The following is a 57,671-nucleotide window of genomic DNA, read 5'->3' as shown; positions in this document are numbered from 1 at the left end:
CAAATAGATATGTTGAGCATACTTCACCACCATGAGCCAATAAACTTGGATGTGAGCCTTGTACATCAGGTGGGATAATTTCATTTACCCAATTTCCAATGATATTTTCACTGCCAATTCCTCCATCAAAAATACAAACTTTGAAGTTATTTTTTAATGGTTCAAAGGTTGGTAGTTCAAATTTTTCATTAATCGAAACTCTGAGTAAATCAGGCTTATTGACCCTTAATTTTGGCATGCTTCTTAGCACTCGAAGATGAGAAAACTCTGCTAGTTCAGTTTCTTTACCTTTCTCAATAAATACCTCTACAAAAGTTAGACCTCCAACTGTTTTGGAGCGTTTCCAATCAACATACCCACCTAAAGATCCAGCATATTCAGAAAAATCTGGATTAACTTTAGTGTTTGAAGTGTCTGCATGTAGGACTACTTCTAATTTAAGATTACTGGCTTCATTATCAATAAATTTAATTTTTTCAATGGCTTCGAATGAGCTGGTCTCTTCAATTGTCCTGATTAAGGTTTGACTTGTTTCTGGTAAGCGCTCATGTGCAATGTCATTGAGCATTGCTTCAAAATTTGATTTTTTTCCAGCGACAAAAATACATGAGGATAAACCTTCTTCTGGATGTTTTTTGGTTGCCCATTTTCTTGGTTTCACCTGTATAGGTTTAGAGCCAACATCCTTTAATCCATATCTTTCAAAAAGTTTTTTTGGATAATATGTTTTTGCCAGATAGGATGGATGCTGGATGAATTTTATAATAACCTCTCCGTCAACACATTGCTTAGAAGGTTTTGATTCTATGCTATGAATAACTCTATTTAAGTCTGAAACTAGTTTATCGCGAGCTTCATTGAATGAATAGGGGTGTGCTTTAGGACCAGAACCAGATTTAATTTCTACAGGCAGAGTTAAAGTTTCGCCATGACCAATAATTAAATTTTTCACTTAGCATCCTTACTTTTTAAGTTGTTCATCTAAAATCTTTTTTATGGTGGGCCTACTTACTCCTAAAGCCTCAGAAATAGCACGTTGAGATTTCCCCTGCTTGTGCAGTTTTATAATCCACATGTTTCTTTCTTCTTTAGTTGCTGCATTTATCTCATGATTTAGTAAGGTATCATAGTTGATTAAAAATGCATCATCACTATTGATGCTGAAGCTTGAAAGGATTTTCTCACGTTTAGCTTTTCTTAACTCTCGGTCAATATTGCTGAAAGACATTTCGCTAAATTGTTCAGCTGTTTTTCCTTCTTTGATAGCGTCTGGCCAATATTCAATTAAGTATTTATTGATTACTTCAACGGAAGGCATTGGAAAAGTTATTTCAATGTCAAACCGTCTCCAAATAGCTGGATCTAGTAATTCACCATGATTAGTTGCAGCTATAAGCAGTGAACTATACGGCCAATCATCAATTGCTTGTAATAGCACAGTAACTAGACGTTTAAGTTCGCCAAGTTCTCTGTCGTCATCTCTTCTTTTGGCTATTGCGTCAAACTCATCAAGAAGTAATACACAAGGAGTAGACATTGCGTGATCTAATACAGCTCTTACATTGCTGCCAGTTTTGCCTAAAAAGCTACTCATAACTGTTGCTAAATCTAGAGTTAATAATGGTAACCCTAGATTTTTAGCAAGCCATCTTGCTGTCATGGTTTTTCCTACTCCAGGTTCACCTTGAAAAATGACTGAACGAGCTGGAAAAATACCTTCGCTTAATAATTCGTTAATGTATTTGCGTTCTAACAATATTTGCTCTAGTGCTTCACCTACGTTGAATGCATGTACTGGAGCCTTGTCTAGTGAGACAGGGTTTTCAATTTTTATGAGTGATTGCCTTGTATCAACATCTACGGGAAGAGGTTTGTTGTTTAGATTTAAACTTCGGGTTGCGTTTATTTCTAATTTATTGATAAGTAGTTCGTATAGATTCGCGTTAGTAGCCCTTATTCTTGAAGAAAATTGTCTTACGGCCATTTGACCTAAGTTTTTATCTCCACTTAATGCTGCTTCAGCCAGTCTTAAAATTAATTTATTTTCCACAACTCAATCTTCTTGGTAAACTTTGATTAATCAATAGTAATGCAATTGGTAAATTTTTCCATAAAAATTTACCAATGAAATGAGATATCTTACCAAGTTGTAGTTTTTTGTTACCATCGCACCATAAGGAAGTGGTTTTTTTGCAAAGCAGTTAAACTAATTTAAAGCAGAAAATCAGTACAGCATCACTCACTGACCAGCAATCAACTGTACCTAAACCACGTGACTAAATGACTAAAATTTGCATTTTAAAATGAGCAATGACGTTCGTTTTAATTAACTAACTATCAATAGGATAAGTCCGTTATTGCTTCTGGTGGTGGTGGGCGTTAACCCATAGCAACTTTAATCCGAAACTGACGAGTTAGATTTAAGGCTTTAACTTGGAAATTGTCCCTTTCAGCCCCCCCTGAACAGCTGTAACAACGCTTGCAGAATTCCCCTTCGTTTTAGCTTTTGCTTGATCCCCATTTACCCATCTCATCATGCAGAAATTGCGTCTAAATTGTGTGTATTTTTTGAACAAATGCAATCTGGAAATCATATAAATATATCTATTTATTATATGTTATTCCGCTGGGTTATTAAAACTTATTATATCGAATATTTATAGCTGCTAATAATTGATTTATAAGCATTTGATTTCATTATTGGTTAAATTTTGAGCTCATCAAATTATTAGTACGTGTTAATAAATTCTTTTAATTATCAGTATATTAAGTCGTTTGAGCAATTTTATTTGTTCGTCTATTCTCCTCACTTTTAATACCTATGAGGAGGTTAACCATGCCAAATAAGATAGTCACTCAACCCATCATTACTGAAAGAGAGCGAAGCAAAATCAATCGCTACTATGCCAGAGTCAAAAAACAGGGGTATCGCCCCTGGGTGACCGTCCGCCAATCCCATTCGATAGGCCAAGGACAAATTATCTATAGTCACAAAACTCAGCGAACACATCATTTTCTCAGTCGTGGTGAACTTCAGCCGTTCTTTCATTTCGAAGCCGATAGTCGTGTTAAGAACATTTTTGAACAATATCCATTGCCTATCGAAGAAACGATGAGACTCGCTGCTGAACTCAACATTCAGCATCCTTCGTCGTATCAAGAATCGGTTAACTTTAATGGACACCGTCCCGCGAAAACGATGACGCTGGATTATTTAGTGATTCATACCGACAAGAGCAGACATGCCTTCAACTTTAAATACGCTGATGCGTTAGATAAAAACATTACTAGTCCACAAGCTGTGGCGCGGACAAACGCTAAAGCAGAAATTGAGCGGATTTATTGCCTACAAAATAACATCACTTGGACTCAGTTAACTGAGAAGTCGTTTGATCCCGCAGTGACTTACAACTTACGCTATTTTCGAGAATGTTATGACTCTCCCGATGACATTGATATTAGTGATGACTTGAAATCAGTAGTGCTTTGTCACTTAACGCTTAACTTCAAAAACTACCCGACAGCTACAGTGCGCAATAATCTTGAACGCACTGCAAATGATATCAATCTGCCGTTACACCAAATCCAAAGCATTTTTCAGATGCTCGCTTATGAGCGTGTGCTGCATTTCGACTGGAAGACTGAGATTAATCTAAACCGCCCGTTACCAGTGGTAGCGAAGGAGGTGGACTATGTTTGTTAACCAGATTATCGCTTCAGTAAATCCGAAGCACCCCGAAGTGAATTATCGCATCGTAGCGATAGACGCGGACAAAATTGCTGTCTCGGACTTGAGCTGCAACAGACCTCGCAGACCATTTACAATAAATGTTGCCTATTTAAATCACAAAAAAGATAGCAAAGCATGGGTTTTGTTGGAACCCAGTCTCCCTGAAATTTTGTTCAAAGATGACAGCTATTTTAAACAAAAGGTTTTCGCCAAAAAGCTCAAATCACTAAGTAATAATGCAGCTAATGATGACGTGTATGATCCTCTAGCGCTACGAGACGCAGCTTGGGAGACGATTCAGCCTTTAGTGGATGATCCTCAAAAGTTACATCGCTATTTATTCGGGGATCCAACCGGCTTATTGCAAGAGCTGATTGAGCTTTCTCAGCGCAGTAAAAAGTATGTAACTAGCATGCTAAATCGCTATTTTCGTGATGGGGGGATTAAAAATGCGTTAATTCCCAATTACTACAATTGTGGTCAAAACTTTTCTCTCCCTGATTTACCTAAATTGAATGATGACGGTTCATATGATCTTTCATCCAAACCAGGGCCTGCAACTAAGTACGGAAATTCATATCGTCATGTCACGCAAAAAGACGTTGAAGATATTGAAAAGTTTGCGCGTTCGCACTTACGCAACCGCAAAGAGGTCGTACTTGAAGACTTATATAAAGAATTCATCCGTTTTTTCGGCAGCGTATCAATCCGCCCGAAAGGTGCAACGATTGAAGAGATGATGGAAGAGTTTCGTCTTCCTTTAGGCAACAATCACGTTATTTCGTCCAGGGCGTTTAAACGTCAACTGAATAAAATTGTGTCTAAATTGACGTGGTTAAGAAAGCGTGTCGGTGAGAAAAACTATTCACGAGATCACAAAGCGAGAACAGGCAGTGCGAAGCACGGTTTGCGCGGTGCCACCAGTCGCTATGAAATAGATAGCACAATATTAGATGTCTATGTGCGCTATGAGTTTTCGAATGAGTTAATGTCGATAGGCAGACCAGTTTTGTATTTAGTGGTCGATGTTGTGACAAGCATGATTGTCGGCATGCACATCGCTTTTCATGGTCCAGACTGGACCGGGGCTTGTCAGGCGTTACTTAATGCGTGTTCTGATAAAGTCGCATTTTGTCAGCAGTTCGGACTCAGTATTCGATTCGAGGACTGGCCATGTTGTCATGTTCCACGCGAGTTGACTGCGGATCGCGGGACAGAAAACAGTGATAAAAATATGGAAGCGGTACTCAAGGGGAAAATTGGCATCGAAGTTGTTAATCTGAATGCTTATCACATGGGAGTGTGTAAAGGAACGGTAGAGAAAAGTTTTGATATTGTTCAAAAAAATGCATTTTCTCCGCTTGAGCACGGTAAAGTCATTCAAATTAATAAATTTGATGAGCAACACCCGAGTCGGAATAATGTTTTGACTAGCGATGAGTTAACTCGCGCAATCATTAAGTGTGTTCTTCACGCTAATAATCACTCAACACGTATTAATAATCGTACCTTCGAAATGGAGCGTGATGGTGTGGCATTTGCCCCACGAGACGCTTGGAATTACAGCTTAAGCCACTGTGTCATTGCACCTGCAACGTTGCCTCGGGAGCAGTTATTGTTCGGTTTGTTGCCAGAAGCTAGCGTGAGCGTGCAAAGCCTAGGGGTGCGTTTCAACGGGTTGTATTATTCGTCTACTGATTTTGAGCGTTTACCCCTGTTGGATGAGTCCAAAAATTTTGGTCGTCAGTCTATCTCGATTCGTTACTCAGAGAGCTCAACGAATCATATTTGGTATAAAGACGAAGCAACTAAGACGGTATATCAACTGGAGCTGACAGAGCGCTGTGAAGCTTATAAAAACCAGGCCTGGGAGCAAGTACATCATCGTCTTGCGATCTTAAGATACCAGTACGCTGTCGCAGCAGAACAGTCTCGCATTAGTTCAATGCTTTTAAATGCGGACATACACTTCTTAGAGAAAATGGCTAAAGCGCGTACTAATCAGCATCAAAAATCGCTGGCTAAAGGGATTGTGTCTGATATCAAAGATAATCGAAAAACCGAGGCTGATAGGCAGCATTATCAGTATCAACAAGATATTGAAAAAGGCATGGAAGGTGCCATTAAAGATACAGCGCCAAATCACACCGTCAGCCCTGCCGCAGACATGTTTGGTAACCCCAATGCTGTGGAGGAAATACCTCATGGCTAAAGCTAACTATATTCGTCATCCCAATCCGATGCATCGAGGCAATCCTCTGGTTGAAGGACTCGGTTTTCCGTTATCAAAAAAGCAAATTCACTCACAGTGTGGCATCCCTTTTGTAGGTGGCTTAGACCTAAGTGATGTACCTGAAGATCTGCATGGCTATTACACTCGATCTTCAATCCTTAACTTGCTTAGTATGCATGTGGTTCAGGATGAAATGGTGGAGATTTATGAAGCTATTCGGCTTGGCATTGAAGTGTCTTACCTAGGTCGCAACCCACTCAATGATAATTGGCAAGGTATTTTAGCGGCTATTGAAGCAGACAAAGATAAGCCATTACAGTCCATCAATATCAAGCGTCTTAATTTACTCGAAAACAGTTATACATTCCTGATCACGGGTTTAAGTGGTCGTGGAAAATCTAGTATGGTTAAGCAAGCATTGAATCAGATAGAACAAGTGATAGAGCATACAACTTACCCTATGCCTGATGGAACACAACAATCATGTTGTTTGACTCAAGTGACATATTTGTATGTCGAGCATCATGATCGTGTCGGTCAAAAAGCGTTTTTAAAAGCTATTCTGGGAGAGATAGATGCTTTAACTGGGGAGAAGTATTCCTATGTGAATCGCCAAGCTAGCGTGTATGAATTGATTCAAATAGTGCGTAAAGCCGTTATCAAGCATCATATCGGTACAATGGTGATAGACGAGGCTCAAAATTTTGCGCTAAGTCCAAAGGATCTGAAAATTGGCCCGAATGAAAAAACCTCCATGCGGTTCGTGGAGGAATTAGTTAATACACTAGGGGTGTCCACGATATTTGTAGGTACATTCGGAGCCTTGGAGCTTTTTGCAAAAGAGATGACTATTACTCGTCGTACACTTCGCGCTGGATCGCTTATGTTGGCTTGTTGTGATGTGGAATCTGGCTTTTGGAAAAACCTCTCCTACGCGCTATTTAATTCTGTTCGATTTGTTGCGCCTCGTGATAGTGACGATGCATTGCGCTATAAGTTGCATGCTTTAACAGCCGGAATTCCAGCTATTGCAGTATCTCTGGTTCAAGCGGTATTACGTTTTTTAAGTTATTTTGAGGCTTCGAAACAAACACTGACCGTGTCCGTGTTAGATCACGTGTTTGTAAAACAGTTTGCTCCTTTGTCTGGTCCGATAGCTGCATTACATCATGGGGGGTACAGGGAGTATGAAGATTTAAAGCCGATGCGGTTACTGGAGATGATTAACCCTAAAGACTCCAAGGATGATCAAGGAAAGTTAAAAGTCTTAGAGGATACTGCTCGGGAATTACAGGAAAGCTATGAACGAGAAAAGGCAAAACTGTTGACTGGCACTGTGCAGTTGAAGCCTAACAAAGCACCTCGTACAGCACATGAAGTTGATGCAACTAAAGAAAGTTCAGCGCTATCCCCTGACAATTTTTTATCGATGTTGGGAGAGGACTAATGAGTCATTGGCGAACTTTACTGCCAGGGGAAGATTGCCAATCAGCTCCGGCACGTTGGCATTATCTAGAGCGCTCGACCACAGGCTTATTCCCTGATGAACCGCTAATGAGGCTTGCGGTACGAAGTGTGTCGCCACACCATGCATTTGGGGCTCTGGAAAAGGAAATTCTCAGCGTCCAGGATAAGCTAAACGATGTTGAATTTCATACAGCACATAGTTTAGTTAGTTACTTTCGAGCGTTTTTACCTCAGGACTATCCAATTGGGCAGCAAGTAAAACAATCTCACGCTGCCATCAGTGGGGTTCAGTCAACGCGCGTTACTTGTTGGCGTTGGTGTCCTAGTTGTGTGACCGAAAATGAAGCTCGTTTTGGACTGGCTTACTTTCATCGAGATCATCAACTACCTGCCGTGTTTCATTGTTTAGTACATGGTGATGTACTTGTTAGTGGTTGTCATGAGTGTGGCTGGCATCACTATCGACTGAATGAGCAGTCTGTCCCACCTAAAGACAATGCGTGCCCCGACTGCGGTGCTTGGCTTGAGGCTAAGCCTATTGCAATGACGGATACCATGCAGCGAATTGAAGCGGCGAGTGTACGGCTAGCTCATAGCCCCATTGTGCCTGATAGGCGGTTAGCGTTAGTAAGGCGTGTTCGGGAGTTGGCAGGGGTGTCGACGCTTGAGCGAAACAGTGTGGCGGAGCGGCGATTGTTGGGGGTATGGCAAAAACGTTTCCTGACACACTTTAGTGAGTACGAGCTCGGCACATGGTTTCGTAATCTGAACGTACACAGAGGAATTCTATGTCATCCGATGATGCGAAGTCCGCGCTTAACGCAAATAAGTTCAGTAGCAGCTCATCCACATCCATTAGTGTATTTGCTTTTAGAGGACTTTCTTGCTGTAACGCCTGAGCTGGCAATGCATGGATAAGCTCAAGCTGTTACCCGGTGAATGCGGTTATAGCTTGGCAGCTAGAGCCCATCTGCTATCTCCATATGGCTCTTGGAAAATCACTAACTATCGACTTTTTGGTCGGGAGTCTGTTCGTATAAATGCCCTGTTACCAGGGCATTTATCATCACTGGCGCTATTGGCAGACAGTACCGTTGAGCACCTTCGCCTTGAAGCATCAGCACATCCTCTCGTTGCATTTGGGCTAAGCACAAAGGAAAAGCGTCTCGCGCTGGCAAAAAGTGAAACGCAGGACAATGCATCAACAGTCTACGAACAAGCCCGAATGGCTGCTAGCAAGTTGAGCTTTGGCAATGTGTTGCGGTGCTGCTGTGCTTGCATGGAAGAAGATAAAGCGCGGTATGGGCTGGCGTATTGGCACACCATGCATCAACTTCATGGGGTTTCTGTCTGTCCTGTGCATGCGAGAGTACTGTCTACCGTTGAAGCCGGTGAAGGGGCGCTAAACCATGCTTACGAATTACCCTTTGTAGACAATACGCTCAATCTTGAAGTAGAGCCCAATGCGCTCAAGTTAAGTCGCTACATCGTCGAATTACATGCGTTATTAAGCCAATTTACCCCGCTAGGAAGTATGTCCGAGCGGTACATTGCGTGGTTGGATGCGAAAGGTTTTATCACTGCCTCTGGACGAATTCGCTGGCGGCAATTGAAAACAGCACTGAAACTTTTTTGGCGTGAGTTGTTTATTCCTGAAGCAGAAGTGGTGCCTCCAGAGTTGTGTAAATTTCATTTTGTGCCACGTATCGTGCATAGAGACCAGTCAACGCATTATTTAAGGCACGTTCTGTTAATGGCTTACCTGACCAAATCACCAGAAGCATTTTTTGCGGGGCCAAAGATACAACCTCAAACAACCGAATTGTCTAAAGCGATTGGAACTCCTGAGGAACAGGTCGTTCTGAAAATACTCGAACAGGGTTTTTCGTTGCGTAAGTGCGCACAAGCTTTGGGTTGTAGTGTGGGTTTTATAAAATCGGTGGCGTTGCGTCACGGACTACAAATAGAGCGTCGACGACAATTTATCACCCCAGAGATGGAAAGAAGCGTTTGGCGTAAGGCCTTTGTAGGGCTGCACCGACAGGACATTGCGCAGCAGCTTGGATTGTCAGTTGGAGCCGTAGAGCAAATTATTCAGTCGCATGCAGGTTTATCAGCATGGCGTCATCATCTGCTAATGCAGCAGCGGAAACTAAGCAATCGAACATCGCTGATAAACTTTATGAAGCGGTTTCCTGATGCATCACGCAATGCGATTAAACATCAGTGTAATGCGTATATGTGGCTCTATAAACACGACAAAGTATGGTTATACGCTCAGCTTCCAGAAGCATTGTCTTCGGGCAAACATCAAGGGATCAATTGGGCTGCGAGGGACTTGGTGCTGTGTAATCAGATTGATAATCTTTCTGGAACATATACTTCCATGTCTGCGATTGACCGTGCTTTGGGCGGACACAACTGGCTACTTCATTACAGAGAAAAACTGCCATTGGCTGTTGAGAGAGCGACGAATCTCATTAATGGCCAAGCTTAAGTTGTAAAAATCACCATCTCATCATGTTTTAGCCCCAAACCCTCCTTTTCTCGCGACTGCGTACTATACGCTATTATGGTAAATGACTATTTTGAAGTTTCTTTGGGGGTTTTGTTGGGGATTTAGGGATGTTGGCTGTGGGTTTTAGTTAGGTGCGTGAGAGAAATATTTTTGTAAGTTTTTTTAATTATTTTTTGTTTTTATGTGACTGATTGTATTAGGGATAAATTTTCTTTTTGAAAAATTTTAGTGACACTCCCGAAGCTTTAGTGACACTCCCCAAGACTTTTTACTCAGCCTGTACCATCCTGTAGCCATACGTTCTGTTCGCTTCACAGGAGTTCTATCATGTATGCCACCATTCTCGAACAACACCTGTCTGAACGGTTCCCCAATGTCATGTTATATGACTCGTTGAAAGTAGACGATAAATTCGTGTTCATCTTAAATCGCTTGTTCCAGACCCTATCTCTCCGAGCAGGTGAGGGGATTGTTGAGATCCTCCATATTGATGTGTGTCCAGTGACACGAATCCCTACCGTCGAGTTGATGCTACCTACGGGTTTGCATGAGCGAGACTTTTCATCGCTGTTTGATGACACCCAGCGATTACTGCATCTTGCAGCTGGGCTTAAGTGGCAAGATGAGGTAACTAATTGAATATCCTGTTTTTATGCACATCGAATCTTAATCGAAGCCGGACAGCAGAAGACCACTTTGCAGCAAAAGACTCACTGCACGTCTATCGCTCTGCTGGTTTGAGCGAGAAGGAGTGCAGGCGAAACAGCACAACATTATGTAGTGAAGAGCTGCTTGAATGGTCTGATGTTGTGTTTGTTATGGAAGACAAGCACGTTCGACGTATTGAAAAGTACACTGGTCAGCGTTTCTTGGGTAAGGTCGTTAATCTAGATATACCGGACATTTACAGATATGGAGAGTCAGCTTTGATAGAGCAGCTTGAAAAGCGTAGAGATGCGGTGCAATCTGAAAGCCAAGTTCTATTTTTTTCAGAGAGGGACAGCAATGAAAGTCGAAATTGAAAGAACAGTTGATGGGGATGCTTTTTTCAAATTACCTGACGAATATCTTGCCGATCTAAAATGGAAAGACGGTGATGTTATTCACTGGATTGATAATAAAGATGGTAGCTGGACTTTACGAAAGTCCTCTGTAGAAAGTCCTGCGGATTAGTCTTGCCCCAAATCGATTTTCAGCCAAATTAGCCCAAGCTGCCTATCTCGCGTAAGTTGACCAATTTTTAGTAATGATACAAAGTGCCTAAAACATTGGTGATTAATCAGTCCTGTAAGTTTGATGGCAATAAATTAAATGCAAATAGAAAGTGTAGGAATTCACTCAGAATTATTTGGTACCGTTCACGGACGTGAAGTAACAAAGTATGTTTTGACTAATAAGTCGGGCATGCGAGTTGAGATTTTATCGCTAGGAGCGACAATTTGCGCGATCTATGTTCCTGATCGTCACGGAGCCTTAGAAAACGTGGTTCTTTCTTTGCCCAAGTTAGACGATTACTTGGAAGACACCGCTTTTATTGGGCGAACCATCGGGCCTGTCGCCAATAGAATCGCTAACGCTCATTTCGCCATTGATAATCAAGAATATTCTTTGGAACGTAATGACGGGAACCACTGCTTACATAGTGGAACTACTGGCTTACATAATAAGATATGGCTTGCAGAACATGATGTTTCTTCGACAGGAGTAGTTCTGAATCTTTATGTAGAACATGCTCACATGGAAGGTGGATTTCCCGGGAATAAGCAATTCAGAGCGAGTTTTTGTTTACAGCATGACAACACTCTTTTGCTGTCATTTCATGCTTCCTCAGATCGAATGACTCCAGTCAGTTTAACTAATCATGCATATTTTAACTTAGCAGGTTCGGGAAACATCTTAAACCATGATTTGTTTATCAATTCTGATTCGATTACACCTGTGGATGAAACATTTATCCCAACCAAAGAAATATTAGAGGTATCAGGTACAGCCTTTGATTTTACCGCATTGAAGCTAATTGGAATGGATATAGGTAGCCAGCATCCTCAGATCAGATCTTCATGTGGATTTAATCATAATTTCATTTTGAATAAGCAGCATGATAATTCGGCTGTGTTGAGTCATGCAAACTCAGGAAGGCAAATGACAGTGAAGACAGATATGCCAGGTATTCAACTCTACACGTCAAACTTCCTTCATCAGGCAAAAAATGTTGCTGGAATGGGGCTTTTTTCACAATACGAAGGAGTGTGTTTAGAAGCTCAAAACTATCCTGATACACCTAATTGGCCTTACTCAGCAGAACGATGGGTTTCACCGATTAGCCCATATAAAGCTTATATTAGTTATCATTTTGATGTTATTGAATGATTACTGAATTAGGTGTGAGCAGGGAAAGACTATCTTCAAGCTAAACATGCTAGCTTATATGGTCGTTAAATACTTAGTTAAGAACTCTTTGTATCTTTTAGGGCTCATCCCCATCACTTTTTTGAACGCTCTTGAAAAATAGTAGGCGTCTTCAAATCCTACCTCTAGTGCCATTTGCTTAATGGTCATTTTAGTATCTGTCATTAGTTGGCATGCCGCTTTAATCCGCAGTTTTGTGTAGACCTGAATTGGAGGTGAGCCAGTTAATTTTTTAAATAATGCACAGTAATACGGGACTGACATTTTTGCATCTTGAGCAAGTTGCTCTAATGTCATTGGTGTTTTTAATGTTTGTTCCATAGTTATCAACGAGGCTCTTATTCTCTCTTCTGCTTGCCTTAGTTGTTTCGTTTTCGACCTCTTTGCATCCGAGATTAGACCTAGCAAATTAACAAAACTACAGGTTAATCCAATAAGCGCGTTATCGGTCTGAGCTCGCTGCACCCATCGAATGGTAGTTTCAAAAGCTTTAACTATGGGAGGGGTTTGAGGTAGGTAAAGAGTAATGTTTTGTCCATTATTGCTAAAGTGTTGATATAAATCATCTGCTTCGGTTCCATTAAAGTGCACCCAATACAGCCTCCAACTTGCATTTGGCCGACTACCATATTCATGTGAAACATGTGCTGGAAGTAAAATCAGTTGGTCTTCTTCGACGACTTCATGTTTGCCTCCAATGGAAACATACCCAGTACCACCTACGCAAAAAATTAGGACGTAGTTTTTGCTGCCTGACTCCCTCAAAACCCTGTGATTACTAGCTTCGGGATAATAGCCTGCATCAGTTACATATATTGCTTTGCACAGGGGTAATTGCTGCATTCTCGCTATAGAGGTCAAAGATACATGGAGGAGTTTTTGGCTAGGAAATCCTTCAGCTAATGTCTGCGAGTTGTTTATCATCTATGGCCTCCGATTGAACAAGCTAGGTGGATATCCATGTTGGTGCAACAAACGCCCAATTCTGGTTTGACGTGAAAAAAATAATATTATCCATTGTTGTTCAGAGGAATCAACATTGTTTTTGCTGCTCACTAATTTAACCTTAGCGCAACTAAAATGTAACCAAAATGTGTCTTGACGGTATATCCCGCAGTTTTATTCAACTAAGAGAGATTCTGGTCGGTTGCAATATCTTGGTCTGTCACAGAGTGAAGACAACTGTATGCGGAGCTCAAAACGTAATTCATGCGCAATGAGCAAGATTCGGAAGTGAGACAGATCAATGTTGGTGGTTTCTCATTAATGAGTTTTATGAGCTTTGAGCAGCCAAGATCAGGGCAGAATGCATTTCGATGTAAAAAATAAAAAGACATATCGCGCATTAAGGCTTTGGAGCCAATCAATATCACTAAAAAAATTGTTGGTTATACCGAAAGATTCAAAACATAAATTCGAACATAAATACAGAGGAAATTCTCTGTCCTTGTGTTGATGAAGCTGTAAACAACGGGGAGCTGAACTTTCAATAAAAGTTTGGTAGCTAAATTAATAGCTAAATGTTTCAAGACGGGGGTGATTTAATATGACTTTTAAAAAAAATAAAATAGCAAGTTACTTGACGCTTATATTTGCAACTGGTTCAACATATCCAATTTTTGCCCAAGACAGCGACGTTGCGGACCCAAATATTGAAAAAATCGAAGTGAAAGGTATTCGAGGAAGTTTGCAAAAGGCTTCATTTCAGAAGCAATACGCAGATTCAATACAAGACAGTATTGTGGCAGAAGATATTGGTAAATTTCCCGATCAGAACGTTGCAGAGTCATTACAGCGAATTACTGGTGTTTCGATTTCTAGGCAAAATGGCGAAGGCTCGCAGATTACGATCAGAAGCTTTGGTCCAGAGTTTAACGCGGTAAAACTAAATGATCGGACTACCGCCACCGTTGGCGGCGGCAGAAGTTTTGATTTTCAGGTACTCCCTTCCGAATTAATCAGTGGTGCAGACGTAATTAAATCTCCAACAGCCGACCTTTCAGCTGGAAGTATTGGTGCGTATGTAAACGTGACCACGGCAAGACCTTTAGATAGTCCAGGCTTTAAAGCGACTGGTTCAGTCAAGGCCAATTATCAGGACCTCAGTGAGGATACAAATGGCCAAATTAGCGCCATTGTGAGTAATACCTTTTTAGATGATTCATTAGGTATTTTGCTAGGTGTGGCCTACAAAGAAAGCCAAAACCGAATAGATAATTACCGCACAAGCCACTGGGCGCAATTTGGGTTAAATGGCACAGGTTATGATTTACCAGGAAACTGGAATTACTCTCCGATAGACGTTGTGGATGAATCTGGTCAGGTGTCTGACAGAACTGCAATTCGTGGGCCGGGAAGAACGATTTTCAATTCAAATAATGAAGAACGAGATCGTCTGGGTGTCAATTTTGTTCTCCAATACGAGTCCTCGGATAATTTTGTATCTACGGTCGACGTTATGTATTCCAAGCTAAATCGAGGTGAGTTAGGCGGTGGTTTACAGATCCCTAATCAGGAGGAACGTTATACCTATGCGATGGTAAATGACTCCGGGACCTTGCTAGAAGCTAATTTAGCTAATGTTGATTTAGAGATGAACGTCCTCACTTCACAGCAAGAAATGACGACGACCTTGTTTGGTTATAATGGTGTTTATACAGGCGACAAGTTTACACTTGAGCTAGATGCGTCATATTCCAAGGCTGAGTCATATTTTGAAGGTGATGGTAGCACCGCACTTCACTACACCCGCTTTCAATCCACACAAGATGTGGTAAATAGTTACCAAGATATCCGTGATGAGAACGGCAACTTACTGAGTAACGATATTTTTATTGATTACCGTAATGATATTCCAGATGTCACGATTACTGGATTAGATCTATTAGACCCTTCAAAAATTCGTGCTTCTTGGCAGAGGTTCTCAGAATCTAAATCTGAAGATGAAGTTAGAGAAATCAAGTTAAATCACAAGTATTTATTTGATTCTGACACATTTGTATCCTTACAGTCTGGCCTCGCATATACAAGCCGGACTACAAGTTCAAGTGTGAGCGCTACTGAGATGGATCCTTTGACGGGTTCTCCGGATTGGGGGCGTGGATTTATGTGGATTGGTGGTGGAGCCACCTGGCCTACGACAGCGGAAACAGGCAAATTAGATGACTCTCTTTACACATTGAGTCCCTCCAATTTTATGAGTGGGATTTCTGGTAACTTCCCTCGCCAATGGCTCATGATATCGGACTTCAACAAATACCGTGAAGCGACTCAAAAATTGTTGCCTCCGGGCTCAGAAAACTGGTGGACGACTTATCCAAGTCTGGCTGATACCTACAGCAATGATGAAACCGAAATTGCTGCATATTTAAGATTAAATATGGAAGGTGATATCGGTGATTATACTTGGAGCGGAAATGTTGGTGGTCGCTATGTGACCGTCGACAACTCTACCGTTGGTGCCGCAACATTAATTGACCTCTTGTATTTAGATGAGCGCCAAGATGTGCCTGAAGGTTTAATTTATAACCGTACAGATTCAACTCAAGAATTAACAGAGTTTAAGACGGATGAGAATTATTTTTTACCTAGTTTAAACTTAAGCCTCAATTTAGGTGATGGTTACTATGTTAAAACAGCAATGGCTAAAACTGTGACTCGTCCAGCTTTAGCCGATGCATCAGGTAACGTCAGTGAAGCTGGGTTGGGGCACGTTCCTGTTGTTGAAATTCGAGGTGGTAATCCATTCCTGAAAGCATACAAAGCAACTCAATTGGATCTGTCTTTCGAATATTATGCAGAAAATGGCGATGCATACACGGCAACTTACTTCTACAAGGACATCACTAATTTCATTTCAACCATCACCAAAACTGGTGCTTGGGAAGGCAATATAAGCTCTGACCTATCAGATGCTTATGCTGATATTGGTCAAACCGTTAGTTTTGTTTCTACTCGAAAAGAAAACCGTGCTGGTGGCACTGTTCAAGGTCTTGAACTAGGTATGCTTCATAACTTTGATTACTTGCCGACTTGGTTTTCAGGACTAGGTATTCAGGCTAACTACACCTATGCAGACAGCAAAGATAAAGATGTTGAGCTGTTGAACCAGCCTGATATTCCTGAGCCAGGTTCAGGATTGGAAGGTTTCGCGAAGCACTCGTTTAATTTCATTGCATTCTACGATTATGAAAGCCTACAAGCGCGACTTGCTTACAATTGGCGAGACAAGTTTTTACTAAGCCGCAGTGGCGATGGTATCCAACCTGAGTTCAATGATAGTTATGGCCAGTTAGACGCAAGTATTTCGTATAACTTAAGCGAAAATGTAAGTATTGGTCTAGAAGCAATAAACTTGACTAATGAAACTCGTCTTCAATATTTTGGGCAAAGGGATAGAGTAAGTCTGGTTGAAATGACGGGTACGCGTTATCAGCTTGGTGTAAGAGCAAGTTTCTAAACACTGTAATTCTGATTAGCTCTCGTACTAATGTTACGAGAGCTAAATTCTTATATTAAAGATACCGAGGAACAGTTAATTAAATATAAAGAATTAACTGTGTCTAATTGATGGTGAGTGAGTTTTACCACCATGTTTCCACTCAAAGTTAATTTATGTCATATGAAAAAATTAAAAAAACTGATTCTTTGTAGCATGGCTTTTGTTAGCTCCTCATCAATAGCGACAAGTTACAATATTGATTTAGACGTCAAACCAAAAAAAATCGTGAGAGGGCATTTAAATCTCGGCGGTGTTGCGCCAGACGGCTCATCCTACGACGCTAATAGTTATTACCTAGAAAAAGATGGTAAACCGTTTATGCCCGTACTGGGTGAGTTCCATTATTCTCGGTATCCTGTTGAGTTTTGGGAGGAATCGCTTCGTAAAATGAAAGCTGGTGGGGTTAATGTTATCGCCACTTATGTGTTTTGGAATTTACACGAACCAAAAGAGGGGGAATTCGACTTTAGCGGCAATCTGGATCTTCGTCATTTTATTAGTATCGCAGATCGTGTCGGTTTACCTGTCATTGTGCGACTTGGCCCATTTTGTCATGGTGAAATGCGTAATGGAGGTATGCCTGATTGGTTGTATGGACGCACTTTTGAGGTGCGTTCGAATGACGAAGGTTACCTAAACCTTGTTGATAAGTTATATGCAAAAATTGGCGAACAGCTAAAGGGACTTTATTTTTCTGAAGGTGGACCAGTTATTGGTGCGCAGGTAGAAAACGAATACCAGCATTCGGCTGCACCCTGGGAAATAACTTATCCGGGTGCTCCAGTAGAGCGCACCAATGCCATGTTAAACCGAAGTTTAAGTTTTAATCAGATTACCGTTACCGATGGTGTGAATCCACATTTGGAATACGGTGTAAAACATATGAAAACGCTGAGAGCTTTGGCGGAAAAACATGGAATAAAAACGCCCTATTACACTGCGACCGGGTGGGGTAATGCGACAATAGTTGATAAAGGAAGCATTCCAGTGTCAGCTGGTTATGCCTATCCGTTCTGGGAGCCCGAAGGTCCTTCAGATTTCTTTATGTATAAAGATATTCATTTAAACCCGGATTACTCTCCTGTTAGTTATGACGCAAGTCTGTACCCATCTATCCCGGCAGAAATTGGACCAGGGATCATGCCGTTATATACCCGGAGGCCCTACTTTGTTGAAGAGAGTTTGTTACCTATGATGGTGCGTATTCTAGGTAGTGGCTCGAACGGTGTGGGATATTACATGTATCACGGTGGTTCAACTCCGCTTTCTAAAGAAGGCCGTTTTATGGGGGAAGAGCTCGCTGGCGTTCCGAAAATTAACTACGATTTCCAAGCTCCAATTGGAGAATACGGGCAGGTTAGATCTCACTTTCAAAGTACGAAGCTTTTGCACTTCTTTATGGATTCATTTGGCCAGCAGTTGGCGCCAATGCAAACTGTATTGCCAAAAACCAATTCATCTATTCATCCAAAAAACAAAGATGTTTTGCGTTATGCCGCTAGGGTAAAGGGAAAAAGTGCGTTTATCTTTATGCATAATTTCCAAGATGATGCTGAGATGGAAAATCTGAAAGACCTAAATATCACAGCCTCAATTGAAGGTGAAAAAATACGGCTGCCGGAAAATGGAACCTTTACTCTGAACGTCGGTGAATCAGCAATTCTTCCGATAAATTTGGATTTAGATGGTGTAAATCTTAAATCTGCCACATTAACACCACTAACCAGTTTGAGAGATGGTACATCGAAGAGATATGTATTTACCTCGTTGAGCGGAATGCCTGCTGAATTTGAGTTTGATAAAGACACGCCTATTACGGGTGACGGAATAAAAACTGTTGCCAAGGGCAAGTCGATATTTGTTGTAGGGGCGAATAACGTTCCATTTGAGTTTACCGCAGGAGGTAAAACGATATTGGTTGTTCCTTACAGTTTAGCTCTTCAATCCTATAGGGTTGGTGACTCAACTTTAGCTTTTTCTGATTCAGTTATTTTGGAAAATGATGGTTTTATGGAAGTGCTGACTCGGGGACGTGAGTCAACACAAGTCATGGTTTACCCGAAGCGAACTGGGACCAGCTATATTACGGGTGCACAGTTGAACGAGACTAAGGCGCCTTTGCCTTCAATGAGTGCCTTTAATATTAGCTATGAGAAAGCAAAGTTAGATGTTCATGTTAATAAATTGAACGACGAAAGTTTTGTTGTGACGGCTGATTCGGATAAGTTGGCTGGGCTTAACCAGCTATTTTTAAGATTCGACTATGTCGGTGATCGTGGTGCAGCGTTTATTAATGGCTATATGGCGGCAGACCACTTTTGGATGGATAAACCTTGGGAGATAGGCTTGCGGGGGTTTATTTCAAACATTTCAAAAAGTGAAATGGTGGTTCGTTTTTATCCGCTTTATCCTGATGCAAAGTTTCTGGAGGAATTTACTCCCAAACATAAACCAAGCTTCAAATCTGGTGAGAAAAGTAAACTATCGTTCGAGAAGGTTGAACTGATACCAGAATATAAAGCGTTACTCAGTATCTGATATCGCTATTTTTCGATGGCTTAAACCGATAGCTGCACAATCTATCGGTTTAAGCATTTTTGCTTTTGTAAAGTAATAATGTCCATTTTCTCTGCCTACTCACTTTGTTCAGTAAGTGCTAATTTCTTTTGTATAATACTCGCTCTATTGTGATTAACGGATGAATACCCCATTAATTTAGAGGTTTGCATAGATTTACATAGGTTTGATTAGGGCGAGGTATGTTTTGGTTTTTTCTGGTTCATTAAGCTTTTAAAAATAAGATAATCCATCTTTAAGTAGTTTTATCTCCATTTTTGATGTCTGGTAGCAACACTAAAATAATGTACTGCAAATGAGTCATAGAGTGGATTGGGGCACTACAGCCACAGCCTTCGCTTTGATGACTCTAGGGATGCCGAGTTACATGATTATTCAATGTTTAGACTGCATTCACATCTCTTGAAAAGTGGAGGAAAAATGTCTCAAAGATTACTAAAAAAAGTGGCAATTATAACTGGTTCAGCACAGGGTATAGGAGAATCAATAGCACGACTATTTGCTGAGCATGGAGCAGATCTTATCCTTTTTGATCTGAACGCTCAGAAATTGGAGACACTTGCGAACGAACTCACGGATAAATTTGGCTGCAAAGTTTTGCCTGTTTCAGTTGATGTGAGTGATGCACTACAAGTGCAAGCGGCTATAGAGACCAGTTTAACCACCTTTAAACGGATTGATGTTTTGGTCAACAATGCTGGGGTCAATGTATTTAGTGACCTGAACAGTTTAGAGCTCACTGATTGGGAAAGATGCTTAAATATCAACCTGAAGGGTGCAATGCTCTGTACTAAGGCCATATTGCCAACAATGTTAAACCAGTCTTACGGCCACATTGTTAACATATCTTCTACTCATGGCCATAAAATTATCAGAGGCGCTTTACCCTACACAGTGTCTAAGCATGGTTTGCTAGGGCTGACTAAGTCCGTTGGCATTGAATATGCTGACAGAGGCATCCGAGCTAATTCCATTTCACCAGGTTTGATCGATACACCAATTGCTCAGAAGTATTTCAATGAGTTCCCAGAACCTGAGCTAGAAAAGTTGAGACAAGAAAACTTTTTGCCTTGTAAAAGGATGGGGAATCCAACAGAGGTAGCATATACCGCCTTATTTTTAGCCAGCGACGAAGCTCTATTTATAAATGCGACGGATATCTTAATCGATGGTGGTCGATGCCAAGTGTATCTAGATTAGAGGTTGTAGTTCGATGAATCATAATTTGAATAGCTCCTATATTTGGATGATTTGCTTAACTGCCGCGTGTGGTGGTTTTTTGTTTGGGTATGACTGGGTGGTGATCGGCGGTGCCAAACCATTTTACGAGCTCTATTTTAATGTGAATGATCCGAATGTTTCGGGTTGGTTGATGGGCTCTGCACTGATTGGATGTATCTTTGGTGCTGCCTTCTCAGGCGTTATTTCCGACCGATGGGGGCGTAAGCCTGCACTGGTTATTTCCGCACTGTTATTTATCGTATCTGCTGCTGGAAATGCGTGGGCGAATAATATCGATCTATTCGTCATTGCTAGGATTATTGGTGGTATTGGTATTGGTGTCGCTTCTACAGTTTCTCCGATGTACATCTCAGAAATAAGTCCACCAGAAAAACGAGGGAAACTGGTTTCAATTAACCAGTTAACAATAGTGATTGGGGTATTGTTCGCCCAGTTGGTTAATTTATTCATTGCGGAGCCAACGCCAGCGAATCTATCAACTAATGAAATGTTGGCTCTATGGAATGTTCAAACTGGCTGGCGATATATGTTTGCAGCTGAGTTGATTCCAGCAGTTGTGTTTTTGTTGTTAGTGACCATTATTCCTGAGTCACCTAGGTGGCTAATTCAAAAAAGTCGAACCGCAGAAGCTAGTGAGGTCTTAGGTAAAATTGGCAGAGGTGACTATGCCACAGTTGTAATGGCTGACATTCAAAAAAATATTTCTGAAAGTCATAATAAAGGAGCCATCAAAGACTTAATGTCTCTGAAACCAATTTTGGTCATTGGTGTGGTGTTGGCTGCTTTTCAGCAATGGAGTGGGATCAATGTTGTGTTTAACTATGCACAAGAAATTTTTTCGAGTGCAGGTTTCGACATCGACGATACGCTGAAATCAATAGTAGCGACTGGTTCTGTTAACCTCATTTTTACCCTGATAGCATTGCCGCTGGTTGACAAACTTGGGCGTAGAAAGCTCATGCTACTTGGTTCAATCAGCCTAGCTATTATCTACCTAATGATTGCTCTGGCTTACAGTGCAGGGACGTTAGGGCTACCCATTTTAATACTGGTTTTACTTGCAATTGCGACTTATGCAATGACTCTTGCACCTGTGACATGGGTACTCATTGCAGAGTTGTTTCCTAATCATATTAGAGGATTAGGAATGGCAGCTTGTACTTTCTCTCTATGGTTTGCATCTTTTGGACTGACCTACACCTTTCCATTTATCAATCGCGCATTTGATGCTGAAGGTAGCTTTTTGATTTATGCCCTTATTTGTTTTTCAGGATTCATTTTTGTCTGGAAAAAAGTACCGGAAACAAGCCAGTTAACGCTCGAAGAAATCGAGAATCAGCTGCAAAGGCAAACGGTAAAGGGAAATTCTCCTGACTGTCCCGTTAAGATTTAAAGAAAGGATCGCCCAATGATAATTACAAACATTAGAACATATAGAGTGAATCCTAGGTGGTTGTTCTTAGCGATTGATACTGACGAAGGGATCACTGGATGGGGTGAGCCCGTTCTTGAAGGTCGAGCCAAAACGGCTGAGGTCGCAGTTGAAGAGCTAAAACCGCTGTTGATTGGTCAAAACCCTCTCAATATAAATTACTTATGGCAGCGAATGTATACCAGTTCGTTTTATCGTGGTGGCCCAATTTTGATGTCAGCACTATCTGGTATTGACCAAGCACTGTGGGACATTAAAGGCAAATTTTTAGGGCAGCCAGTGTATGAATTACTGGGAGGTTTGGGTCGTCAGAAAGTAAAAACGTATTCTTGGGTTGGCGGTGATGATCCGGCAGATGAGATTATCCAAATCGAAAGACAGCGAGAGACAGGCCAAGACTCATTTAAATTAAATGGTTGTGGCAAGCTCAAGTTCTTGGAGAGTTACAAAGGTATTGATCAAGTCATAAAGCGTATTGGAGATATTCGAACACATTTTGGCAATCAGATTGATTTTGCTTTGGATTTCCATGGTCGTGTTTCTTTGCCTATGGCAAAAGTCTTGCTGAAAGAGCTTGAAGTCTTTCGTCCCTTATTTGTTGAAGAACCTGTATTACCTGAGTTTTACGACCACTATTGTGATTTAAGCAATCAGACCAGCATTCCTTTGGCGGCTGGCGAAAGAGCACACAGTAAATTTGAGTTTCGAAAAATCCTGTCCAGCGGTGGGCTTAGTATTATTCAACCCGATTTATCCCATGCTGGCGGAATTACTGAATGTCTTAAAATCGCGTCAATGGCAGATAGTTTCAACGTAGGCTTGGCACCTCATTGTCCGCTTGGGCCTATCGCACTGGCGAGCTGTTTTGCTTTGGACTTTGTCTCCCCCAATACCGTCATTCAGGAGTTTGCCTTAAATATTCATTACAACAAGGGGGTTGAACTCCTTGATTACGTGTTGAATAAAGAAGATTTCGTATTAGAAGACGGTTATATGAAACCCTTTAGGAAGCCAGGATTAGGTGTGGAAATTAATGAAGAGTTTCTTATCGAAAAAGCAAAATCAGTAGTCGATTGGTATCCACCGAGTTGGTATCAAGACGATGGTAGTGTAGCTGAGTGGTAAATTATGCTGATAGATACAATAAATGTTGGTAATGATTTGGGTGAAAACATCCTGTGGGATGATAAACACAACTGTTTGTGGTGGACTGATATAACCCAAAGCAAACTGCACCACTATTCTTGGGGAACAAAAGAATTAAATTCGTATTCAACACCTTATAAATTGTGTTCATTCGGATTTGTGGAGGGGCAAGAGCAACTATTGATAGCTGCGTTTGAACATATGATTGCTTTGTACAACCCATATACAGGGCAAATTGATGAGATATATCAGCTCGACGAGTCTTCAGGGGATGTCAGATTCAACGATGGTCGCGTGGACGCCGAGGGAAGGTTTTGGGTGGGTACTATGTCTCGTGCGACCCCACCTGAGAAAAACGGTGTAGTGTATTGCATTGCAAAGTCAGGTGATGGCTACATCGTATCCGAGAAAGTGCATCATATAAAGATATCTAATGGTTTGTGCTGGGATGCGCCAAATAATCGGATGTTTTTAGCGGACTCTGCGGAGCAAAAAATTTACTACTACGACTTTTTGACTACTCAAGGTGAGGTGAGTAATCAAAGGATATTTACTCAAACAAACTCCAATCAATACCCCGACGGCGCAGTGACTGATCAACAGGGGAATTTATGGAGTGCGCACTGGGGTGGTTACTGCGTTAATGCCTATTCACCAAATGGTGAGTTACTGGAAACAATTACACTTCCAGTGGCTCAGCCAACTTGCGTTTGTTTTGGTGGGCCTGAACTTGAACACTTATTTGTATCTACAGCTCGGTACGGACTTAACCAGCACACGTTAACCAAGCAACCTCTAGCTGGGGATGTATTTGTATTCAAACTCAACCAAGCAGGTAATCCAGCACAGAGGTTCTTCCTATGAGTAGTTTTAGCGAAGGTTTAAAAATGCGTCGTTTCATTGCTGTTGATTGGGGGACAACTAACTTCAGAGCTTTTTTGATGCAAGGTAATGGCGCCTGTTTAGATAGCGTACAATCTGACCAAGGCGTATTGTCTGTTCAAAATAGAGATTTTCTGGCGGTTATTGTTACCAATTTAAGCAAATGGCTTCAAGAAGACTCCTCATTACCCATCATTATGAGCGGTATGGTAGGCAGTAAGGTTGGTTGGTTTGACGTACCTTATGTTGAGTTGCCATTTGATAGTTCAGCCTTAGTCAAAGGTGCGCATAAAGTTAGTGTCGATAAGTTCAATATCTGGATTATTCCCGGAGTTCAGGCTGATTCTCTTGAAGGCAATGTTGATGTGATGCGAGGGGAGGAGGTCCAGGTTATTGGTGCACAAGCCATCGCTGCTGCAAACCAGTTGAGTTACATGAACATCTGCTTACCTGGTACACACAGTAAATGGCTGGTGTATCGAGACGGGCACTTAACGCTATCAACGTTTATGACTGGCGAGCTGTTTTCTTTGCTGAGTCAGCATTCCATCTTGAGCCGGACTTTAGATGATCCCGCAATCTGGAGTGAGAGTGATTTCAACCGGGGAGTTGCAGATAGTGCACAGTCTGGATTAGGGCTGCTGCACAATTTATTCGGTGTAAGAACCAAAAAGTTATTTCCAGGTACTGATTCCTTACATTCTCAAAGCTATTTGTCTGGGCTGCTTATTGGCGCTGAAATTTATCCAATGCTGCCTTATGTCCGCTCGGGCTTGGTAGTTGTCGCTGCATCCAAGCTGTTGACTTTATATTCTCAGGCATTTGAAGCCTTTTCTTGCCCAGTATTGGCTATCGACTCCAATGATGCGACCCAGATGGGACTTATCAGCATATTTGAATCAATTTACAATTTAGGTGAACTATGAATCCAGTGTTTGAGAAATACAACTCGCTGCCACTAATCGGAATTTTAAGAGGTGTACGTCCGGAAGAAGTGGTTGAAGTGGTGAACGTTTTATATGAGAGCGGTTTTAAAATGGTCGAAGTACCATTGAACTCGCCAGAACCTTACAAAAGTATCGAGCTACTGACAAAGCACTTTTCAGACCGGATGTTAATTGGTGCTGGTACCGTACTCTCGGTTGAGCAAGTCCATCGCGTTGCACAAGCGGGTGGTAAGTTGATTGTTTCGCCCAATATTGATGCTGAAGTTATTATCGAGTCCAAAAAATTGCACCTGGTTTCAGTTCCGGGCGTTGCAACTCCGAGTGAAGCGCTACAGGCTTACAAGGCTGGTGCTGATGCGATAAAGGCTTTCCCATGTGACAGCATCACCTCTAAAGGGATTAAGAGCTGGCGCTCCGTGTTGCCCAAAGACTTGCCTATTTATGCCGTAGGAGGCATTGAGCTTGCCAATATGGAAGAATATTGGAATTCTGGCTGTGATGGATTTGGCTTAGGAAGTTCATTATATAAGCCAGGTGTTGCGATTGAAGACTTACATCGCATCGCTACTAGCTTTGTGCAGTGCTGCTCAATTTTAACAAAAAGCTAAGTTGATAGGCGTGCAGACAGTCACTGAAATGTAGGGGAAATTGAGAAATTGACTTGTGATAAGGCAATTTCTCAAGCTTTTTAGGGTGAAATTTTGAAATGTATTAAATATTTAATGATGTTAAGTTTCTGGCTTTATTTACAGCCAGCACTGGCATTAACCACTGTGTTACCTAACTCTCCTGCGTTTCTGTATACAGGCAGAATTGATTTCACCCAAGCTGAGCGGCCTTTTATTTCATGGCCTGGCTCGAGTATCAAAGCGAATATTTCGGGTGACACACTCATTTTGATAATGGATGACGACGAAGGGAAAAATTACTTTAATGTGATAGTAAATGGTCGAGATCAGCATCCTGCGGTGATCTCTTTAGAAAAGGGGGAGCATCAATACGATTTGAGTTATTTATTGTCAGAGCTTCAACCTACGGCCACTCACCAAGTTGAGATTTTTAAACGTACCGAAGGACATGAAGGGGGCACTCGATTTTTAGGATTAAAGCTCTCAGACAACGCTAAGCTTCAGGCTGCGCCAAAACCTTTACAGCGCAAGATTGCCTATTTTGGCGACTCTATTACTTCGGGAATGGGTAATGAAGGCGCGGATAATGGCGATGACAAATTAAGCGCTGAGAAAAATCACTATTTATCTTATGCAGCCATGACGGCTCGAAATCTTGGTGCAGAATTTCACTCAATTTCATTGAGCGGTATTGGGTTTATGGTGAGCTGGTTTGACTATGCTATGCCAACCTATTTTGACCAAGTGTCAGCCGTTGGGGATAACAACACCTTATGGGATTTTAACCGTTGGAAGCCTGATGTCGTTGTGGTGAATCTTGGCCAGAATGATTTTTGGATAACCGAAGACAAAAATAAACTTCAGCAGAAGCCAAGCGACAAAGATATCGTAAATGCCTACAAGAGTTTTTTAATGAGCTTAAGAGGGAAGTATCCAAAGGCCAATTTTATTTCAGTGATAGGTAGCATGGATTTAGCGAGAAATGATCACGTTCGATGGGCTGGTCATTTAAAAATGGCTGTGAAGGAATTGAATCAAAATGAGGCCTTTATAAATCAGCCAATTAACTTTATTCAATTCGATTACAATGGATATGATGCACATCCTCGAGTGGCGCAACATTGGTCAAATGCAGAAAAACTAACCAAGACGATACGAGAACTTATGGGATGGTAGCTTCAATCAAGCACTAAACTGTCGAACCAATTTGAGATACTAGCTATCTATGTTTAACTTCTATTTTAGTCATGGTTATAAACTCAATTGCCATACTTTGGGTAATCCTAAATTCAAAAATGAGAGTAAAAAAACTAACTCTGAAATGTCCCCAAGCGACTCTCAGCATCCTTTTCAGGCTCGATTTTGAGCACACGAACTTTGCATGTTAAGACATATTAACTGGTAAGAAAAAATGCCCCGCAACTGCGAGGCGTTCAACTGATGGGGTTCAGTTCCACAAATAGGTGGGAGAAGTCAGCGAGTTCATTCAGAACGATAGTCATATTAGGTTCCACAGATGACAAGCTGATTGCGTGAAAATGAGTGATTTGTGACAGTGAATAATGGCACAAAGTAGTCTACAAGTTGGAGTTTCAAATGGGCGGATTAACTGTAACATCTATGCTCTTTTTGAGGTGTAGCTCGATTTGGACTCTTTTTACCGTTGGATAGGGTCGAGATTACTTATTTATTTTCAATGCGTTAAATATTGTTTCCAACACTAATTGTCCCTATGTCGACATTTTGTATCCGCAAAATGTCGAAAGTTTCCAACTAGGTTTGCAGATACTGTTTTTGGATTTAGATGTGATCCAATGAGTTGGAGAGGTCCACTGTTTCCAACTTGAATAGTTGTTATCAATAGTACGTTATTCAGGTCTAACGTGTGATGAAAGCGAACCCTTAGCGGTTCGCTTTTTTGTTTGTATTCGTTTTAATTCTGCTAAGTTCAGTGCTGCGAATGAGCTTTATATTGGCTTCAACCTGTGGCATTTCCTAATTGCCTGCCGCAGGCTCTCGCACTATTACACCAGTGACACGCCGTGGATACGTCCCTGTAGGCTCTACTAAAACGTCCATGTTTTAGAAGGTCACTGGTGCAACAATGCTGTATCTGGTGCAACCATTGAATGAAGGGTTATGCCTATCCTGAAATTCGCATTTTACTGGAGGCTATTTACCTTTAATTTGCACAAATAGTTTTAATGCTGCATGAAAACCCTATAGATGCCACTATCTCTCTATCTTGGGAGGAATTGGTATCTCTTTCCTCACCACTGACATACCAAACAGAGGTTTCTGGATGTGCAATTGCTGATATTAAAGATGCCGCGAAAAATATTTTTGGTCCAAATGGTAACAGTACCGTTTTAAAACGGTTCTTATGTGAGCTAATTAAAGTATCGAGTGAGTAAATAATTTCTGAAGGACGTTCTACTGTATAGTCAATCAAAGACTCGGTACTAACTGAACTTATGATGTTTGAGTTTTGATCAAGTACATCCGTTTTATACGCATTTTCGATTGAGTCTGGAATATATAACATTGTCTTGGAACTTTCTAAGTACTCAATTGCCCCAATAGCCTTATCACGCTCATAGCCAATACCAACAATCGTCATCACTGGCATACCTGGTTTTAGAGCCCAACCCCTAAAAAAATTCGAAACAGGCTTTACTAAGTTATTGTAAAATCTGCCTTTTGCAGGCGGGGAATATTTGGCAAGAGAATAGACAATTTCAATTATTAGTTTTTTATTTATACATATTATGGCTAGAGTTGAAATTATTTCAGAAAATGTTTTCCTGCTAATTAATGATATGTCAATACATATATTGAAATCTTCTTTTATAGAGTCTGATATCACTTTTTTTATTTTTTCTTTTAAATTAGATTCATCATAGTCATTCACTAATATAAATTTGTTCTCATCAAGTTTATTGTTTTCAAAATCAAAAATATTTCTTTTCAATCCTTTGTATGAGATGAAAAGATCGCTGTTATTAATAGCGTTGATAATTTTATCGCTAGGAATATCTTTGATCTCCTCAACGATATATTTGCTTTTAATCAAAACAAGCTCCTTTGTATTTGAATTTCTTTTATTTCTTCTGAGAGTGATGTTTCCTTGATAATTTTGGAACTCAATATTGTACTAAGATTAATTTGTTTATCCATTCTTACGGGTAATTCGAATCTAGGTGACATAAGGAAAGATAATCTAAACCTCATACCTTTTAAGTTGTCATAAGTTCCAAAGGTATTCTTGGTATCAACAGCAACTATAGCGCCATAGTTCCATGCAATCATGAGAGAGGATTCGATGTCGTTATCAACTTTTTCATCGACCATAAATGTTAAAGGTTGCGCAGCCTTAAACTCCTCATCTATTAGTCTTTTATTAAAATAAGAAGCTATTGTTTCCAGTAGTTCAAATGTAGGGTGGGTTGTAGATAATCCCATGTTCTTTGATAATGGGAGGGTACTTAGCATTGCACAGTATGCATCAGTTGATGTTTTAACTCTGCTTATTTGGTCTGAGTCTGAAATTCTTTTATCTTCTTTTCTGCCAAGTAATGTATTTAATGTGGACATCAACCAACGAGGGTTTCCCTCACTAATTCGTGAAATTGCTTCCCAACCAGTATAAAATTCAGCTAAAGACTTTCGTCCCTTTCGTTTACCGTTAACATTTAAAAATGCATTTCTAAAAGCAACAACAGGTGCTATTTTTCTAACCAAACTTGATGTTGCTAAATCATCGCCAAATTCTCTTTTGATGTTGATTTTATTAGAAGTTATAAATTCTTTAAATGAGCTGTCTTTACTATATAACTCACTGAATTCTTTAATCCAATTTTTTGAGTTATCCTTATAGTTTGGGGTGAATTTTGTTGATCCAAGAACAATTGCAGGGTCTTCAATGTCAAACTTTGCTTTAACTAGGTTTTTACAGAATTCAGCGCTTTCACCATTCTTCACATACCATAGTTCGACTACAGAATAATCATTGATAGAACTTGTTTGTGATTTAATTTCTTGATGAAATCCGCAAGGAACTAATGCGACTTTAAACATGATTTTTTTAGCAGAAGAACGCATATTCTTAATGACGCTATCTAATAAATATTTTGGTGCGATCTCAAATTCATCTAATAATATAGCCCATCGTTGTTCATTTTTTTCTAGTGCGAAATCTATTGCGTTAAATATTGATTCAAGTGTAGTTTTTAAATCAATATGTGCGTACGGTACTTTTTTATTGAACTCAGCAGTATCTAGTTTTTCTACGCCAAATATACTTAAATATCTAGAGTATTCACCTAGCTCATTTAGCGTTTTGTGTAACTCAATTCTTAGTCTCGATAATGAGAATTTATTAGGTTTTATTTTTAATGTTTCAGCAATGGATGTTATAGCTTCATAAATCGCATCTTCTCTCTGAGATAGATATTCTTCCCCAAATTCATCTTTAATTTTTTCTATATAAGTAGTAATGCTCTCTAAAGTATTGATGAAAACATGGGTACAAAATGCAGTATAAGAGAACGACTCTGAGTATTGCTTACTTAGCCCTGCGCTTTCTAATGAGTTAATCATTTCCCCCCAGATGAGATCTCCTGGTACATAAATCCCTTCATAGTCAATTGAGTTTGAATATGAATTTTTCAAATACTCATCCCACTTTGGTAGAGTGTTATTGCTAAGCATTCTCAAGAACGTTGTTTTACCACTCCCTCTAGGACCAACCAAAATTGTATGCCCATTTTGTGCCGTTTCTAAAAATAAAGCAGAAGACACAAAATTCTTGACAATATCCTCACTCTTAAGATGTTTAGCATTGAATGCTTCAAAAATGTTATTCATTTTAAATTTTAGCCCTGTCTAAATAATCGTACTCAAACTGCTCATTCATGCTTATGTCAATATTGTGTTCATCTTGAAGATATATAGATAAAAGCTCTAAATCTTTTGGTAGACATTTTTTTAGTTGGGGCAGTTTTTCTACAACTACATTCCACTGTAATCTATTTACACTATAAACCTCTTTAGCGATAGCGTCTGCTAAATCTTCTAAACATCCAATATCACCAAATCCAATGCCAGTAAATACACCTTCATTTTTACTTTTTGTTAATGACCATTGACTACCTTTCCAACTGTATACATTAAAGTAGCCCTCTAATGTACCTTTTGTTTTTTCCTTATTAATGTCTATTATATAGAATTGATTGGTAAAATTATTTCCTAGGCTTTGTTTATGTGCCGATAAAGTTCCCGCAGCAAATACAACAGTCTTTTTACTCCCAACCGAATGATAGGTTAATTTTGCATGATGTTTGTGGCCATGTATTACGATCCACGAACCATAATTACTCAGCATTTCAATAAGTTTATTACCACCCTTAATAAAATCATATGAACCGGTGCCAAGTTCATCATGTTGTATGGGGTGATGGTGACAAACAAAAATACTTGGTTTTTTATTTTTGTGGTCATAGACGCTTTTAACTGCATCCTCTAACCATTGTAAGGTGGAATTCGCTAAATAACCTCGCTCATAGTCATTTGGCGAGGATGTATGCCGAGCACAACTATTAAAAACAACTAGGCGATAATCAGGATTTGAATCAAATAACAAAAAGTCTGTACCAAAGTAGTGAACTCTTCTCAAATGCGCACTAGATTCATCAAAGGTTGAAAGGTCAACGAGTGGATATGGAGGCTTTAACTGTTTTAAATTTTCGAACAAATCATTGTTATTATTTAGTTCTCTTATTGTATTTTTGGAATGAACATTTAGTCGGCTTTGAACATCATGATTTCCTGTTGCTGTAACTAAGACACTGCATCCTAATTTTATCGCGAGTTCATTTAATTTACTCCAAGCGAAATTCAAAGCACTAATTTCTGAATGAGTTGTTATATCGCCAGGGCAAACTAATAGATCTGCTTTAATATTTTCTCTTTCAATTTTATCTAATAAAGATGACCAGAAGTTATTCTTACTTAACCCATCATTTTCTGAAAATACTAGCCAAGAGGCTCTATCGCCATCAATAACTGCTTCGTTGTTAACAAAGTGAAGATCGCTTACAACTGCAACCCTTAGCGGATTCCCTCCCAAAGTTCCTCTCCTTATTTGTTAGTTACTTTAATAGTCTATGATAACTTGAGTGTCTTTTATTTAAAAATTATTATCAGTTATCGATTTTTAGGAAGTTTAATATGGCGAACTATAGTTTTTTTAATCCATATTACTTACTAACCTCGCTTTTACTTAGGCATCTTTGGGCGACTTGATAGATGATGGTGTCGACTTGTTGCTGGGTTAGGGCTTGGTTTTTGAGTGTTGGGATAGTGCCGACTAGTTGCTTGTGGTTAAGGATCGGGAACGGTGGTTTCGATTGGCTCATGACATACCAGCCGGGGAATACGAGTACTGGGGTTGAGGATACTGGTGTTCCTGTGGCTTTGGTTAACCAGTCACTGACCCACTTTGACTGACGTTCGGCCTGTTCTAAGGGTTTAGTTTCAGTCCACGACGGGAATTGTAATTGCCCCTCTTTATAGAACAGCTTATAACCCTTATTGCTCGCTTCTTTTGTTTTCTTAAGGTCTTTGTGCCGCTTATGGCGTCCCTTGGTTTCAATCGCAAATACGCCGTTTTTGCCTACGGCTAAGTGGTCGATATTAAAGCCGTCGGCTTGAATGTCATGGAACACTTGATAGCCCAAGGCTTGCAGGCCAATCAGTTCATTAGCGGTGGCAATTTCGGCCGTGTGGCCGAGGCGTAGTTTGGTGAGTTTTGAAAACTGCTTCCCTATTTTAAAGCCGCAATAAATCAATCCCATCACAGCGGTGAAGAAAAATAGCCACGGGAAATTACCCACTACGATATGCGCTTTAATGCTGCTTATTGCGAAGGGCATACACACAATCATCAAGCCCAACATTATGTTAGCCATTAAGTCCATTTGCAGATTTTGAATTTGTTGCTGCAAACCAAAGGCGGGGATGCGGATCAACTGCTCGCGATCCACGGGGAGTTTTACTGTGGCATCACGGTGTCTGAGTAGTAGATAGACCAAGCCCACCAGAATGAAGGTGCTGGAGATGATTATTGCGACGGATAAGATATTGCCTTCAAAATCGGTCATTGTCGTCCTTGATGCCTTTGTTTGTGCCCTTATTTGATACCTAGGTCGATGTTCTTATTCGAAGATCGAAAGAGCCAAATGATGCAAAAGGCGCTATGTGCGCTAATCCCTTAATTGCTCATACTTTAACCCGTAGTCAATTCCGCAATCAATCAAAATTAACCAGAAAAATCTTTTTAAATAAAGGCTTGGGTTACTTCCCATATTCGTGGAAGCTGACAATGACTGGGTTATGGGTGCTTATACGGTATTTCGTCAGTCAAACTTTACCTAGCTTGATGCCTTGATGCCTTGATGTTTCTATCGACCTTTCATTAAGGATGCTGGCGAGCTTTGGATCTTAGGCGTAAGCTTTGCGGTACTTTTTACTGTGCCAAGCGAATGTGGCACACACGTTTTGGAGCATTTTCCATGTTACAGCAGATTGTATTGCAGGATGGTTTTTCATTCCCCGCCTTAGGTTTTGGCACTTGTGCCATCGGCGATTGGCAGCAGGATGATGATTATGTAGTGCAGACCATTTTAAAGGCCATTAAGGCGGGATATCGCCATATCGATACCGCCTCTTTGTATGGCAACGAGCGCAGTGTGGGTAAGGCGATTAAGCTGTCGGGCATTCCCCGTGAAGAATTTTTTGTGGTCACTAAAGTGTGGGACTGCGACCAAGGTTTTGAGTCGACTTTAGCCTCAATCGATGCCAGCCTTGCGCGTCTTGAGCTGGATTATATCGACCTGTTTTTAGTGCACTGGCCTGTGCCGAGTAAGACCCGCGAGACTTGGGCGGCGATGGAGCAAAGCGTGGATGCGGGCAAGCTTCGTTACTTAGGTTTGTCGAACTTTAGGCAGTCGGATATTGAGGATTTACTCTCCTTTGCGCGCATTAAACCCGTTTGCAATCAGATTGAATTGCATCCTTATCTGACCCAACAACCTCTATGTGATTATTGTAACGAGAAGGGCATAGTGGTGTCCTGCTGGTCACCTTTAGGAACTGGCACTTGGAGTGGGGTAGAGCTGAGCCAAAAACCGCTGGCCGATGCCGCGATTATTGCCATTGCCGAGCGTTATGGTGTGACTCCGGCGCAGGTTATCCTTAAATGGAATTTGCAGCAGGGACGTATGGCGATCCCAAAGGGCGAGAGCGATAAAAATATTATCGCCAACTTAGGCTTATCGGGCTTCGAATTAACTCTTGATGATATCAATGCAATTAATCAGTTAAACCGAAATCATAGATACGGCGGTAACCCAGATACAGTTTATGAGAGCAATATGAAGATGGCGGTTCCCGCTTAAGGTGATTGCTTAACGTTCCGTTGTTTCACTTTTCGTGATTCGCTTTATTCAAATGCGGTTATTTCGCAGTCCTGCCAACCTAATTAGGGTTAATCAGGTTGGCTTGTTTTCCTCGATAAATTTCCATATTGGTATGGTGGAAATTCGACTTCCATAGCTGCGCATTCTAAACTTCATTCAGTTGTAACTAATATAGTATTCGCGCTGCCTCTTTGGGATTTAAACAATATCTGTGCGCTTTGTTCTTTAGGGTTTGTCTTTAGATATCAATTTTTCGAGCCGATTTTTTTGATCCTAAAGGGAGCTTCTATGAATACTTCATCTACACCTATTGCGGCCATTTTTACTCTAGCATTAACAGGCTGCAATGATTCCACATCTTACCCTGAACACGTTGATATTACTGGCCCCGTTCCCATTAAAAATACTTCTCCGACCTTTTTTCTTGGGGTTTCAGATAGTCCCGGTGATGTAGAGGCCGTCAATATTGTCTTTAAGCAGGTAGTGTTAAAGGGTGACACCAACAGTTATTTCTTTGATGTCGCTGCCGATGGCGGGTATAGGCTTGTCCATCTAATGGAATATCGAGGTGCTAAGGTCGATTATTTAATCGAAGAACAACCGATACCTGCTGGCGAGTACCAAGTTTGTATATATATCCAAAATAATATGGAACCTAATACCAATGGTTCACATGTGAAAACGCGTGATGGCGCCATTTATGGATTAGTTATCGAGAATGAGAGCAACTGTGGTGGAACAGTGGCAGCAGAAAGCGATACAGGCAGCTTTGTTTTTGCTGAAAAGATTTCAATCAACGAACTTCCACGTAACTATGCTTATAATTCCAACCGATTTGTTGCAGATTTTGATTTGTTTAAGGGGTTACAGGAACCTGTTGGAGAACAGGCCTATTGGAGTATTAACAAGAGCAGTGTGGTTCTTGATTATGCGACTAAATTTTCAGTCATTTGGGGCACAGTGAGTGACACTGTTATGGCAGAGTGTGAGGCGGCAGCCTGGGGCTCAGATTTTGTCCATGCAGTTTATTTATACCCTGCGTTTACCTCTTTCGAACAAATGCGTGATTTTAGTCTTGAGGCTGATTCATCTACTGCAGTTTCCCCCATTACTGCAAGTCTTGTTCAAGATATTACAGATGATGATGGCAACATTATTGAGAATTTCTATGTGGTCGATGTTTATGTCCCTGGGGACTATAACTACCAAGATTTGGGGTATACCTGCTTGGCGCAAAATGATGAACTCGCAGTTAGTAATTTGCCAACGGACATTAGCGCCCCTTTCTTTATATTTGCATCGACACCTGAGAGTCTTCTTATTCCAGAGTCTTTCGTTGGTGAGTTTCATTTTAAATGACATCTATGACTATAAATCCAAAAGGTGCCGCCATGCGCAGTTCTAATCGAAGTAATGTTAACAATCTGTTGTCCTAGGCGTAGCTTTTTGCTTGAATAGTGGAGTTTGACCCTGTAGCAGCTTGGCGTTGCAGAATTTAATGACCAAGGATTAATGACTAGGAATTGATAACCAGGAATTAATCACCAGAGTCTCACCTTGAGCTAAGCATTAGGCTTATGGGGGAGTGGGACGCTATCGCGCCAAGTCGGGTTAACTCACACCACCTATTACAACAATAAAGACAAAAGGAATTACCCATGACATCCGCATCCGTAAAAGATCTTGTTAGCGCAGAAGAGTGGCAACAGCGTGTCGACCTTGCCGCCTGCTACCGTTTAGTCGCCCTCTATGGTTGGGACGACCTGATTTTTACCCATATTTCTGCCCGTGTGCCAGGCCCTGAGCACCATTTTCTGATTAATCCTTATGGCATGACCTTCGATGAAATCACCGCTTCTAGCCTAGTGAAGGTCGACCTTAACGGTAACAAGGTGATGGACAGCGAGTACGATATCAATCCTGCGGGCTTTACTATTCACAGTGCAGTGCATGCCGCCCGTGAAAATGCCCTCTGCGTACTGCACACCCACAGCATCAACGGCGTGGCAGTATCGGCGCAAAAAGAAGGGGTGTTGCCTATATCCCAGCAGTCGATTCTGGTGCTGTCATCACTGGGTTACCACGATTACGAAGGTGTGGCGCTGCGCGAAGATGAAAAGCCGCGCTTGGTGCGTGATTTAGGTGATAAGAGCTTTTTGATGCTGCGTAATCATGGTCTGTTGACTGCGGCCTCAACCATTGCCGATGCTTTTGTGAATATGTATTTCTTCGAAGCGACTTGTATGATCCAAGTGCGTGCGCAGGCGGGTGGCGAGCTGACAACAGTGCATCCTGCAATTATCGAAACCGCGCAGGCACAGGCGGCGCAAGTGACGCGCAATATCGGCGGCGCCTTAGCTTGGCCCGCGTTATTACGTAAATTAGATCGCGTTAATCCGGGTTACGCCGACTAAGCGATTGGCTTAAACGGTTAAAAATTCGAATAAAAATCGGGGCACATTCGTAAACTCTTTCGAGTTAACAGTGGGCCCCGATGTGTATGTTGTGCTTTTGGCCTGGTGCTTAAGCTTAAGCCATAGACCGGAAGATTAACGGTAGAAGGCTTCAACCGTACCTTTAATGGTCAACAGTAATGGCTGTCCGCGACGGTCTAAAGATTTGCTTGGGACTTTAACCCAGCCTTCGCTGATGCAGTATTCTTCAACATCGAAACGTTCTTTACCGTTTACACGAATCCCTACGTCGAATTCGAAAACTGCTGCCACGTGGTGCGGGCTGCGTGGGTTAACTGAAAGGCGATCCGGTAATGCTGGTTGTGCTGTAGTGTCAGTCATGATCTTTATCTGTAGTCAGGAAAATTTGCGTTATTGTAGGCAATCGCGTCACGTCACTCAAGGGCACAACTCTCAGGAAGCAAAACTTAAGTCGATGGGCTGAATCTAGCCTCGAACCGGGTAGCACGCTTTGGCTTTGATTGTCGATTTTAGGCCTTACTTTTGATCGTCAATCCGAAAGGGTACACTCAAGCTTTTACAGCCATCCTTGACGCTTAACTGTATGTTCGCCTTAGCAACTATATTGACACCAACCTCATGAATGACAAAGCCAAAGATGAGATAAGCATTCCGCTGCCGTCACTCATTCACCGTATCGGGCGTGAGGCGGTAAAGCATGCGCAAACGCTGGCGCTTCATCATCACTGCGAGCTTAAGCGGGTACGTCGTTCCCGCAATTGGAGTTTGGAGGGCAGTGCGCCTTTGGTTCAGCAATGCTACTTAACGATAAAGGCGCAAAATACTAATAGTGAGTTTACCTTTCTGCTTAAAAAGCTCGATGAAGCCCTTTTAAAACATAGCGATAAGCTAGAACCCTTAGAGGCCAAACTTAAACGACTGGTCGCCGAAAACCCTGCTATTACGCTTGCCGAGCTAATGTCAGTTACCGAGTGTACGCTTGCTGAGGCGCGTATTGCCCGATTTGAAGCTGAGCTGTAAAGCATCGCCTAGAGCTGGATTTGTACCGCCTTTATCTCTCAGCTATTTGAGTGACAACGCCTAATTGAAAATGTCGATGAATGGCTTAAGTTCCCATTAAATTTCCTTTTGTTTATATGGGTTAAAGCACAAATCCCTAAGAAATTCCCCGAAAATTTGATCTAAGCAATGAAATTGAGATTAATTCTCATTAATGGCTTTTCATCCTAAGAATTCGGAGTACAATCCGGCTTATTAGAAATGGTAATCGGAATGGTTATCAATAATTGAATGTTTCGGGAGATCGGGATCATGGTTGGTACACGTCCAACAGTGTTAGGTTTATCTATTCGTAACGCGTTATTTGCCAGCTTACTGCCAATGTCGATGGCATTTGCTGCCAATGCGATGGCTGATGAGGCAAAAGCCGAAGAAAAGCCAATGGAAACAATTGTTGTGACGGCATCAGCCCTGAAGCAATCCGCCCCTATGGCCGAAACGGCGCAGTCGGTAGACATTATCGATCGCAGTGAAATAGAAATGCGCGACATCCAAAAACTGGATGAAACCTTCCGTTATACCGCGGGTTTTACTTCTCCCTACGGCGCAGATAACGACGCCGAATGGATGTACATCCGTGGTTTTGAGCCAAGTGTGCTACTCGATGGTAACCGTTTATACAAAGAAGGCTTCTTTGCTTGGACCGTCGAGACCTTCGGCTTAGACCGTGTTGAGCTGATTAAGGGCGCTTCATCGGTTCTGTACGGCGATGCCATGCCAGGCGGTTTAATTAACGCAGTGCAGAAAAAACCAACCGATATGCCACAGGGCAACATTCATGTGGCGGGGGGTAACAAGGATTATTTAGAACTCGGCGCCGATGTGTCGGGCTGGGTAAATGCCGATGGCAGTCAGCGTTACCGTTTAGTGGCCAAGGTTGACCAAAGCGAAGGTGAACTTGATGGCACTGAATCGGATCGTGTTTATATTGCGCCAAGCTATACCATTGATTTTTCAGAAGACACTTCACTGACTCTGTTATCGACCTTCCTAAAGGACGATGGCGTGCCACAAAATGGTTTCTTCCCGGTTTATGGCAGCCGTTTCGAACTGCCGAACGGTGAGACGATTGACCCATCAACCAACTATGGTGAGCCGGACGAAGATAAGTTTGAGAAGACTCAATTTTCTCTTGGTTATCAGTTACGTCATTACCTCAACGACACTTGGACGCTGAAGCAAAACGCGAACTATGCCCATACCGATTTAGATCTGTATAGCTCGTCTGCCTATGGCTCTGCGTGGGATGTGAACGCAGACCCTTACACCTTAAATCGCTATACCCTAATCAACGACGGTACGGTTGAAAGTTTCACCATCGATAACAACGCGACCGCAGAATGGCAAAACGACAAGTTTGAAAACCGTTTTCTGGTGGGTGTGGATTACCAAAACCACGTGAACGATTTTAAAGGTAATGGTTTAGGCGTTTGGGTTGGTACCGTTGATGCGTTAAATCCAACCTATGGCAACGTGTCTGACTTAACCAGCAGTCTGTACGATAACGAAATTACCAAAAACCAAGTTGGCGTTTACTCGCAATTCCACACTAAGTGGAACGATAGCTGGTTAGCGAACGTGGGTGCCCGTTACGATTGGTTTGACGTTGAAAACAAAGGCCAATTTGAAGATGCGATCGACGATGGTCAATTCTCTTGGAACGCCAGCCTGATGTACCAGGCGGACAACGGTATGTCGCCCTATGTGAGCTACTCAGAATCCTTCTATGTGATGAGCAGCTTAAACTGGCAAACCAATAAGCTGTATGAGCCAGTTGAGAGCAGCCAATACGAAGTGGGTATGAAGTACACCCCTGAGTGGATGAATGGCTACATCAACCTTGCTTGGTTCGACCTAGAGCAAAAAGCCGCGTTAACCAGTGCCTTAACTGACAATGGCGTGTTGTACCAACAGCAGGATGAGCAAAATACCCAAGGTATTGAGATTGAAGCCAAAGTTAAGGCGACAGACAACTTAAGCTTAACTGCAAACTACACCTACTTAGATGCACGTTCGGGTGCGAATGACAGCCGTACCGTAATGGTTCCCCATAATATGGCGAGCGCTTGGGCACATTACGATATGGCGGGTCTGGGTATCGATGGCCTAACCCTTGGTGCGGGTGTGCGTTACACGGGTGCAAGTGTAGATAGCGTTGCTCGCTCTAACAGCAGCGACTGGAGCTTAGTGGTTGACCCGCTCAATTACAGTGTGTCTAGCTATACTGTGTGGGATGCCATGGCAAGCTACGCCTTTAGCTCTAAGTTAAGCCTGCAGCTGAACTTGAATAACCTCGCCGATAAAGAATATGTTGTCGGTTGCGGTTCAGGTACCTGTTACTACGGTGAATCACGCCGTATCAGCGCGAGCCTAAACTACAGCTGGTAAGCCGTAAAATCGGAATAGGTTAAAACAACGCCAACTCCAAACCATGAAGTTGGCGTTTTTTATTGGGTTAGTTTTAGTTTAAAAACAGATGGTTAGTATTGTTGGCGAATAAACCCAAGACTAATGACGTAAAAACACCGATAATTCACCCCCAGAACGATAGTATTGCCGATTGGCAGCGATGGCACAGAGCAACTCAACACAGAGCAACTCAAGATGGCCATTTTGCTGCGCGCAGATCTTAATGAGTGGAATCAATCCCCATGGAAATCAAAGTTAATTTTCTCGATAACCTTAGACTCGAAGCCAAGTTCGATGACTTTACGGTAACGGCCGATCAGCCTATCCGTTACAAGGGCGATGGCACAGCGCCAAGCCCCTTCGACTATTTCTTAGCGTCATCGGCACTGTGCGCCGCCTACTTTGTGAAGGTGTATTGCAAATCCCGCGATATTCCCACTGAGAACATTCGCCTATCGCAAAACAATATCGTTGACCCTGAAGATCGCTATAACCAGATTTTTCAGATCAATGTCGAGCTGCCTGAGGATATTTCCGAGAAAGACCGCGAAGGGATCCTGCGCTCGATTGACCGCTGCACAGTGAAAAAAGTGGTGCAGACGGGACCTGAGTTTAAGGTGCAAACCGTTGAAAACTTAGATGCCGATGCTAACGCTATGCTGATGGGGCAACCTGATGGTGAAGGTAGCACCTATATTCTGGGTAAAGATTTACCGCTTGAGCAAACCATTGCCAATATGACGGCTTTGCTGGCGGACTTGGGGATGAAGATTGAGATCTCCTCATGGCGCAATATCGTACCTAACGTTTGGTCACTGCACATTCGCGACGCTGCATCGCCAATGTGTTTCACCAATGGTAAGGGCGCGACCAAAGAGAGCGCACTGTGTTCGGCGCTGGGCGAGTTTATCGAGCGTCTAAACAATAACTTCTTCTACAACGACCAGTTTTTTGGCGTTGAGATCGCCAATAGCGAGTTCGTGCATTATCCGAATGAAAAGTGGTTTGCTCTCGAAGCTGACGATGCGCTGCCCGAAGGCATTTTAGATGATTACTGCCTCGAGATTTACAATCCAGATGAGGAGCTGTGTGGCTCGCACTTAATCGATACTAACTCGGGCAACACGGATCGTGGTATCTGTGCGATTCCGTACCAGCGTAAATCCGATGGCGAGACAGTGTATTTCCCATCGAACCTGATTGAAAACCTGTTCCTGAGTAATGGCATGAGCGCGGGTAACAACCTGCAGGAAGCCGAAGTGCAGTGTTTATCTGAAATCTTCGAGCGCGCCGTAAAACGTCAAATCATCGAGCAGGAAATCGTGCTGCCGGACGTGCCAATGGCGGTATTAGAAAAATACCCCAGCATTCTTGCGGGCATTAAGGGCTTAGAAGAACAGGGCTTCCCAGTTGTGGTTAAAGATGCCTCACTAGGCGGTCAATTCCCTGTGATGTGCGTGACCCTAATGAACCCGAAAACCGGCGGCGTATTTGCGTCATTCGGTGCCCACCCAAGTTTTGAAGTGGCATTAGAGCGCAGTCTGACCGAATTGCTCCAAGGGCGCAGCTTCGAAGGCTTAAACGATGTGCCAAAACCGACCTTTAACAGCATGGCGGTGAGTGAGCCTGAAAACTTCGTCGAGCACTTTATCGACTCTACTGGCGTGATCTCTTGGCGTTTCTTTAGCAGCAAGCATGATTACGAGTTCTGCGAGTGGGACTTCTCCGGCACTAACGACGAGGAATCTGAGCGTCTGTTCGGCATTCTAGAAGACCTAGGTAAAGAGGTGTATGTAGCCGAATTTACCGAGTTAGGTGCTTCGGCTTGCCGTATTTTAGTGCCTGATTACTCAGAGGTTTACCCGGTTGAAGACCTGATTTGGGACAACACCAACAAGGCGCTAGATTACCGTGAAGATATCCTTAACTTACATTCCCTAAGCACTAAGCAGCTTGCGGGTCTTGTGACACGGTTAGAGGAAAGTCAGCTCGATAACTACACCGACATTCGCACCCTGATTGGCATCGTATTTGATGAAAACACGGTCTGGGGTAAGTTGACGATTATCGAACTTAAGATCCTGATTTATTTGGCGCTCGGTGAGCATGAAGAAGCGTTAGAGCTGGTGGGTGAGTTCCTGCAATTTAACGACAATACCGTTAAACGTAACCTCTTCTATCAGGCGATGAGTGCTGTGCTCGAAGTCACCTTGGATGAAGACCTTGAACTTGAAGACTTTATCCATAATTTCACCCGCATGTTCGGCGAAGAGGTCATGACCGAAGTCGTTGGCAGCGTCAATGGTAAAGTGCGCTTTAGCGGCCTGACTAAGACCAGCATGCAGCTTGAAGGTATCGAGCCGCACCTGCGTCTGATCGAAAGCTATAAGAAGTTACACTCGGCCCGTAAGGCCAAAGCGGGTCTGTAATCCTTAAGCCGTTGAATTAAAAGTTGATGATAAAGCGAACCTTGGCAGCGTGCAGGGTTCGCTTTTTTATTGGATCAATGATGCTTTTTGAAGGTTTTTTCAAAGACGCATTATTTCTAAAGCGTTTTTAGTGCGATTTAGGCCATCATCAAGCCGTTTTGACTATTACTTGATTCTTACCATTGCGCTTGGCTTGGTAGAGCGCTGCATCTGCGCGTCTAAGCGCGTCCTCGTAGGATTTATCCCCCGCTTCGAAGCTTGCGACCCCGATGCTGACGGTGGCATAGATGCCATTGATGGCGTGTTGTTGCAGTGCCTCAAAGAAACAGCCCAGCAGATGCTCGGCAAAGCTGATAGCCTGAGGCTGTTCAACGCTGGCGAGGGTAATCACAAACTCATCGCCACCGTAACGGTAGGCGTTGTCAGTTTTTCTAAATTGCTGTTTACAGGTGTCAGCGATGGCACGCATTATCTCGTCACCCACATGGTGACCGAGTTGGTCATTGACGGCCTTTAAATTGTCGAGATCGAGGATCAGCACCGAACTGGGAAGCTTATGGTAGCTAAAATTATCAAATAAGGCGCTTAAGTCCTGCACTAGGCGACGGCGGTTAAAGAGTCCTGTGAGTTGATCGGTATCGCTTAGTTGCCTAAGTTGAATTTCAAGTTCGTGGCGCTGTGAAATATTGCTCGCGACCCAAAGTACCACGGGTTCACCTTCAACCAGAAAATCCAGTGCCTGAATGCGCCCTTCGAACCAAATGGGCTGTGAAGGGCCTGCTTCTGGTATCCCTTTTACATCCTTAATGCAGAGTTCGTACTCTTCGATAATCAGGCTGCGGCTCGCGAGCGCTTGGTCGATAAGACTTTGAAAGTATTCGGCCTTATCGGAATTGAGCACTTCGGTCAATTTTAGGCCCACTAAACTGCTGCCATCATGGTAGTAACGGCCGTCTTTTCCGCCAAATACGGCAAGGTATTGACCACTTTTCGAAATAATAAAAGCGGGATCGGGTAGGGCATCGAGTATTAAGGCCAGCTGCTGGATTTGAATCATCTGTTAATCTCCCTATTACAGCTTCACAGTGCTCATCCTCTGAGGGACATCGCTTAGGGGACAAAGGCGCTACGTTTAAAATTTAACCGTTTTTGCTTGGGGCAACAATCCCTAATTTGGGTGAGATTGTGGTTATCCGATGCGTTTTGGCAACTCAAGTGAACCTGTGTGAATTGAACTGAGCAGCAGTCAATGCATGTCTTATTGGGGAATGAATACGGTTGCAAATGATATTTGGGACTAGCGAGAGATTAAGCAATAGCTTAAAATGTAATTAAATTACCAAAAAATCAGTTTTTAGTGAGATTTCTAGGTTTTTTGTTCTTTTATTTCAAGTTGTCGTCGATAGCAAACCGATGCTTTGATAGCGAGGGTCGATTATCGGCGTTATGTCGTCTTCCTGCAGTAGGAATAAAACGTGGCCAAACCCCCTAAAACTATGCAGCAACGTATGGGTATCTTTGCCCTCACTTGGCCGATATTTATCGAGACCTTGCTACAATCGCTGCTCGGCATCAGCGATATTTTGATGCTGAGTCATTTCTCCGATAAGGCGGTAGCTGCCGTAGGCCTCACGACTCAGCTGATGTTCTTTATGATGGTGATGTCGATGATGGTGAGCACGGGCGCCAGTATTCTCATCAGCCAGAACAACGGGGCGGGTAAGACGCTGCAGGCGACGGATATTGGGGTTGCCAGTGTTGCCCTAAGCTTGGGCTTAGCAGCCATGATGGGCACGGCCATGTACTTTGGTGCCCATGGTATTATTGGGTTATTTACCTTAGAGGATGAGGTTGCCGGTTTTGCTAACGATTATCTGTGGATTTGCGGCAGCTTAAGCGTTGGTTTGGTAATGAACATTGCCTTTGCCGCAATTCTGCGTAGCTACGGTTATACTCGTTCTGCCATGTTCGTTACTCTAAGTACTGGACTTATCAACGTATTGGGTAACTATATTGCCCTCTATTCTCCCTTTGGATTACCCATTTACGGCGTCACTGGTGTGGCAATTTCTACCGTGACTAGCCAGATGATCGGTGCGCTAATCATGCTTGTTGTGATTAAGCAAAAACGTATTGCATTACCGATGCAAAGATTAAAGTCATTACCCCGCGAGACCTACTGGAGCGTGCTGCGCCTAGGGCTACTCAACGCAGGCGAAATGCTGTCATACAACATGGCGCAAATGACCATTATTTATTTTATAAGCCAGATGGGCACGCTGTCGCTAACCGCTTACACCTATGGTCTGAACATCAGTCGCTTTATTTACTGTTTTGCGGTGGCCCTAGGTCAGGCATCGCAAATACAGACCGGTTATTACATTGGAAAACAGTGGTTTGAAGAAATTACTGTGCGAGTACAAAAATACTGCATGGTCGGCTTTGCGGCCTCGCTTGCCATCGTTTTAGCCTTCTATTGGCAGCGGTTCACTATCGTTGGTTGGCTGAGTGAAAATGACGAAGTGATTAAGTTAACGGCTTTGTTACTGCTAGGTTCTATCGCCTTAGAAACTGGCCGTGTATTCAACCTTGTTATTATTTCTGCTCTTAAGGGGGCTGGTGATGTTGCCTTCCCTGTACGAGTTGGCTTATTCAGTATGTGGGGGATAGGGGTACTTTCTGCTTGGCTGTTTGGTTTGCATTTGGGCTACGGGGTATTGGCTGCCTGGCTTGCCGTGGCTGCCGATGAATGGATACGAGGACTGATTATGGTGCGTCGCTGGCGCTCTGGCAGTTGGCAACGTTTCACTCGCATTCCAACGGCGCCTAAGCTTGAAATGGCGTAAGCCTTTTACCAAACACTGTGTACCGTTTCGCCGAAAGTTCTATACTGGAATGTGCCATCAGGCCACCTAAGGTGGCCTTTTTGTTAGTTTCGTCCTAAATATGCAAAATATTCTGAACAAAGAACTGAAGAATTGCGCTATTACTGCAGCAAGCAGCTTTTTTTTGGTATAGAATGCGCTCCCAAAATTCGGCGGCTACCTCACTCCTGCGCCTGTTAGGACTTTGTTAGGGGAATGCTGTTCTCGTGTTTTGGACGCCGAACATACCTTACTAGGTCAAAGCATCGCTTTACTGCCTAACATAACTAAATAAGATGGGGACGGTGTCATGTCAGAAAAGTATTTTATTACCGCGCAACAACTGCTCGAAGATTCATTTTTATTGGCTTCGCAGGTTTATGAAAGTGGCTTTCGTCCACAATTCATCGTAGGTATTTGGCGTGGCGGCGCTCCAATCGGTATCGCGGTTCAAGAATTCTTCGACTTCAAGAAAGTCGAAACCGACCATATCGCAGTACGTACTTCTTCCTATTACGGCATAGGTACCGACAAGCAAAGCAAAGAAATCAAAGTGCACGGTCTGCACTATATCATTGAAAATGCTAACGCCAGTGACAGCTTGCTGATCGTCGACGACGTGTTCGATTCGGGACGTAGCATCCATGCATTGAAAGAAAAATTAAGCCAGCTGATGCGCTTAAACATGCCACATGATATCCGTATCGCTTGCCCATATTACAAGCCAAAGAACACTGCGGTGCCGTTAAAACCCGATTACTATATCCATGCCTCTGAGGATTGGTTGGTGTTCCCACACGAAGTGACTGGTTTGACGCCTGAGGAAATTGCCGAGGGCAAAGGCGATCTGAAGAACATTCAGCACCTGTTTAAGTAATCCCAAGGGATTAATGAAGTTGCGTAAATGCCTGCCTGAGTGTACCGCGCTTGGCAGGCATTTTTATTGCCCATTTTATCTAAGTCATTTCTTTGTTTAGCTTATTTCGTTAGGTCCTATGCCACTTTATGTGCGATATGGCATTCATTACAAATAACCCAATTTAATTCAGGACAAAGTCTTCAGTTGGCATAAACTTGTAGCAGAGCCGATTTTGCGAGGAATTTTTTCTCGCAATCTCTCTTTCTTCGCCGAAATCAAGTAAACTGCGCTCCTTTTGTTTTATGATGAGCGCTTGTACCGCTTGATAAGACAAACGTGGTAAGCATCATTTAGGAAATAGAGCAGAATGAGCAAGGGTAAAAAGTACGATTTTCGCGTAACCCAAACTGAAACCGGTTGGAAGACTGAAATCACCCGTCGTATGACATCGACTAAAACTGTCGTGTCTAAGAGCCATGATGGTTTTGCGACCGAGGCAGAAGCACAAGCTTGGGGTCAAACCGAGCTTCAAGTGTTTGTTAGCACTTTAGCCGAGCGCAACAAGCGTCGCGACGAGAAGCAAGCTAAAGCAAAATTAGCAGCGGCATTGGCGGCAGAAGCTGCGACCGATGGCGACGATTTTGACGATGAAGATGACGAATTCGACGAAGAATAAGTCTATAGCCAGGTGATCTCCACCTTTGGCTCCACAAAAAAGCAGCTTGAGTAGCTGCTTTTTTGTTAGTTTTTATAGGGCATTATTGTTTAGCTCATCTTTTACTGAGTGTTTTCATTATCCAATTTGGCTCAAAAACACTTAACTTGTCTGCATTCGTGGACATTTATCCATATAGACGTCTATAATGCGCGACTTTGGTGCTATGATATAGGCCAAATCACAGGTTTTTTCGCAGCTAATTCTGGTATGCGCCTGTGTTATGTTCGTCAACCTTCTGTGGTGCTTACGTTAAGACGTAAGATAATCGGGAAGCCAGTGAAAGTCTGGCACTGCCCCCGCAACGGTAAATGGTGAGAGACTGCCGCTTTCAGAGTGGTGCCAATGACGGCGCTGCGATGTGAATGTAAAAAAGGTGAGTCTTGCATCGAAGCGTAAGCGTCGATATAGCCAAAGTCCGGAGACCGGCCCTAAAGGTGTTTTTGAGATTTCGGTGGGCAGATCTCAAAACGCGATAAATCAGTTTATTGAGACTGATAATTCAATATCGTGGCGTTAATGCCCCGTTTTCCTTGCAGGAGTTAAAGGTAAAATGGGAACCAAACCAACTAAAATCGCGCTGCTTCTTGGCAGTCTTTCCACTCTGGCATTAAGTGCACCCCAAGCCCTTGCCGACGAGCTCGAAGCTTCAAAAATCGACGAACATTTAGTCGTTATTGGCCGCGCCGACACGCTGCCATTGAACATTGCCGCCAATGTGAATGTCATCGACTCGGCTGACATTGAAATGAGCGGCGCGACGAGTCTTACCGAAGTGCTTCGTGGCCAGAGCGGGATTCAAGTTTCGGATAACAACGTCGGCACCAGCTATGCTATGCGCGGTTTTAGTGCCAGTACGGCGGTGAATAACACGCTGATTTTACTCGATGGTCGCCGCCTGAATAATATCGATATTGCGGCCCCGAGTCTGAATGCGATTCCACTCAATCTTATCGAACGTATTGAAATATTATCCGGCAGCGCCGGCGTGCTCTACGGCGACCAAGCGGTGGGCGGGGTGATTAATATTGTCACTAGGTCCCCTGAAAATACGGCTGGCAGTGTGCAGTTATCGGGCGGCAGCTTTAATACCTATGAAGGCCGCGGCGATATCTCTGGCGCAATTAATGACAACTGGCATTACTATCTCAGCGCTAATTACAATCAGGGCGATAACTACCGCGATCATAATGCTAACGAAACCGGTTCTATCCTAGGCCGCATTCAATATAAAACCGCAACTGATATGTTTATGGTCGAGAGCAGTTATTACGACGATGACCGTGAGAATCCAGGTTCTTTAACCGAGGATGAATTTAAGCAAGACCCACGTTTTTCATGGAATAGCAGCGAGTACGTGCACCAGATGACCACGGCGCTGCGCTCGGCATACCAGCATCAGCTCAACCAACATTGGTCGCTGCAGGCCGATGTGGATTACAGCGACACCTTAGTCACTTCCCTAAACTGGGGAACAAACAGCCGTAACACCCGTTCATTACTGATGTTTAGCCCAAAAGCCGTAGGTCATTACACCACGCGTCAGGGCGAGCTTAATCTGGTGACTGGCCTTGATATCAGTCGTGGCAAGGCGGAATTTCACAGCTCGGCGCGTAGTAATGAACAGCGGCTACAAAGTGTCTATCTACAGGCGACAGTGCCGCTTAGCCAAACACTCAATTACGTGGTGGGCGGACGTTACGCTGAAGTGAGTGATGAGCTTGTCGATGGCGCGGCTTATCCTAATGGTATCGATTTAGATGAAGATGCCAGCGCCCTAGAATTTGGCCTTAACTATCGTCCTAACGCCGAGCAGCGATTCTATATTCGTTACGATCAAAATTTCCGCTTTGCCAAAGTAGATGAACAGGCCTATACCCCAAGCGATGTCTATGGACTTAAACCCCAGACAGGTGAATCCTATGAAGCGGGTTGGGATTGGATTGGTCAAAGCCAAACCCTAAAGCTGAGTTTGTATCAATTGGATCTTAAGGATGAAATTGTCTTCGATCCGAGTGCCAATACACCCACGGGGGGGACGTTCCTTGGGGCTAATGTGAATGCCGATGCATCTCGCCGTTACGGTGCGAGTGTGGATTGGGATTGGCAACTTGCTAACGCTTGGTTAGTCGGACTCGAATACCACTATGTGGATGCCGAATTTACCGCTGGGCTTAACGATGGCAACAAGCTTTCTTGGGTGGCGGAGCATTCTGGTCGTGGCTATTTGAGCCTTGATTTTGCTGAGCATTTCCAACTGTTTACCGAGGCAGTGTATACCGGTGAGCGTTTTATCGAGGGTGATAATGCCAATGAGGGGCAAAAACTCGGTGGTTATGTGCTTGCAAATGCCGCCGTTAATTATCAGCGTGATGCTTGGCAGGCGAGTTTGAGAGTCGATAACTTGCTGGATAAGGACTATGTTAGCTCAGGTTACTTTGGTGGCGATTGGGGAGACAGCTATTACTCTGGCCGTGGCCGCGATGTGCGTCTGACACTCGGTTATCGCTTCTAAAATCTGCACCATCGATTAGCCACTCATCATTGAGTGGCTAATTTTTATCCCCTTGAAAAAATCTCTTCAAACTGTCGCATAAATCGCTTTTTAGGGGATGAATTCTGTATCACTTAACCCTATAGTGTTTATGGGCTAAGTGATTGCTAGTGCTATAGTTCACTCTGTATCGGCCCACTGCTCACACGCCTTTGTACTCAAATTGGGTTGCTGGATACGTGCCTAAGGTAAGGCCATCGAGGTTAAATCGCCTTACTGCCCTTGAAAGGGTTAAATTAATCTTTGTCTGAGGGCTGAAATTCTTTGCAGATTGGGTATGATGTGAGCGCAAATCGAATTATCTTAATGCTAATTAATAGGTATAAAGCGTCTTATGACAGATCTTGAGCAACAGGTTTTTACTCAAGTGAGAGCCATCATTGCGAATGAAGAGCAAGTGATTGGTCGCCGTGGGATCTTAATTCCACTCAAAAAGGCGATCCTCGCGGAGGGCGATATTCGTAATGTTATCGATATCGTATCGAGCGATCCGGCTCTTGCTGCTCACATGCTGATGCGTAGCAACTCGGCGCAAGCCTCTGGTGTGGTGAATCCCAAATCACGTTCTTTGAAGGATGCCTTGATCCGTTTAGGTCAAGTGAACATCTACCGCTATGCGTTTACTTTCTATTTAAGAGAGCGCTTGGATGAATTACCTCAACCCTATAAGAAGTTGGTTCAGGGATATTGGAAACTGACAGAAAATATTGCCACCGATGCGGTAGATAGCCTAATCGATATGCCGGATATCAAGGTGGATGCCGACGAGGTGCAAACCTTGGCACTGTTTAGCGTATTCGGTCAGATCATCGCGTTAACCGCCTTTGCCTACTTAAATGCCAGTTCGGAAGAATCCTTCCCCTTGAGCGTGATTAAAACCTTGATCGATAATCAGCAACAGACGCTGACGATTGAAGCCTTCGAAGCCTTAGATTTGGATCAGGATCTGCGTCAGGAATTTATGATAGCCCATAACCTGCGTCAGACCCGTAATGCCAATTCACCGGGATTAATCCTGCGCCGTGTATTGTCTAAACGTGGCATGCTGCTCAACCCGCTTTAAGTGTCTTATCCGCTTAAACGTAAAAAGCCTGCAATCGCAGGCTTTTTTGATCTTAAATTCAATTAGTTTTTTGCTGATAGGTTGCGCCTGAACTTGTGACCAATTGCAGCCATTTTTGCACCAGTGCCGAATTGGTACTGCCACGGCGATAGGCGCCAAAGAGTGGCCGTTTTAAGCCCTCCTGCCCGAGTTTTACCAAGCTCAGACTGAGACCATGTCCTTCATTAATTGACCAATTTGGTAGCGCAGCGATACCGTCTTTACAGGCGATACGCTGCAGTAACATCATGGTGAGGTCGCAGGTCTTTTGCTCGCCAGCTTCGACCCCTGCGGGCTCTAAAAAGTGACGATAGAGATCCAAGCGCTCAAGCGGCACTGGGTAGCTGATGATGGGTAACTGGGCTAATTGTTTAGGGGTAACATAGGCCTCATGTGCCAGTGGATGATCCTTGGCAACAACTAGTTTTACTTCAAAATCAAATAAGTGCTGATAGGCAAGCGAATGTCCAGGCACAGGATCCGAGGTCAACACTATATCCAGCTCACCCATTTCGAGGGCGTTAAGGGAGTCGAACAGGTGGCGGCTCGATAAATCCAACTCGGCTTCTGGGTAGAGCTGTTTGAATTTTTCCATCACCGGCATTAGCCAGCGAAAACAGCTGTGGCATTCAATGCCGACTCTGAGTTGATTAATTTCGTTATCTAGGCCGTTCTTTAAATCCGATTCGGTTTCAAACACTTTTGGCAAGATTTCCTCTGCCAAGTGCAGCAGGCGCGCACCCTCTTGAGTAAAAGAAAGCGGTTTACTCTTACGCACAAAAATTGGCGAATTAATGCGTTGCTCTAATTCTTTAATTTGATGGGAGAGCGCCGATTGAGTGACAAAGCGTTTCTTGGCCGCCCCTGCAAGGCTGCCACTTTCCTTTAGTGCCATTAAAGTTCGCAGGTGTCTTAATTCAATCATGACTACTCCAAGTGAAATTTGCTCATATTGCGCTTGAAATCAATTCGGTTGCTGATACAGAGACTATCACAATAAACTTCTAGACGTCCAGACGCCTATTGTCATTTTATCCAGATTTCATGCTGAAAAGTGGCGGGGTCATAGACGGGATAGAAATGAGCTGAATTATGTTGTTCTCAAATAAAGGAAGATGGAATATGCAATTAAATTGTCTGGGGTTTCCCCGTATCGGGCGTCGTCGTGAATTAAAATTTGCCTTAGAGAAATACTGGCGTGGGGAAAGCACACAGACGCAGTTGCTGGCACAGGCTGCAACTCTGCGTCAACGCCACTGGCAATGGCAGGCCGAGGCGGGTGTTGAGCAGGTGGTTGTGGGGGATTTTGCCTTTTACGATCAAGTGCTCACCCTCAGTGCAACCTTAAATGCTATTCCTGCGCGTCACCGTGGCGATGGTCCTATCGATCTCGATACCTTATTTCGCGTAGCCCGTGGCCGCGCGCCAACGGGGCAGGATGCTCCAGCCTCTGAAATGACAAAGTATTTCAATACTAACTACCACTACTTAGTACCTGAGTTGTCGGCGGGGCAGGTGTTTTCTATCGCCTATGAACAGCTCTTCGATGAAGTCGCAGAGGCGAAGGCATTAGGCTATCAACCAAAGCCTGCGCTACTTGGGCCAGTCAGCTACTTGTATTTAAGTAAAACCGTGGGTCAGGACTTCGATAAGCTGAGTTTATTACCAAATTTATTAAAGACTTATACTGACATTCTTGAGCGTTTCTCAGCCCTTGGTGTGACTTGGGTGCAGCTCGAAGAGCCCATTCTGGCATTGGAATTAACTAAAGAGTGGCAAGACGCCATCACCGATGCTTATGAGGCAGTTAAAACTGCCAAGGTGAAAATTTTACTCACCAGCTACTACGGCAGCATTGCCCATCATCAGGGCTTAGTCTCGCGATTACCCGTAGCTGGGTTACATCTCGATTTAGTAACGGCGCCAGAGCAACTTCCTTTATTTGCCAACGCCTTAGGGCAAGATCAAATTCTCTCGCTCGGGGTGGTAAACGGTCGAAATGTATGGGCGGCCGAAGTTGACGAGATTGCGCAACGGATTGGTGCTATCGCACGTGATTTAGGATCGCGCCTGTGGATTGGAACTTCTTGCTCACTACTGCATAGCCCTGTGGATTTGGATGCTGAAACAAAACTGGCTCCAGCGCTTAGACAGCAACTGGCCTTTGCTAAGCAAAAACTCGATGAGCTGGCGAAGGTGCGTTTATTGTTGCAGGATGGCGACTCTAAGGCGGCCATGGAGATTATTGCTCAATGCACCGCGCGCCGTGAAGCAAAAGCATTAGCGGCGGACAATAGGGTAATCGCAAGGGTTAAGGCGCTGACTCAGAACGATTATCAACGCCGCAGTGATTTTAGCGTTCGGCAAGCCGTGCAGCAGCGTAAGTATCGCCTGCCATTATTGCCAACGACTACCATAGGTTCTTTCCCACAAACGCCGGCAATTCGTGGGCTGCGTAGCCGCTGGCGCAAGGGTGAGCTTAACGATACGCAATATACAGAGCAATTACAGCAGGTTACCCGCGATACCATTAACTGCCAGCTTAAACTCGGCATCGATGTATTAGTGCACGGTGAAGCCGAGCGTAATGACATGGTGGAATACTTCGGTGAGAAACTCGAAGGTGTTGGTTTTACCCTACAGGGGTGGGTACAGAGTTATGGTTCCCGCTGCGTCAAACCACCGTTGATTTATGGTGATGTGAGTCGTCCAAAGGCGATGACTGTGGATTGGGCGGTGTTTGCACAGAGTCTCACGGATAAGCCCGTCAAGGGCATGTTAACAGGTCCAGTGACGATTCTGCATTGGTCCTTTGCCCGTGAAGATATTAGTCGAGATACCATTGCGACCCAATTGGCACTGGCGATTCGTGATGAAGTGGTGGATTTACAGAATGCAGGGATTGGCATTATTCAAATCGATGAGCCCGCATTTCGTGAAGGTCTGCCGCTTAAGCAAAGCGACTGGCAAGCTTACTTAGACTGGGCGGTGAAAGCCTTTAAGCTGAGTGCGGCCGGCGTTGTGGATGAAACCCAAATTCATACCCATATGTGTTACAGCGAGTTTAACGACACTATCGCGGCCATTGCCGCAATGGATGCCGACGTGATTACCATCGAAACCTCGCGTTCTCGGATGGAGCTGCTCAATGCCTTTGAGGATTTTGCATATCCAAATGAAATCGGCCCTGGGGTTTACGATATCCATTCCCCGAATATCCCGACGGTGGCCGCTATGGTGCAGTTAATCGAGAAGGCGGCGCAGAAAATTCCTCCAAGACAGCTTTGGGTCAATCCCGACTGCGGTTTAAAGACCCGCACTTGGGCCGAGGTGGAGCCCGCCTTAAAAAACATGGTTGAGGCTAGCCGTGAGCTGCGTCGTCGGTTGGCTTAAATAACAGAGGTTAGCGCTGAGTTTGCTCTCCAAGCAAAGTGGCAGTAGCGAAGCTCAGTTTTTAAGCTACGGGTGACATAAAAAAGGGATACCTAGGTATCCCATTTTCACTGTTGATAATGTTTAGCTAAACACCATCTCGGGCACATGCTCAGGTACCACTAATTCACCCGCCGTGAGTTTAATAATCTCCTCGACACTCACCCCCGGGGCGCGCTCAAGCAGATGGAATTTACCTTCTTTGATTTCGATAAAGGCGAGATCTGTGAGCACCTTCTTAATGCAACCCTTACCCGTTAATGGCAGGGTGCAATGGGTTAACAGCTTAGATTCACCATGCTTAGAAGCATGGGTCATAGTGACGATAATATTGTCGGCACCTGCCACCAAATCCATCGCGCCGCCCATACCCTTAATCAGTTTGCCTGGGATCATATAGGAAGCGATATTGCCTTGGGTATCGACCTCGAAGGCGCCTAGCACGGTTAAGTCCACATGGCCGCCACGGATCATGGCAAAGGATTCCGCCGAGTCGAATACTGCCGCCCCCGTTGCCATAGTCACGGTTTGTTTGCCTGCATTGATTAAATCGGCATCTACTTCATCGGGTGTCGGGAAAGGCCCCATACCGAGGAGACCATTTTCAGACTGCAGCATTACCTCAATTCCTTCGGGAATATAGTTGGCCACGAGCGTTGGAATGCCGATACCGAGGTTAACGTAGTAACCGTCTTGGAGTTCTTGGGCGACGCGCATCGCCAATTGTTCTCTAGTTAGTGCCATGGCGAAATTCCTATTTATCTGCTGGACGAGTGGTCATCTGCTCGATGCGCTTCTCGAAGGTGCCTTGAATGAGGCGGTCGACATAGATGCCGGGAAGGTGGATTTCATCGGGATCTAATTGACCCGGCTCGACGATTTCCTCCACTTCAACCACAGTGATTTTGCCCGCCGTTGCGGCCAGCGGGTTGAAGTTACGCGCCGTTTTACGAAAGACCAGATTGCCGAAGGTGTCCGCCTTCCAAGCTTTGACTATGGCAAAGTCACCCGTGATGGACTCTTCGAGGATGTAATGGCGGCCATTAAATTCTTTAACCTCTTTACCTTCGGCCACATCGGTGCCGTAGCCCGTAGCAGTATAAAAGGCGGGAATACCGGCACCTGCGGCGCGCATTTTTTCGGCTAGCGTGCCCTGTGGGGTTAGCTCGACTTCAAGCTCGCCGGACATCATCTGCGCTTCGAAGTTTGCATTTTCACCCACATAGGAGGCGATCATTTTTTTAATTTGCTTATCAACCAATAAGATCCCAAGTCCGTATTCGGTCGTGCCGCAGTTATTGGACACAAGGGTCAGGTTTCTGGTGCCTTTGTGTTTGATTTCTTTTATGAGGTTTTCAGGAATGCCACAAAGGCCAAAGCCACCGGCAATCACCGTCATCCCATCTTCGAGTCCCGCCAACGCCTCGGCGTAGCTAGTAACGACCTTATTAAATCCAGACATGGAGTGCTCTCTTACGTTTGGTTAAAACGTGTAGTTGAAAGTAGTGGCGTTACTATTACTTAATTTGCCTGTCGCTCCTATGGTACTAAGGTGCCAAATAAAAACCGCTTCGATTGCACTATTCTGAGGGTATGAAAATATCTCTGTGATTGGCTGTGAGCTATGGGTAAACAACGCGTCTACAACGGGTGGGGTTGATGACAGTGTTTAACGGCGCAGCCAATCACAGATACCTTAATGGAATTGCGATGTTGCTGAGGAGGCAAGGTCTATGTCTGAGGGACAAACAACGTTAAAGGGCAGAGTCGCGCTGATAACGGGCTCAACAAGTGGTATTGGCTTGGCCACCGCCCATGTGCTGGCGGAACAGGGTTGTAATTTACTGCTACATGGATTGATGTCTGATGTTGAAGGCGCGATCCTCGCGGCCGATTTTGCCGAGCAATACCATATCAAGACCTTCTTCAGTAATGCCGATTTACGGGATGCTAAAAGCATACATGACTTTATGGATGCGGGTGTGAAGGCCTTGGGCAGTATTGATATTTTGGTGAACAACGCCGGTATTCAGCACACCGAGAATGTGGCGAATTTCCCGATCGATAAATGGAACGACATTATCGCCATTAACCTGTCGTCGGCGTTTCATACGATTCAAAAAGTGTTGCCTGCGATGGCAGAAAAACGCTGGGGCAGGATCATCAATATCGCCTCGGTACATGGCTTAGTTGCCTCAGTAAATAAGGCCGCTTACTGCGCCGCTAAACATGGCATTGTGGGATTAACTAAGGTGGTTGCCATTGAATGCGCCGAGCAGGGCATTACCGTAAACGCGATTTGCCCAGGTTGGGTCGATACGCCGCTGATTAACAAGCAAATTGAAGCCATAGCCGAAAATAAAGGCTTAAGCTACGACGAAGCTAAATATCAATTAGTGACCGCTAAGCAGCCCTTACCCGAAATGTTAGACCCACGTCAGATTGGTGAGTTTGTGCTGTTTTTATGTGGCAGTGCCGCAAGGGGTATAACTGGCGCCTCGTTAGCAATGGATGGTGCTTGGACTGCACAATAGTTTTAAACGCAATGAGTTAGCATTACTTCTACCTCTAAAGACCCATATCCGTTTAGGAATGAATCACCTAGGTTTGGTTTGATGTCTATTTTCAAACAAAAACAACCTTAAAGGTGATAATAATGAAATGGAATAAATCGTGTCTCGCAGCCCAATTTCTCGTTATGGTTATTGGGCTTTTTTCTACCCTGACGTACGCCGGAAGTTGGCAGCAAAACGTAGCCATTGGTGGTTTCAACAAAGTACATATTTACACTCCCGATACTGACAGTAAGGTGGGCAATGGCAAGGCACTGATGTTAGTGCTACATGGATGTGTGCAACCTATCAACAATTATCTGACTGCAAACCTTGAACAAGCCGCCGAAGCCCACGGTATGGTGATTGCCGTACCCGATGCGATGAACAAGGCGGGCTATAGTTGCTGGTCCTACTGGCAGGGCACCATTAATCGGACATCTGGAGATTATAAAAATCTGATTAATTTGGCGAATGCCCTGTCTGGCGATGCTAACCGTCATATCGACCCGACTCAGGTCTATATTGCGGGTCTCTCCTCTGGCGCGGCGATGGCGATGCAAACCGCCTGTGTGGCTCCCGATGTGTTTGCGGGGCTGGCATCGAGCGCGGGGCCAAGCATAGGTACGAGTTCGAATGGGGCGATCTCTACCTGTGAAACCGTGTCGACTTCGACCTTTAAATCACGCTGTGAATCCTACGCAGGCAGCTTTAAGAGTTATTTGGGGACTCAGTTAGCCGTGATTGGTCATGGCAAGGCCGATACCACAGTGAACACTTGCTATAACCAGCAGAACGCCGATGGTTTTGCCAACGTCTATGGCGTAACTAAGTTAAGTGGCACTAATGCCCTGTCGGAGGGCTCAGGCCATACGGCATCGGAAACGCTGTGGAGCAACAAACGCGTGGCTATGCTGTGGTTCGATGGCTTAGATCATTCATGGTCCGGTGGGGCGGGTGCATCGGGTGATTATGTGGCTGACGATAGTATTAACTTCGCGACCTACCTAGGTAAATTCTTCGCGGAGAATAACTTAAGGGTTGACCGTAATGCTCTGCCAACACTGGCAA

Annotated in this window: 44 protein-coding genes and 1 riboswitch (2 of these 45 cut by a window edge); of the genes, 32 read left to right on the top strand and 12 right to left on the bottom strand. The window is 43.5% G+C overall.

Annotated features, from left to right (window positions below; all coding sequences use genetic code 11):
• Both K0H61_RS14795 and K0H61_RS14790 read right to left on the bottom strand, forming a co-directional pair.
• On the bottom strand, positions 1–952 hold the 5' end (the start) of the coding sequence (locus tag K0H61_RS14795) for a S8 family peptidase (protein ID WP_220050252.1). Its footprint begins 1,250 nt before the window's first position; the window shows 952 of its 2,202 coding nt (coding positions 1–952); its start codon is at positions 950–952; its stop codon lies beyond the left edge, outside the window.
• A 9-nt stretch (positions 953–961) separates the two neighbouring features.
• Complete coding sequence (locus K0H61_RS14790) at positions 962–2,050, bottom strand: AAA family ATPase (protein ID WP_258405958.1); 1,089 nt, start codon at positions 2,048–2,050, stop codon at positions 962–964.
• 786 nt (positions 2,051–2,836) lie between these two features.
• On the opposite strand from K0H61_RS14790, the gene K0H61_RS14785 reads away from it, so the two are divergent.
• The 9 genes from K0H61_RS14785 (at position 2,837) to K0H61_RS14745 (ending at position 12,318) form a co-directional block, all read left to right on the top strand.
• On the top strand, positions 2,837–3,703 hold the full coding sequence (locus tag K0H61_RS14785; protein ID WP_220050251.1) for a TnsA endonuclease N-terminal domain-containing protein: 867 nt from the start codon (positions 2,837–2,839) through the stop codon (positions 3,701–3,703).
• Entirely contained in the window at positions 3,693–5,942 is a 2,250-nt protein-coding gene (locus K0H61_RS14780; protein ID WP_220050250.1) for a TnsB C-terminal domain-containing protein, read from the top strand. Before K0H61_RS14785 ends, K0H61_RS14780 begins: the two co-directional genes overlap by 11 nt.
• A complete protein-coding gene (locus tag K0H61_RS14775) occupies positions 5,935–7,410 on the top strand; it encodes an ATP-binding protein (protein WP_220050249.1) in 1,476 nt (491 codons plus the stop codon). Before K0H61_RS14780 ends, K0H61_RS14775 begins: the two co-directional genes overlap by 8 nt.
• Entirely contained in the window at positions 7,410–8,348 is a 939-nt protein-coding gene (locus K0H61_RS14770; RefSeq protein WP_220050248.1) for a TniQ family protein, read from the top strand. Before K0H61_RS14775 ends, K0H61_RS14770 begins: the two co-directional genes overlap by 1 nt.
• Positions 8,341–9,927, top strand: coding sequence for a TnsD family Tn7-like transposition protein (locus tag K0H61_RS14765; protein ID WP_220050247.1), 1,587 nt, complete (start codon positions 8,341–8,343; stop codon positions 9,925–9,927). Before K0H61_RS14770 ends, K0H61_RS14765 begins: the two co-directional genes overlap by 8 nt.
• Before the next feature lie 348 nt (positions 9,928–10,275).
• On the top strand, positions 10,276–10,587 hold the full coding sequence (locus K0H61_RS14760) for a hypothetical protein (protein ID WP_220050246.1): 312 nt from the start codon (positions 10,276–10,278) through the stop codon (positions 10,585–10,587).
• On the top strand, positions 10,584–10,970 hold the full coding sequence (locus K0H61_RS14755; protein WP_220050245.1) for a low molecular weight phosphatase family protein: 387 nt from the start codon (positions 10,584–10,586) through the stop codon (positions 10,968–10,970). Before K0H61_RS14760 ends, K0H61_RS14755 begins: the two co-directional genes overlap by 4 nt.
• Positions 10,954–11,121, top strand: a complete 168-nt coding sequence (locus tag K0H61_RS14750) for a hypothetical protein (RefSeq protein WP_220050244.1) — start codon at positions 10,954–10,956, stop codon at positions 11,119–11,121. Before K0H61_RS14755 ends, K0H61_RS14750 begins: the two co-directional genes overlap by 17 nt.
• 138 nt (positions 11,122–11,259) lie before the next feature.
• Entirely contained in the window at positions 11,260–12,318 is a 1,059-nt protein-coding gene (locus K0H61_RS14745) for an aldose epimerase family protein (protein ID WP_220050243.1), read from the top strand.
• A gap of 54 nt (positions 12,319–12,372) precedes the next feature.
• Here K0H61_RS14745 and K0H61_RS14740 read toward each other — a convergent pair whose 3' ends face one another.
• Positions 12,373–13,281, bottom strand: coding sequence for an AraC family transcriptional regulator (locus K0H61_RS14740; protein ID WP_220050242.1), 909 nt, complete (start codon positions 13,279–13,281; stop codon positions 12,373–12,375).
• Positions 13,282–13,903: 622 nt separating this feature from the next.
• Between K0H61_RS14740 and K0H61_RS14735 the strand changes: the two genes are divergently transcribed.
• The 9 genes from K0H61_RS14735 (at position 13,904) to K0H61_RS14695 (ending at position 26,889) form a co-directional block, all read left to right on the top strand.
• Positions 13,904–16,816 (top strand): TonB-dependent receptor, encoded by a 2,913-nt coding sequence (locus K0H61_RS14735; protein WP_220050241.1) that lies wholly within the window; start codon positions 13,904–13,906, stop codon positions 16,814–16,816.
• Between the two features lie 132 nt (positions 16,817–16,948).
• Positions 16,949–19,396: a beta-galactosidase gene (locus K0H61_RS14730; protein ID WP_220050240.1), complete on the top strand. Its 2,448-nt coding sequence runs from the start codon at positions 16,949–16,951 to the stop codon at positions 19,394–19,396.
• Between the two features lie 459 nt (positions 19,397–19,855).
• A complete protein-coding gene (locus tag K0H61_RS14725; protein WP_220050239.1) occupies positions 19,856–20,635 on the top strand; it encodes an SDR family oxidoreductase in 780 nt (259 codons plus the stop codon).
• A gap of 13 nt (positions 20,636–20,648) precedes the next feature.
• Positions 20,649–22,070, top strand: coding sequence for a sugar porter family MFS transporter (locus K0H61_RS14720; RefSeq protein WP_220050238.1), 1,422 nt, complete (start codon positions 20,649–20,651; stop codon positions 22,068–22,070).
• Between the two features lie 15 nt (positions 22,071–22,085).
• The gene (gene dgoD, locus K0H61_RS14715) at positions 22,086–23,234 is read left to right on the top strand and encodes a galactonate dehydratase (protein WP_220050237.1); all 1,149 of its coding nucleotides are present in this window, start codon (positions 22,086–22,088) and stop codon (positions 23,232–23,234) included.
• 3 nt (positions 23,235–23,237) lie between these two features.
• On the top strand, positions 23,238–24,119 hold the full coding sequence (locus tag K0H61_RS14710) for an SMP-30/gluconolactonase/LRE family protein (protein ID WP_220050236.1): 882 nt from the start codon (positions 23,238–23,240) through the stop codon (positions 24,117–24,119).
• Positions 24,116–25,063 (top strand): 2-dehydro-3-deoxygalactonokinase, encoded by a 948-nt coding sequence (locus tag K0H61_RS14705; protein ID WP_220050235.1) that lies wholly within the window; start codon positions 24,116–24,118, stop codon positions 25,061–25,063. Before K0H61_RS14710 ends, K0H61_RS14705 begins: the two co-directional genes overlap by 4 nt.
• Positions 25,060–25,692 (top strand): 2-dehydro-3-deoxy-6-phosphogalactonate aldolase, encoded by a 633-nt coding sequence (locus K0H61_RS14700; protein ID WP_220050234.1) that lies wholly within the window; start codon positions 25,060–25,062, stop codon positions 25,690–25,692. Before K0H61_RS14705 ends, K0H61_RS14700 begins: the two co-directional genes overlap by 4 nt.
• 93 nt (positions 25,693–25,785) lie before the next feature.
• Complete coding sequence (locus K0H61_RS14695) at positions 25,786–26,889, top strand: GDSL-type esterase/lipase family protein (protein ID WP_220050233.1); 1,104 nt, start codon at positions 25,786–25,788, stop codon at positions 26,887–26,889.
• A 1,006-nt stretch (positions 26,890–27,895) separates the two neighbouring features.
• Here the strand turns inward: K0H61_RS14695 and K0H61_RS14690 are convergent.
• From K0H61_RS14690 to K0H61_RS14675, 4 genes are all read right to left on the bottom strand, one after another.
• Positions 27,896–28,786, bottom strand: a complete 891-nt coding sequence (locus tag K0H61_RS14690; RefSeq protein ID WP_220050232.1) for a hypothetical protein — start codon at positions 28,784–28,786, stop codon at positions 27,896–27,898.
• Positions 28,783–30,579 (bottom strand): ORC-CDC6 family AAA ATPase, encoded by a 1,797-nt coding sequence (locus K0H61_RS14685; RefSeq protein WP_220050231.1) that lies wholly within the window; start codon positions 30,577–30,579, stop codon positions 28,783–28,785. Before K0H61_RS14685 ends, K0H61_RS14690 begins: the two co-directional genes overlap by 4 nt.
• A gap of 1 nt (position 30,580) precedes the next feature.
• Positions 30,581–31,840, bottom strand: coding sequence for a metallophosphoesterase family protein (locus K0H61_RS14680; RefSeq protein ID WP_220050230.1), 1,260 nt, complete (start codon positions 31,838–31,840; stop codon positions 30,581–30,583).
• A 130-nt stretch (positions 31,841–31,970) separates the two neighbouring features.
• Positions 31,971–32,873 carry a nuclease-related domain-containing protein gene (locus tag K0H61_RS14675; RefSeq protein ID WP_220050229.1) on the bottom strand — a complete coding sequence of 301 codons (903 nt, stop codon included), beginning with the start codon at positions 32,871–32,873 and terminating at the stop codon, positions 31,971–31,973.
• 411 nt (positions 32,874–33,284) lie between these two features.
• Here K0H61_RS14675 and K0H61_RS14670 point away from each other — a divergent pair, with 411 nt between their 5' ends.
• The 3 genes from K0H61_RS14670 to K0H61_RS14660 all read left to right on the top strand — a co-directional run bounded on the left by K0H61_RS14670 (position 33,285) and on the right by K0H61_RS14660 (position 36,604).
• A complete protein-coding gene (locus tag K0H61_RS14670) occupies positions 33,285–34,169 on the top strand; it encodes an aldo/keto reductase (RefSeq protein ID WP_220050228.1) in 885 nt (294 codons plus the stop codon).
• A gap of 309 nt (positions 34,170–34,478) precedes the next feature.
• Complete coding sequence (locus K0H61_RS14665; RefSeq protein ID WP_220050227.1) at positions 34,479–35,549, top strand: DUF4382 domain-containing protein; 1,071 nt, start codon at positions 34,479–34,481, stop codon at positions 35,547–35,549.
• Between the two features lie 299 nt (positions 35,550–35,848).
• The gene (locus K0H61_RS14660; protein ID WP_220050226.1) at positions 35,849–36,604 is read left to right on the top strand and encodes a class II aldolase/adducin family protein; all 756 of its coding nucleotides are present in this window, start codon (positions 35,849–35,851) and stop codon (positions 36,602–36,604) included.
• 135 nt (positions 36,605–36,739) lie between these two features.
• Here the strand turns inward: K0H61_RS14660 and K0H61_RS14655 are convergent, their stop codons facing one another.
• Positions 36,740–36,985 carry a DUF3297 family protein gene (locus tag K0H61_RS14655; RefSeq protein WP_220050225.1) on the bottom strand — a complete coding sequence of 82 codons (246 nt, stop codon included), beginning with the start codon at positions 36,983–36,985 and terminating at the stop codon, positions 36,740–36,742.
• Between the two features lie 258 nt (positions 36,986–37,243).
• Between K0H61_RS14655 and K0H61_RS14650 the strand changes: the two genes are divergently transcribed.
• The 3 genes from K0H61_RS14650 to K0H61_RS14640 all read left to right on the top strand — a co-directional run bounded on the left by K0H61_RS14650 (position 37,244) and on the right by K0H61_RS14640 (position 42,522).
• A complete protein-coding gene (locus tag K0H61_RS14650) occupies positions 37,244–37,645 on the top strand; it encodes a ribosome recycling factor family protein (protein ID WP_220050224.1) in 402 nt (133 codons plus the stop codon).
• 291 nt (positions 37,646–37,936) lie between these two features.
• Entirely contained in the window at positions 37,937–40,072 is a 2,136-nt protein-coding gene (locus tag K0H61_RS14645; RefSeq protein WP_220050223.1) for a TonB-dependent siderophore receptor, read from the top strand.
• Between the two features lie 263 nt (positions 40,073–40,335).
• Positions 40,336–42,522, top strand: coding sequence for an OsmC domain/YcaO domain-containing protein (locus tag K0H61_RS14640; RefSeq protein ID WP_220050222.1), 2,187 nt, complete (start codon positions 40,336–40,338; stop codon positions 42,520–42,522).
• A gap of 148 nt (positions 42,523–42,670) precedes the next feature.
• Here K0H61_RS14640 and K0H61_RS14635 read toward each other — a convergent pair whose 3' ends face one another.
• Complete coding sequence (locus K0H61_RS14635) at positions 42,671–43,579, bottom strand: GGDEF domain-containing protein (protein WP_220050221.1); 909 nt, start codon at positions 43,577–43,579, stop codon at positions 42,671–42,673.
• Positions 43,580–43,997: 418 nt separating this feature from the next.
• Between K0H61_RS14635 and K0H61_RS14630 the strand changes: the two genes are divergently transcribed.
• From K0H61_RS14630 to K0H61_RS14610, 5 genes are all read left to right on the top strand, one after another.
• A complete protein-coding gene (locus K0H61_RS14630; protein WP_220050220.1) occupies positions 43,998–45,368 on the top strand; it encodes an MATE family efflux transporter in 1,371 nt (456 codons plus the stop codon).
• Between the two features lie 328 nt (positions 45,369–45,696).
• Positions 45,697–46,263 carry a phosphoribosyltransferase gene (locus tag K0H61_RS14625; protein ID WP_220050219.1) on the top strand — a complete coding sequence of 189 codons (567 nt, stop codon included), beginning with the start codon at positions 45,697–45,699 and terminating at the stop codon, positions 46,261–46,263.
• 349 nt (positions 46,264–46,612) lie between these two features.
• The gene (locus K0H61_RS14620) at positions 46,613–46,921 is read left to right on the top strand and encodes a DUF3622 domain-containing protein (RefSeq protein ID WP_220050218.1); all 309 of its coding nucleotides are present in this window, start codon (positions 46,613–46,615) and stop codon (positions 46,919–46,921) included.
• A gap of 263 nt (positions 46,922–47,184) precedes the next feature.
• Positions 47,185–47,408, top strand: a riboswitch (cobalamin riboswitch).
• A gap of 105 nt (positions 47,409–47,513) precedes the next feature.
• Positions 47,514–49,475 (top strand): TonB-dependent receptor, encoded by a 1,962-nt coding sequence (locus tag K0H61_RS14615; protein ID WP_220050217.1) that lies wholly within the window; start codon positions 47,514–47,516, stop codon positions 49,473–49,475.
• A 373-nt stretch (positions 49,476–49,848) separates the two neighbouring features.
• A complete protein-coding gene (locus K0H61_RS14610; RefSeq protein ID WP_220050216.1) occupies positions 49,849–50,577 on the top strand; it encodes an HDOD domain-containing protein in 729 nt (242 codons plus the stop codon).
• 58 nt (positions 50,578–50,635) lie between these two features.
• On the opposite strand, the gene K0H61_RS14605 is transcribed toward K0H61_RS14610, so the two are convergent.
• Positions 50,636–51,541: a LysR family transcriptional regulator gene (locus K0H61_RS14605; RefSeq protein WP_220050215.1), complete on the bottom strand. Its 906-nt coding sequence runs from the start codon at positions 51,539–51,541 to the stop codon at positions 50,636–50,638.
• 197 nt (positions 51,542–51,738) lie between these two features.
• Between K0H61_RS14605 and metE the strand changes: the two genes are divergently transcribed.
• Entirely contained in the window at positions 51,739–54,009 is a 2,271-nt protein-coding gene (metE, locus tag K0H61_RS14600) for a 5-methyltetrahydropteroyltriglutamate--homocysteine S-methyltransferase (protein ID WP_220050214.1), read from the top strand.
• A 123-nt stretch (positions 54,010–54,132) separates the two neighbouring features.
• Here metE and K0H61_RS14595 read toward each other — a convergent pair whose 3' ends face one another.
• Together K0H61_RS14595 and K0H61_RS14590 are read right to left on the bottom strand one after the other, a co-directional pair.
• Positions 54,133–54,792, bottom strand: coding sequence for a 3-oxoacid CoA-transferase subunit B (locus K0H61_RS14595; RefSeq protein WP_220050213.1), 660 nt, complete (start codon positions 54,790–54,792; stop codon positions 54,133–54,135).
• A 10-nt stretch (positions 54,793–54,802) separates the two neighbouring features.
• Complete coding sequence (locus K0H61_RS14590; protein WP_220050212.1) at positions 54,803–55,510, bottom strand: CoA transferase subunit A; 708 nt, start codon at positions 55,508–55,510, stop codon at positions 54,803–54,805.
• A gap of 271 nt (positions 55,511–55,781) precedes the next feature.
• Here K0H61_RS14590 and K0H61_RS14585 point away from each other — a divergent pair, with 271 nt between their 5' ends.
• On the top strand, positions 55,782–56,582 hold the full coding sequence (locus tag K0H61_RS14585; RefSeq protein ID WP_220050211.1) for a 3-hydroxybutyrate dehydrogenase: 801 nt from the start codon (positions 55,782–55,784) through the stop codon (positions 56,580–56,582).
• 122 nt (positions 56,583–56,704) lie between these two features.
• Positions 56,705–57,671 carry the beginning of an extracellular catalytic domain type 1 short-chain-length polyhydroxyalkanoate depolymerase gene (locus K0H61_RS14580; protein ID WP_220050210.1) on the top strand. The gene runs 1,085 nt beyond the window's last position, so only the first 967 of its 2,052 coding nucleotides appear in the window; the start codon lies at positions 56,705–56,707; its stop codon lies off the right edge, out of view.

The organism is Shewanella acanthi (assembly GCF_019457475.1).
Lineage (GTDB): Bacteria > Pseudomonadota > Gammaproteobacteria > Enterobacterales > Shewanellaceae > Shewanella > Shewanella acanthi.
The sequence above is the reverse complement of the archived record's forward strand: the minus strand, read 5'-3'. Positions and strand labels throughout refer to the sequence as shown.

Excerpts from the sequence above, each read along its gene's own strand:
- K0H61_RS14785 (WP_220050251.1), top strand. The coding sequence starts at position 2,837 with ATGCCAAATAAGATAGTCACTCAACCCATCATTACTGAAAGAGAGCGA.
- K0H61_RS14780 (WP_220050250.1), top strand. The coding sequence starts at position 3,693 with ATGTTTGTTAACCAGATTATCGCTTCAGTAAATCCGAAGCACCCCGAA.
- K0H61_RS14775 (WP_220050249.1), top strand. The coding sequence starts at position 5,935 with ATGGCTAAAGCTAACTATATTCGTCATCCCAATCCGATGCATCGAGGC.
- K0H61_RS14770 (WP_220050248.1), top strand. The coding sequence starts at position 7,410 with ATGAGTCATTGGCGAACTTTACTGCCAGGGGAAGATTGCCAATCAGCT.
- K0H61_RS14765 (WP_220050247.1), top strand. The coding sequence starts at position 8,341 with ATGGATAAGCTCAAGCTGTTACCCGGTGAATGCGGTTATAGCTTGGCA.
- K0H61_RS14760 (WP_220050246.1), top strand. The coding sequence starts at position 10,276 with ATGTATGCCACCATTCTCGAACAACACCTGTCTGAACGGTTCCCCAAT.
- K0H61_RS14750 (WP_220050244.1), top strand. The coding sequence starts at position 10,954 with ATGAAAGTCGAAATTGAAAGAACAGTTGATGGGGATGCTTTTTTCAAA.
- K0H61_RS14745 (WP_220050243.1), top strand. The coding sequence starts at position 11,260 with ATGCAAATAGAAAGTGTAGGAATTCACTCAGAATTATTTGGTACCGTT.
- K0H61_RS14740 (WP_220050242.1), bottom strand. The coding sequence starts at position 13,281 with ATGATAAACAACTCGCAGACATTAGCTGAAGGATTTCCTAGCCAAAAA.
- K0H61_RS14735 (WP_220050241.1), top strand. The coding sequence starts at position 13,904 with ATGACTTTTAAAAAAAATAAAATAGCAAGTTACTTGACGCTTATATTT.
- K0H61_RS14730 (WP_220050240.1), top strand. The coding sequence starts at position 16,949 with ATGTTTCCACTCAAAGTTAATTTATGTCATATGAAAAAATTAAAAAAA.
- K0H61_RS14725 (WP_220050239.1), top strand. The coding sequence starts at position 19,856 with ATGTCTCAAAGATTACTAAAAAAAGTGGCAATTATAACTGGTTCAGCA.
- K0H61_RS14720 (WP_220050238.1), top strand. The coding sequence starts at position 20,649 with ATGAATCATAATTTGAATAGCTCCTATATTTGGATGATTTGCTTAACT.
- dgoD (WP_220050237.1), top strand. The coding sequence starts at position 22,086 with ATGATAATTACAAACATTAGAACATATAGAGTGAATCCTAGGTGGTTG.
- K0H61_RS14710 (WP_220050236.1), top strand. The coding sequence starts at position 23,238 with ATGCTGATAGATACAATAAATGTTGGTAATGATTTGGGTGAAAACATC.
- K0H61_RS14705 (WP_220050235.1), top strand. The coding sequence starts at position 24,116 with ATGAGTAGTTTTAGCGAAGGTTTAAAAATGCGTCGTTTCATTGCTGTT.
- K0H61_RS14700 (WP_220050234.1), top strand. The coding sequence starts at position 25,060 with ATGAATCCAGTGTTTGAGAAATACAACTCGCTGCCACTAATCGGAATT.
- K0H61_RS14685 (WP_220050231.1), bottom strand. The coding sequence starts at position 30,579 with ATGAATAACATTTTTGAAGCATTCAATGCTAAACATCTTAAGAGTGAG.
- K0H61_RS14675 (WP_220050229.1), bottom strand. The coding sequence starts at position 32,873 with ATGACCGATTTTGAAGGCAATATCTTATCCGTCGCAATAATCATCTCC.
- K0H61_RS14670 (WP_220050228.1), top strand. The coding sequence starts at position 33,285 with ATGTTACAGCAGATTGTATTGCAGGATGGTTTTTCATTCCCCGCCTTA.
- K0H61_RS14665 (WP_220050227.1), top strand. The coding sequence starts at position 34,479 with ATGAATACTTCATCTACACCTATTGCGGCCATTTTTACTCTAGCATTA.
- K0H61_RS14660 (WP_220050226.1), top strand. The coding sequence starts at position 35,849 with ATGACATCCGCATCCGTAAAAGATCTTGTTAGCGCAGAAGAGTGGCAA.
- K0H61_RS14655 (WP_220050225.1), bottom strand. The coding sequence starts at position 36,985 with ATGACTGACACTACAGCACAACCAGCATTACCGGATCGCCTTTCAGTT.
- K0H61_RS14650 (WP_220050224.1), top strand. The coding sequence starts at position 37,244 with ATGAATGACAAAGCCAAAGATGAGATAAGCATTCCGCTGCCGTCACTC.
- K0H61_RS14645 (WP_220050223.1), top strand. The coding sequence starts at position 37,937 with ATGGTTGGTACACGTCCAACAGTGTTAGGTTTATCTATTCGTAACGCG.
- K0H61_RS14640 (WP_220050222.1), top strand. The coding sequence starts at position 40,336 with ATGGAAATCAAAGTTAATTTTCTCGATAACCTTAGACTCGAAGCCAAG.
- K0H61_RS14635 (WP_220050221.1), bottom strand. The coding sequence starts at position 43,579 with ATGATTCAAATCCAGCAGCTGGCCTTAATACTCGATGCCCTACCCGAT.
- K0H61_RS14625 (WP_220050219.1), top strand. The coding sequence starts at position 45,697 with ATGTCAGAAAAGTATTTTATTACCGCGCAACAACTGCTCGAAGATTCA.
- K0H61_RS14620 (WP_220050218.1), top strand. The coding sequence starts at position 46,613 with ATGAGCAAGGGTAAAAAGTACGATTTTCGCGTAACCCAAACTGAAACC.
- K0H61_RS14615 (WP_220050217.1), top strand. The coding sequence starts at position 47,514 with ATGGGAACCAAACCAACTAAAATCGCGCTGCTTCTTGGCAGTCTTTCC.
- K0H61_RS14610 (WP_220050216.1), top strand. The coding sequence starts at position 49,849 with ATGACAGATCTTGAGCAACAGGTTTTTACTCAAGTGAGAGCCATCATT.
- K0H61_RS14605 (WP_220050215.1), bottom strand. The coding sequence starts at position 51,541 with ATGATTGAATTAAGACACCTGCGAACTTTAATGGCACTAAAGGAAAGT.
- metE (WP_220050214.1), top strand. The coding sequence starts at position 51,739 with ATGCAATTAAATTGTCTGGGGTTTCCCCGTATCGGGCGTCGTCGTGAA.
- K0H61_RS14595 (WP_220050213.1), bottom strand. The coding sequence starts at position 54,792 with ATGGCACTAACTAGAGAACAATTGGCGATGCGCGTCGCCCAAGAACTC.
- K0H61_RS14590 (WP_220050212.1), bottom strand. The coding sequence starts at position 55,510 with ATGTCTGGATTTAATAAGGTCGTTACTAGCTACGCCGAGGCGTTGGCG.
- K0H61_RS14585 (WP_220050211.1), top strand. The coding sequence starts at position 55,782 with ATGTCTGAGGGACAAACAACGTTAAAGGGCAGAGTCGCGCTGATAACG.